Raw genomic sequence first — 45,398 nt, 5'->3', positions numbered from 1 at the left:
AGGGCGGTCTTGGGCATGGGCAGGTCTTCGACGGCCTCAAGCACGCGGTCGGCAAAGGCCCGCAGCCGCATCCGCCGTTGTTCAAGCGGCGAAAGGTCGGCGGTGATGTCGTCAAAACTGTCCATCAGGGGATGATGGGGGTGTTTTTAGGTGAGGGGATAAAATGAAAAAAAATTAGCAACAAAAAGCTTAGATTAAACGGCCAATTTTAGATGCTTGGTAGGTGAATTAATTTCCTCCAACAATTCTGGTGATAAAAGTGTCTCATTGTCTTCAATAAATCGATAATCTAGATCGAATTTTGAATATAAAGCGCGATTGCAACGCAGTAATTCGCTATAAAATATGTATTTTGCGATTGGAATTTTAGATGTGTGCGTTTCGCCGGCGTCAATAATGGCGCTAATCAATTCTTTAGAATATTTTTTATCTTGCAAAAGGATCTTTGAAATGTAATTTAATGTTAATTCTTCGTTTTTATGTTTTATTGAATCTGATATATATCTAAGAGTGCCATTTTTATGTAAAATAAAGGAGATGAATATGGCGGCTGTATAGTGGTCAGCTTCCTCCTTTGATATCTTCGTATCGGAAAAAGTTTTTTGAGTTATTTTATGTATGAATTCATCGTTTGATGTTTCATTAGGATTTAAAGAAAATAATTTGCTCATTGCTCTTGAGGCAATTTTTTGAGCCTTCCTGTCGGATACTTCTCTGTAAATTTTATAGACAATTGAGGATATTGCGCTAAGCAAATATATTGCGGCTATAACGGGAATAAAATCTTCCATATTTAAGCCTCCATATCCTTTATTCTTCTCAGTTGTAAAGCTGATGCGAAGTAAAATAGAATTACTCCCAAGAATATATAATCAGCTCCTAATAAGTATTTTACATAAGCCGGGCGATAGTCTTTTTCATCGATTCCACATTGAGTGATTCCAACAAAGAGACCTAAGCAAAGGATTGCTCCTAATATCGACGATCCGCCGAAAAAATCCAATGCGTTTCCGAGTGGCCTTTGATCAAGCTTACTTTCCGCCCAAGCTAATCCTGAGGAGATGCCCAGAGCTATGCCGCATAAGAGCATTTCTTTCACCACTGCCGCCATAGTGGTGTATTTAAGCGACAATAAATTTGGAATGATGTAGATTCGAATTGAAGTGGCTGTCGAAGAATTTGCAATGTCCACGTTCATAAGGGTCCAGAACAATGGAAAGGCCGCAACAACAAACCCAATTAAACTAATCCAAAATGAGCCCATAAAGCATTTGGAAAAAAATCGCTTTCGCTTCCCCACAGTAGCATCTCGCGTTTTCAACTGAAGCCCATCGTTTAAGGATTGTGCTTTTCAACTTACTATTGAGTACGTTCTGGTGAATTAATGTCAAGTTTCTTTTGTGAGAACAATAAGCCGATTGTATTGGTCTCGCTGCAGAATCGTCGCTTCTTCCCTCTTCCCCCAAGTCTTTCCTCCCGCTATATCCACCCTATGACAAACACTGCTTCTCCTCTCGATTCCGGCCGTGTGGCCGATCCATCCAAGTTTATCCAGGGCCGCACCGGGCCTTGGGAAATCGTCATGGGCCTGGAGGTCCATGCCCAGGTCGCTTCCAACACCAAGCTGTTTTCCGGCGCCAAGGTCGGCTTCGGCGCGGGGCCCAACGAACAGGTCTCGCTGGTTGACGCTGCCATGCCGGGCATGTTGCCCGTGCTGAACAAATACTGCGTGGAGCAGGCTGTGAAGACCGGCCTCGGCCTGAAAGCCGAGATCAACAAGTTCTCGCGCTTCGACCGCAAGAACTACTTCTATCCTGACCTGCCGCAGGGCTATCAGATTTCGCAGCTCTTCCACCCGATCGTGGGCGAGGGCGAGGTGCTGGTGGAACGCGATGACGGCACCAGCTTTACCGTGCGCATCGAGCGGCTGCACCTGGAGCAGGATGCCGGCAAGTCGATCCACGATCTCGATCCCAACGCGACCTATGTCGACCTGAACCGCGCCGGCACCGCGCTGATGGAGATCGTCTCCAAGCCGGACCTGCGCTCTTCGGACGAGGCGGTGGCCTATTTCAAGAAGCTGCGCACCATCCTGGTCTATCTGGGTACCTGCGACGGCGACATGGAAAAGGGCAATATGCGCGCCGACTGCAACGTCTCCGTGCGCCGTCCGGGTGAAAAGTTCGGCACGCGCTGCGAGATCAAGAACGTCAACTCGTTCCGCTTCATGCAGCAGGCGATCGAGTTCGAGGCGCGCCGCCAGATCGAGATCCTGGAAGACGGCGGCGTAATCGAGCAGGAAACGCGGCTGTTCGACGCCGTGAAGGTCGAGACGCGCTCGATGCGCTCCAAGGAAGAGGCGCACGACTATCGCTATTTCCCCGATCCCGACCTGTTGCCGGTGGAACTGGAAGAGGCGTGGATCGAGGATATCCGCAAGCATCTGGTGGAACTGCCCGACGACAAGAAGGCGCGTTTTATCTCGCAGTACGGCCTGTCGGCTTACGATGCACAGGTGCTGATCAGCGAGCAGGCGCGGGCGGACTACTACGAAGCCGCCGCGAAGGGCCGTGATGCCAAGCTGGTGGCCAACTGGGTGACCAACGAACTGCTGGCGCGCCTGGCCAAGGACGGTCACGAGATCGTCGATTCCCCGCTGCCGCCGGCCCATATCGCCGGTCTGGTGGAGCTGATCGAAACCAATGTCATTTCCTCCAAGATTGCCAAGACGGTCTTCGAGCACATGTGGGAAGGCAAGGGGATCATGACCCCGGCCGAGATCGTGGAACAGCACGGCCTCAAGCAGGTGACCGATACCGGTGCGATTGAGAAGGCGGTGGACGAGATCATCGCCGCCAATCCGGACAAGGCCGCCGAAGTGGCTGCCAAGCCCCAGGCGCTGGGCTGGTTTGTCGGCCAGGTCATGAAGGCCACCGGCGGCAAGGCCAATCCGGCGGCGGTCAATGAACTGTTGAAGGCGAAGCTGGGGGTTTAAGGGGAAGAGACCCTCCTAGAGGGGGAACTGACGAAAGTCATATTAGTGACTTTTGGCAGAGGGGGTAACCGCCATCGGTTGTTACCCCTTCGTCAGCGACTACGCGCTGACACCTCCCCTCCAAGAGGGGAGGATATTAGAAATTGAAGCCCCCGGTCGTGAGATCGGGGGCTTTTTGTTACTTGCTCATTTCGGAGGACGACATGGGCGCCATCGCATCCGACGACATGGACGAGGACGACATGGCCATATTGTCGCTGCTGGCCATAGGCGCCATGGCGTCGGCGGAAGAGGACGACATTTCAGACATGGCATTGTCGCTTTTCGGCGGGGCGGAACAGGCTGTGAGGGCGGCGAAGGTCAGGGCGAGAGCGGCAAAAGCGAGCGTGCGTTGCATGGGGATTTCCTCAGATGGGGTTGGCGACAGCCGTGCGCTGTCATCAGGGATACGCGGCAGGTGCGGCGGCGGTTACAGGGGCGCTTTTTAATTTGCCTTAATCTGGTGCAATCGCGGCGCGAAGAGGTATAGTGCGGTAAAGCGGAGGGGACAGATGGACAGTGCCTTAAGTCTGGCGGGGGTGAGCAAGCGCTTCGGCGATTTCGAGGCGGTGCGCGATCTCAGTTTCGAGGTGAAGCGCGGCACGATCTGCGGCTTCCTGGGGCCGAACGGGGCGGGCAAGACCTCCAGCGTGCGCATGATGCTGGGGCTTTCGGAACCTACCGCCGGACGGATCACCATACTCGGCAAGGCGCCGGGCCAGGCGCTGGAGCGTATCGGCTTCATGCCAGAGGAACGCGGGCTTTACCGCAAGATGACGGCGATCGATGTGATCGTCTTCCTGGCGGGTTTAAAGGGCGTCAAAGCCTCGGTGGCGCGGCAGCGGGGCCGGGCCATGCTGGAGGCGCAGGGGCTGGGCGCTTTCGCAGGCAAGCAGATACGGTCGCTCAGCAAGGGCATGTCGCAGAAGGTGCAGCTTATCTCCTGCCTGGTACATGAGCCGGAACTGGTGATCCTCGATGAGCCGTTTTCCGGGCTCGATCCGGTGAACCAGCAGGGGCTGGAACAGGTGATCCGCGAACTGGCGAAGCGGGGCGCGACGGTGCTTTTTTCCACCCATGTGATGCAGCACGCCGAGCGCCTGTGCGAGCAGGTGGTACTGCTGGCCAAGGGGCAAAAGGTCTTTGAAGGCACGCTGAAAGAGGCCAGGGCCGCGGCGCCGCGACATCTCGATCTGGAGGGGGCGTTGAGCGAGGCCGAGCTTCTGGGCCTGCCGGGGATTGCCTCGGTCGTCGATATGGGGGCGGCCGGAGAGGGCGCGCACCTGTGGCAGTGCCATTTGCAGGCGGGGCATACGGCCAATGAGGCACTGAAGGCGGCCTTCCTGCGTGGGCTGGACGTGAGGCGCTTCGAGGCGAAGGAACCCAGCCTGCACGAGGCGTTCATCGTCTTGACCGGAGGCAATCATGAATAAGACCTTCCTGATTGCCCGGCGGGAATACCTCGCCTTTGTGCGCACGGTCGGTTTCTGGCTGTCCATGCTGACCCTGCCGCTGATCATCGGCGGCAGTATTTTCATTCCCTTGTTGATGCGCCATTCCGCGCCGGTGGAGACAGTGGCGGTGCTCGATCTGACCGGCGACCATATCGAAGGCGCGGTGGTCGAGGCCATTCGCACCCATATGCCGAAGCCGGGCGCGGACGGCCTGCTGGAAAGCGGTGGCTTGCAGCCGGTGGCCCTGCCGGCGGGGCTGTCGCCGGATATGTCGGTTGCGGCGGCCGAGGCGAAGATGCCGCAGGCGCTGGCGGCGGGGCCGGCCAGCACGATTATTTTGGCGACGGACAGCGGCGATAAGCTGCACTTCCGGCTCTGGTCGGTGGATGGCCACAAGGGCCGGGTGGAGGACCAGATCCTGTGGGATCTGCACGGCCTGCAATATTACAAGCTGGCGGGGATGCACGGCATAGATCACGGTCTGGCGCATGACATGCGCGAGTCGCGTGCCGATATTATCAGCCTGACGCCGGCCAGCGCGGCGGGGCCGAAAAAGGACGATCTGGCCGCCGGCGTGCGAGAAAATGGTGGCAAGTTCATCGGCATCGCCATCAGCTATCTGACCTGGATCGCCATCTTCTCGTCGTCCATGATCCTGCTGGGCTCGGTGATCGAGGAAAAGGCTAGCAAGGTGCTGGAAGTACTGCTGGCCTCGGCTTCGGCTGAAAGTCTGCTGATTGGCAAGGTGCTGGCCGTGGCGGCGGTACTGATGACGGTCTGGGGGCTGTGGGGGCTGACGGCGTTCGGCCTGGCGTCCTTCGGCATCAGCAACCTGCCGCCGGAGACAGTGCACGATGTGATGGGCGCGCTGGCCGCCGTTTTCAGTCCTCTGCATATTGTCCTGCTGCTGGCCTATTTCCTGGGCGGCTATCTGATGTTCGGCGTGTTTTTCGCGGCGATCGGGGCCTTCTGCGAAACCCAGAAGGATGCCCAGGCGATCATCGGGCCGATGACCATGATCATGATGATCCCCATGATCACCATGCAGGTGGCCTTTACCTCGCCGGACCTGCCGATGCTGAAATACATGTCGTGGTTCCCGCTGTTCACGCCCTTCCTGATGCCGCTGCGGCTGTCGCAGGGGCTGCCGTGGTACGAGATCGCCGGAACGCTCGCCGGCATGGGCGTGGTGGGGCTGATCATGATCAGTGTCGGCCGGCGGGCCTTCAAGGTGGGGGCGCTGACCGGCGGCAAGCTGAGCTGGGGCGCCCTGTTCCGCATTGCCACGCAGAAGTCGGCTAATGGATAGACAAAACCCCCGGTGCTGAGGCGCCGGGGGTTTTTCTCATCTGCCGGCCTGTGGGGGGGATAAGGCCGGAAGATATGAGTGGCAGCTAACAGGTACGGCTTATTGGCCGGCGCTGGAGGTGCTGCTGGATTCGCTGCTCGAAGAAGTGGCCGTCACGGTGCCGTCGGCGGCGACCGAGGTGGAGGTCGATTCCGAGGCGGAAGCGGTGGTCGAGGCATCGGCCGAAACGCTGGTCGATGTTGTGGTGGTGGCCGTTGTGGCGGTGGCGTCGGCGGCAGGGGTTTCCTGGGCGATGGAGATCAGCGGGGCAACGCCGAGGGCAGCGACAAAACCAGCGGCGGCGATGATGCGAACGGAAGCTTTCATGGGTAATTACTTTCTCTGTAGGGGAGGAATTACTTGGGTTGATGGAGTTTTGTATAATTTTATACAAAACTGTAAACGCCGAAGCTTCTCGTCAGAGAGGGGTTGCTTTCGACAGGTGTGAAAATTCTGTAAGATTGGGGCGCAAATTTGTCGCCTCTGAGGTGTATTTGTGAAGGTTAACGAATTTTTTCCCCTATTTATTGAATCCTTATTTTATTGCGCTGCCCTCATAATGAATTGCTTACACCAGACAGGCCCGTCAGCGAACTGGCGGGCCTGTCGGCTACTTGGCCGTTGCGGGATCCGGCTTCAGCGGATCACCGGCCGGGGGCGGACTGGTGTCGACGGGCGGCGGTATCATGGCCGGATCGCCAGTCGCGGGCAGTGTAGATTGGGAGACTCCCGGCGTGGCCGGATCTGGAGTGGGGAGGGTGGAATCAGGTACGGGCGGTAGACCGGTTGCGCTGTCGGCCGGTACGGGGCCATTACCCAGGGCGGCGGCCTTGGCGGCTTCCTGCTGATTGAGCGCATTGCTGCTAGCCGGATTCAGCGGATCATTGGCATGATCGCCAGCGGCTACCGCACGCTCATGCTCGCGCTGGAGCTGGGCAGCGTGTTCGGCGGTGCCGGGTGCAGGTGGTGCAAGCTTTTCCTGTGTCGGGCCGGTGGGGGTCGGGACGACCGCCGCATCTTGCGCGGAGGCGGAGAGGGCCAGCAGGCCGCCCAACAGGACAGCCGCCGGAATACAGCTTCTGGCATATTTCATCATATCACCTCTTGAGGTTACTTGTTTTCGACATCGGCCTTGACGTCGGTCTGGGCATCGGCGCTGACGCTGGTATTGCCGGCAGAATTCACGGCACCGGTTGCGGTATCCTTCACCTGGCCCGTGTCAGTGCGGGCGTCCTGGCGGACATTATTGACCGTGGAACCGACCGCGCCCGTGACGGCGCCGGGATTGACCCCGGCACTGGCATTGCCGTCGGCGGCAGCCTGGCCGGTGACGCTGTCAGGGCTTGCCGAAAGGCTGCCGGTGGCGTTTGCAGCGCCATCCACGCGGGCGGCGCCCTTGGCCTCACTGACAGTATCATTCGTCTGGCGGTGAAGCGTGTCGGCATCCTGGCGCAGGTCGCCGGCCGCGCCATCGACGGTTTGCGTGGCGCCGCCGAGATCGGTCTGGGCGCCCAGTCCGGCGCTGCCCTGGGCCTGGCCGGTCAGGCCACCGACAGCGCCACCAACGCCGCCGCCAAGGTTGCCGCTGCCGCCCAGAATCTGGGCGCTGGCGGCCAGGGGCGCCAGGCTGAGACCGGCGGCCAGGGTTACGATCGTGGTGGTTTTGAGTACGGATTTCAGCATGGGTTCGCCTTTCCTGCGACTGATTTAAGTAGCGGCAGTGTCGGGCGGGGTTCAGGCGTCAATGCGGCAGGAAAGTAAGGGCGGAATGTCCTGTTTCGGGCGGATATATAAAAAGCGCTTATATTTTCGGCTATAATTACCGCAGGCACGAAAAAGCCCCGGTCGCAAAACCGGGGCTTAAGGTCGTTCGGGCCGGGGCCTTAATAGACGTCGTAAAAGACATCCAGTATCTCGCCTGACGACAGATCGACCAGAACGACATCGCGGCCGACGAAGAAGTAGGCGCAGTCATAGGGCGGGGTCGGCAGGCCGTATGACAGGTAGTCATAGATGCGGTAGTCGTAGAAATAGTCCGGCAGGTATTCGCCCGATGTCCAGCGGTGGCCATACCACTGGTTCGGCACGCGGTAATAGCCATAGCTCGGGGCGAAATAATAGCCGAAGCGGATGCCGGAATAGCCACTGAAGCGATGATCGCGGCGATAATCGAAATGGTGGTTGCGCCCGCCATTCCAGTCATGATCACGGTTGCGGTCCCAGTCATGGTCACGGCCGCCGCCATTCCAGTTACCGTTGTGGCTGCCATTGTGACCGCCATTCCAGTTGCCGCCGTTATTGCCGTTCCAGCTTCCGCCGCCATGGCTGCCGCCGTGGTCATTATCCCGACCGCCATGGTCGTTGTCACGGCCACCATTATGGTTGCCGGTCCAGCCGCCAGAGTTACCGCCGTTATGGTTCCCGCCATGATTGCCGGAATTTCCCGATTGGGCGCCGCCATTACCGCCTGACTGTCCGGGCCGATTGCCGCCATTCCAGTCATGATCGCGTCCGCCGCCGGACTGATCAGGGCGATTGCCACCCTGCCACTGACCGGAATTGCCGCCAGACGGGCGATCATTGCCGCGATAGCCGCCATTGTCATTATGACGCTGACGGTTCATGCCGCTGTTGAATACCGGACGGTCGTAGGATGGGCCGCTGCTGCGGGCGGGAGGGGCCGGACGGGCCGCGGGCGCAGGCCGGGCGGCCGGCGCGGGACGGGCCACGGGGGCGGGCGGATTGCTGGTGTTGTCGTTTCTGGACTGGCCACCGCCGCGGCTTCCGCCATTATCCCGATTACCGCCGCCGCGGTTAAAGCCGCTGTTGCTGTCACGATCGCGGTCGCGGGCTTCGGCGAAGCTGGGCGCCACGGCCACGCCGGTCATCAGCACAAGCGCCAGGCCGGAAACGGCCAGATTGGCCAACTTTCTGTTCATTTTCATCCTCACTTGTCTATGCAGATCATCCCCAAAACGACAGGATATGCGGATCTGAGACGCGCGGCGATAAAAATTATCGCGTTGATGCCTTTATGACAGAATGTCCCTGAACTGAAGCTGAACAAAACATGTCAGGGGTTAGACGGATTATGGCGAGACTCCGACGTTAAAAGACGGTTTATTCGGGTGCCTGATCTGATGGCGCAGGAGAGTCAATTGGTGTTTTTATTGTCGAATTAACGTTATTTCGATTTCAAAATACAGTAATTAATATGTAATTATGTATTTAATCTAAATATTTACTTATAGATTTATCGCATTTTAATGTTTATGTTTTAAATTGTTAACGTAAAAATTAATGTTAATTGCGTATTTACACAAAAAATTTAGCCTAAACGTCGCTGTTAACTTTAATTTTATTTGGGGGTGTTGAACTCAAGTCATCAACTGCAACGGAGACGCGCAAAAAGCGCGGCATCAATACGATGATCACCAACGAAGTCGAGTTCAAGTCCATCCCCCTGCCGACCGCCGAAATGGGCGGTGACGAACTGTTCCAGCTTGGCATGATGTATTCCACCGGCCAGGGCGGCGCGCCTGTCGATCTGATTTCGGCGCACATGATGTTCAACCTGGCGGCCATGCGTGGCTCGATGGAAGCCCAGGTCTACCGCAAGGAACTCTCACGCGAGATGGACCGCGAAGATATCGCCGAAGCCCAGAAGGCTGCCCGCCAGTGGCTTGACGCCGGCCGTATCGGTTACGCGGCATAATCTCGATCTCTGATCGGGATTATGGTTTCTTCTGCGTTGTTCGCCCAAGCGCTAAAGGGACTGACTGGCGGGCTTTAGAGCCTGACCTCTTCGACGGTTTCGCCGCGCTCAAGTTCCCACGCCGAAACCATATCCAATACATCCGTGAATGACTCATCCGGATGAGATGTGGTGCATAAATAGCGGCCTTCATCGCTTCCGTCACCCACGACAATCTCGTCGATAATATCTTCGATCCTGACGCAGCCGGGGCTGAATATGGCCAGTAGCGATACGCGGTCCTTCAGGCACTGTTCAACAAAGCCATCAAGCAGGGCTTCATCTGATACTGGAACGTGTAGAATGAGTTTGCGGGCGAGAGGCATGTCCTGACTTAAACCGCTGGACAATTGTTTGCCAGCGTCTTGTCGTCTGGAATTCCATGACGTCGTGACCTAATTGCCGAACGTCCGATACGTAAAGTAATTCAGTATGCCGCCGGGTATCAGGTTATTGACCCATTGTTCCATAAAGACACCGGCCTCGGCAATATTGGTGCGAGGCACATAGACGATATCGAAGCGGCGCAGCGCCACAAGCTGGCCCTTGCCCTTGAGCGGATCTTGCAGGTCGATGATGCGGCGCATGGCTTCGCCGGTACGACCGCGGCGGATGATCATCACCTGGTGCGTCTTGGCGCCATGCGTGAACCCGCCGGCGGCCATGGTGGCCTGGAGCGCGTCCATATCGCCCAGCATATCCACCCAGCCCGGATTTCTGACTTCTCCCCCTACCAGCACGCGCATCGGCGCGGTTTCGCCCGGATAGACCGTGACCTGCGGATCGCGCAGGATGCCGGCATAGGCGTGGGCGATTTCGGCCTGTAGCTGCGGGATGCTCTTGTAGGCGGCCATGACCTGACCGATCAGGCCAAGCGTGATGCGGCCATCGGGCCCCACCTGGGTCTGGCGGCTGAGTTCCGGCGCACCGGGGATGCTGACCTCCAGCTTGTCGCCCGGATAAAGCAGGTAAAACGGCTCATCGTCGGTCCAGCGCGCGAAGCCGATCAGCGGCGCTTCCGGCATTTTTTCAGACGCATGGGCGCTAAGCGCCAGCCAGCCGCCGCCCAAAGTACTGCCAAGCGCGAGGCCGAAACCGGCTGTCATTATGGAGCGGCGTGTGACCATGATAGTGGCGAATCCGTGCGGTACAGTATGGAATGTGCGGTCTATTGAATAAGGTGAAAAATGGTAAACCTTCGTTAACGTCCGGTCGGTTAATTTAGAAAATATCAAACATTTGCTCTGCGCGGTGTGCGGATAACTGTTTGAAAATTTTCTGAATTTTCGCAACGGAACAGAGACTCAATGCGCACCGAAGACGTGTGGGACGATGACGGCGACCGGGTCGTGCCTCTGCGCCGCCCGGCGGGCCAGCGTCAGCCAGATGCGGGCAGGGGGGCTGGCAGCCGCGTCATGCAGCTTGGCCTGGGGGATATCATTGCCCTGTTGTTCCGCGAACTATGGTTGATGATCATTGTCTTCGCCGTTATTTTCGGCGTCGGTTTGATGGCGGCCTTTTCCATGCCTTCCAGCTATACGGCTGGCGCCAGCCTGCTGATGCAGCTCGGCAAGAACTATGTCTATGAGCCGGTGGCCGGCGATGCGGCGCGTGGCGCCACGGCGACGATCGACCAGGTGGTGCAGTCCGAAGTCGAAATCCTCAGTTCCACCGAGCTGAAGCGCAATGTCATCGCCAAGCTGGGCTACAAGGTCATCCTGCCGTCATCGCCTGAACTGTGGAACCCGCGCACCGATGTCGCGCGCGCGGAAGCGGATGCGGCGGCACTCAAGGTGCTGCAGGTCGGGTTTGAAGCCTCGACCGCGCCGCAAAACAATGTCGTGCGCCTGACCTTCAAGCACGAGGACGCACAGTCGGCCTCTCTGATCCTCAATACCCTGATCGACGAATACCTGACTTATCGCCAGCAGGTCTATGCCGACCAGACCGGCCCCCTGCTGCAAAAGCAGAAGGACAGTTTCGATGCCCGCCTGGCCGAGGCCGACCGCACTTACCAGGCGTTCCTGGCGCAGAACGGCGTGGCCGACTACGACGCGGCCAAGGCGACCTATGCCAAGATCTACGACCAGGTGACGACAGACCTCTATGCTGCCCAGACGCAGTATGCCACCGACCAGGCCAAGCTGTCCGAGGTCAAGGCCAGCCTGGCGCGCCTGAACCCGGAAATGAGCATCGAGCGCGATCTCGACCTTTCGGTGCCGAGCAAGATTTTCGCCCTGCAGCAGCAGCGCCAGGACCTGCTGTCGCGTTATCTGCCGACGGCCCAGCCGGTGAAGGATATCGACGCGCAGATCGCCTCATTGCAGGCCATGATGAACAGTGGCAAGGGGATAGGCGAGGCGACGCACAAGCTGGGCGCCAATCCGCTCTATCAGAGCCTGATGGGGCAGAAATTCGACCTGGAGGCCGATATGGCGTCGATTTCCGGCCGGATGCGTCTGTTGCAGCAGCAGGCCGGGCAGGTGATGGGCAAGCTCCAGGGGCTGGCCGGGCTGGAGGCCGAGTACAATACGCTGGCCACCGAACGCAGCGCCCTGCGGGACAGCATCAAGACCTTCACCCAGCGCATCCAGGAAAACGAGGCGGCGCAGGAAATGAAGGCCGGCGACGATACGGTGCGCGTGGTTGAGAAGGCGTCGATGCCGAACCGTCCAAAGAGCCTGAAACGCGTCATCCTGATCCTCAGCTTCCTGTTCGCCGGCTTCACCGCCCTGTGCGCCGGCCTGCTGCGGGTCTATACGCGCAAGGGGTTCGCCAACGCGCAGATGGCCGCGAAGGCGCTGGATTTGCCGGTGCTGGCCCAGGCCAAAACGAAGGCGGCGTGATGAGTGGCATGAGTGGCGTCAATGGTTGATCTGACACGCGAAATGGCTGACCTGATGTCGGCGCTCGGCCGGCCGCAATCGGCCAGCGGGCGGGCGCTGATGTTTGTCTCGGCCTGTGGCGGTGAGGGCGTGTCAACCGTTGCCCGCGAATATGCCCGCTGCGAAGCCGCCTTCGCCAAAAGGCCGGTCTGGCTGGTGGATGCCGACCTCGCGCAGCAGGGCCAGATGCGGGCCCTGACGGAAGATCCCGAACGCTTCGGCCCGCCGGGGGCGCTCAGCCAGGCCACGCCGGACGGCTCGGTCTTTTTCACCGTGACGCCGCCGGGACGCGAGACAGATGCGCATTATCTGGTGGCGCGGCCGTTTCTTGGCCGCCGGCGGTGGGTGACGCGCTTCCGTCACAAAAACCTGGCCCCCGATCAGAAGGCCCGGATTTTAGACCGGAGTACCTATTGGAAAGCCTTGCGGCAGCACGCCCAGACGATCGTGGTCGATGCTCCCTCCGTGGCGCGGTCGGCCATCGCCCTGCAACTGGCACCGCTGATGGACGGTGTGATCATGGTGGTCAGCGAAGGCGAGGGCGATATCCAGGCGCGTATCGACCTGAAGAATGACATCGAGCAGGTTGGCGGCCGGGTTCTGGGCATGGTCTATAACAATGCCAGCCGGATAGTGGGCGGGGCTGTGAGGCGGCCGCTCGGGCGGTTGGCGGCCCTGTGAGACCGGACATCGGGGGCACAGTCTCCGATTTCTGGCCCGGTGTGAAGGCGGACTGGCGCGATGACTGGCTGTCTCTCGTCTTCGGCGCATTAGTCTTGTTTGTTTTTTCGCAGGCGTGGCTGTGTCCTTTGTTCGGCTATGGCGCGCAATCCGCGGCGGCGGGACTGATTGTCCGCAATTTTTACTATCCTTTTTACCTGATGAGCCTGGGCCTGGCTTTGATCTGCTGGCGGCAGATGTTCAGTGCCCTGTGGCGGACGCCGCTGATCCTTAGCCTGGTGACTCTGTGCGCCCTTTCGTATTTCTGGTCGATCGATCCGTCGGGCACGCTGCGGCGCTTTGTGGCCCTGTCGTTTACCGTCCTGGCCGGTTATGCGCTGGCCGCGCGTTTTTCCTGGGCGCGGCTGACCGAGGTGGTGGCGCTGGCCTTTACGGTCATGATGCTGGGCTCGGCCTTCCTGGCTATTTTCATCCCGAAAATGGGCGTGATGCACGAACTCTTCCCCGGCGCCTGGCGCGGCATGTGGCTGGAGAAGAACAATCTCGGCTCCTGCATGGCCATCGGCTTTGTGGCCGCCGCCGCCGCGGCCCTGCACAATCCCCGCCGGCAGGTTTTCTGGGGACTGATGGCGGCGGGCATGGTGTTGCTGACCGTGCTGTCGACCTCCAAGACCTCGCTGGTCTGCCTGGTGCTGGGCATGGGCGGGGTCGGCTTCATCTGGCTGGCGCGGCGCGGGCCGGTGCTGGGCATCCTGCTGACCTGGTTGGCGGTAACGGTCCTGCTGGCCCTGTCGGGGCTGGTGCTGTTCGCGCCGGAAAAGCTCTATCTGCTGCTTGGTAAGGACGCCACCCTGACTGGCCGGACCTTCATCTGGGACGGCATTGCGCGGGTGATGGAGGACCGGCCGAAACTGGGCTACGGCTATGGCGTGGTGTGGACGGACGAGGGCGATTATGCGCCGCTGGCCAAGATCACCGCTGTGGCCGGATTTCGCGCCTATCATGCCCATTCCTGCTGGTTCGAGACCTGGCTCGGCATGGGAATTGTGGGTTTAAGCCTCTGGGCAATGGTTTTCACTGAAACCTGGCTGAAAGGGCTTTATCGCATGTTACGGGGAGATGGCGGCTATTTCGCCCTGCCGCTGATCGGTATCTACAGCCTGTCTTCCTTGACTGAAAGCATTACCCTGAGCTGGAATGACCTGCGCTGGAGCCTGTTTGTCATGGTGCTGGTCAAGCTGTCCCTGCCGCGGGATGAGGATGCGAAGGATCTGGATATCAAACGATGGAGACGATCATGAACGAGGTCTATCTGCTGCATCATATTCGCCTGATCGAGGGCCATGAAGATGTCAAGCTGCTGGGTGTCTTCTCGTCGCGCGAACTGGCTGAACGGGCAAAGGAGCGTGCGCTGAACCTGCCGGGTTTCAAGGACAGCCCCGACGGTTTCAGCGTCGATAAATACATCATTGACCGGATGGGCTGGACGGCCGGTTATCGCACCGTTTAAGTGCGTGGCGACTTCAAGCTTTACAGGCGATAGCGGTAGCGTGTTATGACCAGGGATATCTGTGTAATCTGTGGATTCCCTTCTTTCCGGAGACGGGAACGGGCAAGAAGCTTTTTTGATCCACAGATTACACAGATGTTCGGGATAACCGCACGCTACCGCTATCGGTTGTGAAATATCGACATATAGAATAGCCTGGCTTCAACGGCACACGGAGGGTCTTATGTCGGTTGTGGGTATTGGTGGCGTATTCTTTCGGGCGAATGATCCGGAAGGCTTAATGGCCTGGTATGACAAGCATCTGGGCGTGGTGGTCGATTTTGCCACGCCCTGGGTGCCGCAACCGGGGCCGACCCTGTTCATGCCTTTCAGCCGCACAACCGATCATTTCCCGCTCGATAGGCAGTGGATGATCAATTTCCGGGTTGCGGAACTGGACAAACTGATCTCGGCCCTGCGCGACGCGGGCATAGAGGTCACGACAAACGCCGACTGGGACACGCCGGAAACCGGCAAATTTGCCCGCATCCATGACCCTGAAGGCAATCCAATCGAACTGTGGGAACCGCGGGCGGATTAGGCGGCCTTCGTCTTCTGCACAGTTTGCCCCGAAGCCAAGCGGGCGCCCTCGGCAAAGGTGACGATCTCGAACCCCATGTCGAACGCACGGACGATCAGACGTTCGAGCGTTTGCGGCGTACAGCCCCAGGCGGACGGATTTTCACGGACATCGTGGGTATAGAGTACCAGCCAGGCGGTTTCATCCTCGGCGCGGATCAGCCAGTCTATGGCGGTCTGCTCGCCGTCCGGGCCTTCTATGCCGACCGCCGGTGCCTGGTTAAGGTCCGTGCCGGGCGTGACAAAGCCATGATGCAGGGCGCGCGAGGCCAGGAACCGGTCATTGAGGACCGACTTGGCCTGCGGGGACACGTCGCCATAGGGGTAGGCGAATGTGGTCGCTGGCGGCAGGCCCATCTGGCGGAAGGCGCTAGCGCTGAGGTCGAGATCGAGGGCAATCTCCGCCGCCGAAGCGCGACCGCAATCGAGATGGCTGTGGGTATGGCAGGCGATTTCATGACCCGCGGCATGAAGCGCCTTGATTTCCGCTTCGGTGGTGTAGGTGCCGAGATGGCTGTCGCTGCCGGACAGGCCGGCAGAGATAAAAAAGGTGCCGCGCGCGCCGTATTTTTCCAGGACGGCCGCGCCGGCTTGGGCGGCGGAGGTCGGGGCATCATCGAAGCTGACCGTCAGCAGGGGGCGCGCCAGGTTTTCGAAACGCGCCGGACGGGTATAGACCAGACGGGCCAGCCGGCGGCGCAGCTTGCCGTAAAAGGAACTGTCGGCGGTATATATTTCGGTCATCAAACCACCTGTGCATAGAGGGCGGCGCGGTAAAGGCGCAGGGCGAAGGCGCGCGGCCTGACCGGCAGGAGCGGGGTCAGGCCGGCCATTTTAATCAGTGGGCGAAGGGCGCCGAGAGCAGGTATTTTCTTCAATATCTTCGCTGCCTTATAGCTGGGATATTGAGAAACGACGTGAGGGTGTTTCTTGATCACGCGGGCGAAATTGCCGACCGATTGTTCATATTTTCGCGCCAGGGCTTCGGGCGTGTCGAGGCCCATATGGGTGGCCGTATTGTCGATATGACCGACACCGTAAAGCGCCGCCACGCGCATTCCCCATTCGGTATCTTCCCAGCCCCAGCCGGTGAAGGCCGGATCGAAACCTTCGGCGGCAAAGACATCACGCCGCACCAGCAGGTTGGAGGTGAAGACGTATTTCTCCGGATGTTCGGCGCGCTCTGCGGCGCTCAGGCAATCGCTCTGGCCAGCCATGGCCTTGTGGATGGCGAAGGCTTTCGTATCGGGTGCCTGAAGTAGCGAAAAACCGCCGAAAATGACCGTGGACTGGCCGTCGGCCTCGGCCAGCCAGCGGTCGAGAAAGCCGGGATCATCCGGCAGCATGTCGGAATCGAGAAACAGGAAATAATCGCCACGCGCCGCTGTGGTCAGGCGATTGCGGCCGCGCGCCCGGCCTTCGTTCTGCGGCAAGGTGATCAGTTCGCAGGCCAGCGGGGACTGGCTGATAAAGGCGCTGACCTCGGCGGTGATTTCCGCCATACTGGAACCGTCATCGATCAGGATGATTTCCAGCGCTTCGGGCGTGCGGCTTTGCAGGGCGCGCAGCAGGGGCAGCGGTGATTCCCTGTAGAACGGGATCAGCACCGACAGGCGCGGCGTTACGGTGGTGAAGGCCGTGTTGCGGAAGGGCTGGCCCAGTCTTTCAACGATCATGCGAACACCTTTGCGCGCAGGCGGCCGATCACCTTGAGGGCCGGTTCGCGGATATCGTTGAGGTTCAGTACCCAGGCGAGGGCGCCATAAACGACCACGCCCGCAAGGCCCTTGAGGACCAGATCGATGATGGCCAGGCCGGTAGACGGCACCAGCGCCACGACCGCCATCATCATGGCGGCGCTGGCAAGGGTTTTGCCGAGATCGAGCATGGGCACGGGCAGGGCCAGTGTCTTCAGGCCCAGGCCCCAGGCGGCGATCAGGCCGAGGGCGAAACTGAGGCACGACGCCAGGGCGGCGCCCATCAGGCCCATCAGCGGGATCAGGGCCAGGTTCAACGCGATATTGCTGACGGCGGGAACGGTCATGGCGACCACCAGCAGACGGGTTTTGCGGGCCAGGGTAAAGGCCTGGAGGAAATAATAGGTGCCGAGGCCGGAGAACAGCGCGCCCAGGCTGATCAGTGGGGTCACGCTGAGGGCATCGGCGCGCAGACCCTCGCCGATCAGCAAGGTGCCAAGCGCGGGCGCCACCATGATCAGGCCGCCGACCGCCGGGAACAGGACAAAGGCCATGGTGCGGATCTGGTGGCGGGCGTTGGCCTTCAGTTCGGTTATGCCGCCGTGCTCCAGCGCATAGACCATGGCCGGACCACCGGCGGCGCCGAACCAGATGAACAGCACGTCGAGGATGCGCGAAGCCAGCGAAAAGCCGGCATGATAGGCGCCGGCTTCGGCTTCATTGAGGAAGTGCGCGATCAGGAAACGATCAACCGTGTAGAGTGCCAGTGTCAGGATCAGGCTGGCCGAAACAGGGAAACCATAATGGGCATAGGCGCGGGCCTTTTCCGCGCTGAACCGGCCTTTGAGCGCGCGGCCCCAGTCTTCGCGCGCCACGAAGGGCAGGCACAGAAGGGCGATCAGGCCGCTGCCGACCACCGGAGACGCGCCGCCCAGACCGGCTGTGGCGCATAGGACGCCGAGGCCAAAACCGCCGGCGGTCTGGATCATGTCAAGCATTGACGCGGCCCCGACGCGGCCTTCGGAGCGGCGCTGTTCCTGCACCAGCTTGATCAGCGAGCGGAAGACCACGCAGCCGAGACCTAAGCCCATTGCCATTTTCAATGATTGATCGGCATCACCTGAAGCTGGCCACAGCCACAGGCCAAGGGCGCAGGCAAGGGTGAAGACGATGGTGACGACGGCAAACAGGCGATAAACCGTGCCATAGAGTTCCGGCGCTTCCGGATCAGTGCGAGATTCGGCCGGATAGAAGCGCGCCATTGCGGCCTCGATCCAGGTGAAGCACAGGGTCTGGGCCAGGCTGGAAATGCCGAAGGTCAGGGCGTAGCGGCCGTAATCATCGGGCGACAGGATGCGCGTGAACACCATCAGGGTGGCAAACCCGATCAGGCCCTGCAGGATATTGGCGGGCAGATAGCCCCATAGACCCTTAGAGAACATGGGCGTTCTCCGGTGAAGGAAGCAAGAAACCCCACCACCCCCGCGATAAATCGCGGCGGTCCCCCTCCCCAACAAGTGGGGGAGGTATAGAAAACTTATACCTCCCCAACTTGTTGGGGAGGGGGACCGCACGAACCGCGAAGCGGTGAGATGTGGTGGTGGGGTTTCCTGCTTTCATATTTACCGAACCGCCTTCGCATCACCCAGGAGGCAGGGAATGGTCATGGCCATGATGTAGAGGTCGAACCAGATCGAATGGCGCTCGATATATTCGACATCGAGACCGATGCGGCGACGCACATCCTCGGCATTATCCAGCGGGCCGCGTGACCCCTTGATGGCTGCCCAGCCGGTGACGCCGGGCTTCATGCGGTGACGCCAGGCATATTCGGCCACCAGGCGCGCGCTTTCATCGGGGCCGGTCTTCATACCGATGGCGTGCGGACGCGGGCCGACCAGCGACATCTCGCCACGGATCACATTGAACAGTTGCGGCAGTTCGTCGATGCTGGTCTTGCGGATGAAGCGGCCGATCCGTGTGACGCGTGGATCGCCCTTTGTTACCTGCTGCGCGGCCGTATGGTCGGTCAGATGGGTATACATAGAGCGGAATTTCCACACCCGGATCGCCTCGTTATTGAAGCCATGGCGGCGCTGACGGAAAAAGACAGGGCCGGGGCTGTCGAGCTTGATCAGGAGTGCGACCACCAGCATCAGCGGTGAGAAGACGATCAGGGCCAGGGTGCCGATGACCAGGTCCTCGGCGCGCTTCACCATCGCCTTGCGGTCGTCTTCCGATATGCCGGAGACGCGGGCGAGCGGAATATCGGCCACGCGCGACCAGGCGGCCCTGGCGGCGCTGCCGCTGTCCATGTCGACAAACAGGGACACCTCGTTAGGCAGGCTGCGCAGCTTTTCGATGATGGTCTTTACGCGCGCCTTGGCCGAGGTATCGAGCGCCACGACGATCTGGTCGACATAGGGGGTGATCTTGTGGCCGAGCAGGGACTGGACATCGCCCAGTACCGGTACGCCCGCGATAGCCTGCGGTGTGCGTGCCAGACGGTCATCGAAAATGCCGAGGATATTAACGTGGCGCTGTTCAAGCGCAGCTTCGACCAGCTTTTCGGCGTGCTTGGTCGCGCCAACGATGACGATACTGGGGATCAGCTTGCCCTGGCGGCGCCAGCGATCGACCAGGCTCCACCACAGCAGGTGCTGAAGCATGAAATAGACGAGGGTGACGGTCATCCAGAAACGGACAGCGGCGGTGACGGCGTAGTCGTTTATCGAAAAGTCGGCCAGGAAATCCGCCAGAAGATAGCCGGCGCCAAAGACCATGGCCAGCTTGACCAGGTGGATCGAGACGCGGGCATTGCGGCCAAAACGGTACAGCCCGCTGAGATAAAGCGCCCAGTAGAGGCCGAGCGTGCTGGCGATAAAGGGCAGGATATTGCCGAGCGGGCTGGTGAAGAAGCCATGCGGCGCCACTGAGCGCGCGCAGATAACAGCGAAGAAGACCAGGGCCAGGAAATCGATGCCGCGGAACAGGCGGACGAACATGTCGCCGCTGCGCCGTTCGCGCGCCGAAACCAGCTTTTCCGGCCGGAATGGTCCCCGGCGATCTTTCGGATCGTCGGGAAATGCATCCAGACGGGTCGCGTCTTCGAGCGTTTGGCGGGGGAGGGCGGCGTTCATGACCTGATTTCGAGCTTGTTCTAGGCTTGGGACGACGTTACGGCATTTGGCTTAGGCGTCAGTTAACAGGCGGCGACTTTCCTGATTTTTTCTTGTTCCGGTGCGGGACGGACCGGTAACTGGCTGCAAGTTAGATGCCGGAGCCGCGGGGTTTTCGCGCCTGATATGGCCCGCGCGGGAAGGATTTGATGGCTGCCGCGCAAAGCTGTGTACCTTTTTTGTAAACGGCGTTGCCTTTTAAAAACGAATACGCTAACTCAGCCATAACGGAGACGTGGCCGAGAGGCTGAAGGCACTCGTTTGCTAAATGAGCGTACCCCCAAAAGGGTACCCAGGGTTCGAATCCCTGCGTCTCCGCCATTCCCCCTTACGTATCTTCCGTAATTGACCGAAACCCTTTTTTGTCCAAAGGGGTGTTCATTTTGGCGTTGACCGTTGACGGCTTCGGACATGCCGTAATGGGTGGTCTGCTGGGGGGCGCACATTATCTGCGCCTGAGCTTGTTCTGTCATGGTCGGTATCCATGCTGCTGAATAAGTTCGACCGACAGCTTCCAAACTGGTGGCCGAACGCGGCGGGTTAGCAGACCGCGCAGCAAGGTGGTAGAGCTTTCGGTCTCCCACCGCGCCCGGCCATAGAAAAGCGCATTCGACAGGGGGGATGTGCTGGACGCACTTGCTTGTTAGTGCGGCTGCTATTCCGCGACATTACCGTTTTGATGGTGACATCTGCAGAATTGCGCCGATTGCGCGAGCGTGCCAAGGTGTGTGCTGGACTGGGGAGTCGGGCGCTATGAAGAAATTGTGGTTGGTTGTCGTTGGCGCAATGCTGTTCGTTTGTTTGCCGGCTTATGCGGCAAAGCCTGGCGCCGAAAAACAACCTACAAAAGTCGAGGTTGTCGGTGAGGTCAAAATTGCAGAACCGCTGGGGAAGCCTGACCCCGTTGTTGTTCCTTGCCCCCCTGATAAAGACATTCGTACCTCCGATCTTTGCGCTCAATGGAAGGCTGCTGATGCTGCCAGTAGAGCTGCAAATGCAGCCGATGTGGCGAATGAAAAAATATTCCACGCCAATGTCGTTGCAGGATTGTCTGCAGTATTTTCGTCTTTGGCCATGGCTGGCGCCCTAGCTTCTGCTTGGTATGCCAGACGGACTCTGGCTTCGGATCGAGCATGGATGACGCGAACCGAACTCACCATTAGCAACAAAACAGGTTTTGAGGAGGGGCATTGGCCGTACATCATGGTCATGCACACCTGGAAGAACACCGGACGAAGCCCAGCTCTTGAGTGCTGTACATTTCGGGATGAAAAAATTTGCTTGCCCACTGATGAATTGCCAAAATTTCAGGCGGATTTTTCCAGAGAGCATCCAACCGCTGTGGGGTTTGACTGCAAAATTAACAGTCACGCATTTACGATCTCCAACTCTCTTTTGGAAGAGGTGATGACTGGCAAGAAGGTTATTTATGCTTATGGCTGCGTTAGATATAAGCACATTCATTCTAATAAGTTTGTTGAAACTGAAACTTGCTTGAAGGTCACTTTTGATAGGTCGCCAAATGGTGTTAGTTTTAGCATGATGGCTGAACCAGTTGGCGCCCAGCAAAACGCGCGTTAGCTGCATGAAATGCTTAAAATTGCTCTTTGCGATGCTCATCACCGATCTCCGATCGCGGTGAGATACAGGTCCAGGATCGTTTCCTCTTCCTCGCGGACCAGCTTGTCCTTTTTTCGTAAGCTCACGACCTTACGGAGGATTTTGACATCGAAACCTTCGCCTTTGGCTTCGTTATATACCTCTTTGATATCGCCCATGATTTGGGCCTTATCCTTTTCCAGTCTCTCAATTCGCTAGACGAGGGTGCGCAGGCGCGTCTGGGGGCGCTGGTGATGACATCATCGGGCGAAAAGTTTACCCTTTGGGCATGGTACACATAGTACATTTCCTTGGCACACAACCTTGTGCCACAAGGCATTTTGATCACAATAAAATCAATAACTTATGGAGGGTTTAGGTGGTACGCAGCGCCTCTCTGCGTCTCCGCCATTTCCCCTTTCATAAAAACGGATTAAATAGTGCTGGGACAGTCTGTAACTGTCTCGCAAGCTGAAGACTATTGCACCGGCTTAACAGTGGGGAATGAAAAGGTGTCCTGGCTGATGTCTGCGCTTGAACCAGTCCAGGGCGTGCTTCTGGCCCTGGCGCTTGGTCTCCTGATCGGTGTGGAGCGTGGCTGGTCGCGGCGAAACGATCCCGATGGCAGCCGGGTGGCCGGAATCCGGACCTTCGCTCTGCTGGGCCTTGTGGGTGGACTGGCGGGTGAGGTTCTGCAACGGATTTCGCCCGTACTGGCGGCAATCCTTCTGGGCGCGGCGGGTGCCGCTCTGCTGATCGGCTATCTCCGCCGCTCACGGTCGGGCGATGATGTGAGCGCGACCTCGACTGTTGTCGGCATAATCACCCTGGGCGTGGGCCTGGCGGCCGCCACCGGTGGTGGCGTTCTGGCCGGCGTCGTCGCGGCGGTAACCACGCTCGTTCTGTCGTCGCGTCGCCAACTCCACGCCTGGGTCAATACCCTCACCGAGGCGGAGATGCAGGCGATCGCCCGCTTCGCGCTGATTGCCCTGGCCATCCTGCCCATCTTGCCCGATCAGGCCATGGGGCCGTTTAACGCCTGGAACCCCCGTCAGATATGGATGATCGTCGTCGTCGTTTCGGGCTTTTCCTTCGCGGGCTATGTGGTGGCCCGGCGGCTGGGCGCCTCCAGGGGGCTGGTTGTTTTGGCTGCGGCCGGCGCGATGGTGTCTTCGACCGCGGTCACGGCCGCCCTGGCCAACCGGCTGCGTAAGCAGGAAGGGCCGCCGGATGTCCTGATCGCCGGCATCGTTACGGCGTCCGCGGTCATGTTTTTGCGAGTCCTCATCCTGACGGCCGCTCTGGCGCCGTTTGCCGTTACCGGGCTGGCCCTGCTGGTGGGGCCGGCGACCGCTCTCTGCATCGCCTGGGCGCTCTGGCTTCTGTGGCGGTCGCGCGGTGATAAGGCAGAGGCGTCCGAGGCCTTACCCTTGCGCAATCCGTTTGATCTCGGGCCGGCGCTTCTGCTGGCCGGGCTGGTGCTCGTGCTCTCCGGCCTGGCGCGCTGGCTGCTCAATGCCTTTGGCGAAACGGCCCTGGCCACCGCCCTGGCCCTGTCGGGCATGTTCGATGTTGATTCAGCGATCATCACCATGAGCGTGCTGCCGCCGGACAGCCTCGACGGGCGGATGGCCGGCATGATCCTGGCCGGGCCGGTCATGCTCAACACCATTGTCAAGGCGGTCATCGCCATTGCCATGGGCGGCCGGTCCGGCTGGCGCGCCGGTGTGCCGCTGCTGCTGAGCGTCGCAACCGGCGGCGTGGCCTTGCCCTTACTGATCTGGAATCTGATCTGAAGGCGCTCAGACCTCGATATTTCGCGTCGGGAATATGTCGCGCAGCCGTTCGGTGAGTTCAGGCAGAGGGAGGCCCACATAGTCCTTGGTGAGTTCAATCACGACGGAGTCCTGGACGGATGGGGTCAGGTGCGGCCGTAAATCGCCCAGCCATGTCGATGGTGCCACAATTACCAGACCGTCGAATCGGTCCTGTGCCCTGGCGCGGTTGAGCCGCTCGGCGACATGTGCAGCCAGGTCGGCCTTGAGCTTGCGGCGAAGATCGACATGGGGTTCGCTCATATGCCGTAGGTTGCCGCTGCTTTCAAAAACGGTGCCCCTGGCGTCGGTTCCGGTATCATAGGCTTCGATGCGTTCGGCTTCGAGATGAAAATCGTCGAGCGGCTGGAGCGCCCAGGTCAGGGTCTCTTCGGGCTGATGCGTGATGCCCCTGATGATCTCGCTGGCCGGCACGCGCAAATAGCCCTGCGCCTCACTGCCGTCGGCGACGATCACCCAGACGGTGGACGGATGATAGGGAAGGGGGGCGGCGTGGGACACGGCGGTTCTCCTGACTGAACGATTTGACCGAAGGATTTTCAGGATAATCCGGCCCACGGCATGGCGGCTTTGATCGCCGTCAAACGCGGGGGATGCCTGTCAGGGGCGCACGGAATCGCCGGAATGCAGGGTGTCGCCGGGAAAGATGACGATCCGGTCGCCGGCCTTCAGTCCCGATTGCACCGAGCGGTAATGGTCGCCGCCGCTGCTGATCTCAACCGGCGTCAGCAAGGCCTTGCCGTCGATAAGTCTGAAGACCGCCCACCGGTCTCCGCTGCGCACGAGGCTGTCGACTGGCACGCGCAGGGCGTTATCCTGCTTCGATATGATCACGCGCAGGTCGACGCGGAAGCCGTGGCCCAGCGGCGGCGCCTGTTCCGGATGGCTCAGCCTAGCAATGACATTGACCCTCTGTTCCTCGACCCCAAGCGCTGAGACCTTGGTATGGGCATAGGGCTCAATACGGCTGATGCGCGCGGTGATGGGGGTTGCGCCGCCCCATCCCTCGACAAGGGCCTCGTCGCCCGGTTTCATCAGAACGGCGTCCTGTGAGAGGAATTCGGCGACGATTTCTATCTGGGCGGGGTCGCCAATCGTCAGCAGTGGCGCGCCGGCGGGCACCACGGTTTCGCTTTGCTGAAAGAGTTGCAGCACGCGGCCGGCCACAGGGCTTTTGACCGTGGTGGTAACGCCCGTGCCACCTTCCGGGGTGCCGGCGGCGACCTGGGCCTGTTTCAGTGCCGCCTGTCGGGACAGTCGCATGGCCAGGGCGGCATCGACCGTGGCATTGGCGGTGTCGAGGGCGGCCTGGCTGGCATATCCCCGGTCGAACAGGATACGGACGCGATCACGGTTGTGGCGCGCCAGGGCCAGGTCGGCATCCGCCGAACGCAGAGCCGCCGCCGCCACCAGTATGCCGGCTTCGGACTGGGCGGATATGCGCGCATCCAGCAGGGCGGGTGATGCAGGACCAAGGATGGCGACGGTCTGGCCGCGCGTCACTGGATCGCCGGCTTCAACGGCAATACGCTGCAACTGGCCGGCGACCGGCGCCGCCACCGCAAATACGTCATGGATGCGCGTGCGGCCTTCATCGACGATATCCTGCTGAACAAGGCCGCGATCGACAATGACGGTTTCCACCGCCTTGGGGCGCGGCCATATCATCCATATCAGGGCGGCTGCCAGGACCAGTCCCGCACCCGCCCAGAGAAAGGGCCCCGGTTTCATGTTCAGTTTCATTGTCAGTCCCTCGCTTTCAGGACGCCCACCATATCCAGCCGATCGACGGCGCTGCGCACGACCAGCGCCGCAACCAGCACGCAGGCCAGTGTGAAGCTGATGGCGAAGGCATAGCCCGCCGGATCGAAGACATAGGGAAAGGCGAAATTTTCCGTGCTGAACAGATGCGTCATCCAGATCGCCATGCCAGTGCCGAACAGCACGGCGAAAGGCAGGCTCAACAGCGCCAACACCATTATTTCGCCGATGAGCACGTAGGAGACCTCCAGCCGGCTGAAGCCGAGAACGCGCAGGGTCGCCAGGTCGCGTTCCTGTTCCGCCAGGGTGACGCGCGCCGCTGAAAACGCCACACCGCCGGCCATGATCGCGGCGAAGCTCGAATAGATGGCCGTCATCAGGCCCATATGCTCGTTGAAATTCGTGCGCATCGAGCGTTCGGCCAGGGAAACGAAGCTGGCCCCCATCAGGGCCGGTGTCTGCTTCAGGCGCGCGGTGAAGGCGGCATAGGCCGCCGGATCGATGCGCAGATAAGCGCCGCTGATACGGCCGGGCTCGCGCATCAGGCGGGACAGGGCGTTAAGCTCCATATAGGCGGAAGAGCCGATCATCGGATCGATAATGCCCGCCACGCGGACAGTGGCGCGGATGCGCCGGCCGCGAAGCTGCTCGATGGTGATGTCATCGCCGGCGCGCGCTTCCAGTTTGCGGGCGAGGGGGCGCGAAAGCCAGATGCCTTCGGCGGGGGGCGGAATGACAGACAGATCCCGGCCGATCAGCCGGTTGAGCGTTGCGCCCTCGGCCAGGCCGAACAGGGCTTCCTCGACGCGCCTCTGATCCTTGCTTAAGGCGACGCCATCGATGCGGAAGGGCTCGGTCGTAATGACGCCGGGCAGACGTTCTATGTCATGCAGAACCCCGGCTTCCTGCGGCTCGCTCAGGGTGAGCGTGACATCCTGACGGTTGGCGAGACCAAAATGGACGTCGAGCATATAGGTCATTTCGGCGGGAAAGGACTGGGTGACGATCAGGATCGAGATGGCCAGACCTATGCCCAGGGCGGTGGTGGCGGCCCGGCGTGGGAAGCGGACGATCCGGCGCAGAATGATCCGGCTTTTGGCATCAAGGCCATCGGCAAAGCCGTGGAACAGTCCGCCGCCCTGGGCATAGTTGGCGGGTTGTGGCGGCGCCAGGGCTTCGGCGGGGGGCAGGCGCGCGGCCCTGGCGACGGCGTTCCAGGCGCCGAGGCCAGCGGCGGCGAAACTGGCGGCGGCTGCCAGGATCAGGGTCGGCAAGGAGGCGGAAAACTCAAGGTTCGGAAAATGATAGTACTGGCGATACATGCCGGCGATGAACCGGCCATAGGCCGTGCCTGCCGCAATTCCGGCTATCAGGCCCAGTGTGCCGAAAATGAGCGCGCTTTCGGCATAGTGCCAGGCGATGGCCAGGTCGCTGTAGCCGAAAGCCTTGAGCAGGCCGATATTGGCCCTTTCCGTGGCAATCACCCGCCCCATCGAGATATTGACCAGGAAGGCCGCCACGATCAGGAAAAAGGTCGGGATAAAGCTCGCCAATATGCCGAGCTGGCTCAGTTCCTCGCTGAGAAAGCGGTCGGACATCATGCGGTCGCGGCCTGTCGCGCCGGCTGAACCATAAGCGCGCAGGGCGTCGTCCAGCGCCTGCGTGGCCGCGCGGACATCGGCCCCGGCCGCCAGCCGGATGACGGCATCATTGAAGGCGCCGCGCATGTCGTAGGCTTCCCCAAGAGCATCGCGGCCCATCCAGATGACGGCGAAGCGTTCCGGCTGCGGGAACATCTCGCCGGGCGCCGTGACGAAGACGAACTCCGGCGAATTGGCGATGCCTGTGATGACCAGGCGCTGGCGGTGGCCGTGCAATATGGCGTCGAGCGAACTGCCGGGCTTCAATTTAAGTGCGGTGGCGAAGGCTTCGTTGACCAGCGCCTCTTCGGGGTGCGCCGGGTCGGGCCAGCGGCCGGCGGTCAGGACCAGGTCGTTGACGCGCGGGTGGCCTCGCCGCGGCAGGGAGATCAGGCGGGCCGACACGGGTTCGGCGATCTGCGGCAGGTCGAGCAGGGCATAGCCGGAAATGCGCGTCTCGACGGCGGCCACGCCGGGGGCATTTTCCATCACCGGCGTCAGCCGGTCGGGCGCACGGACCAGGGAAACGGCCAGGTCCGCCATGTGTTTTTCGGCGTAGTACTGGAGCCTCGTCTTTTCGAGGGACGCCCTCATGCCGACCGCCATGATCAGGACGGCAAGCCCGCAGCCGAGAACAAGCACGATTCCGGCAGCGTGCATCCGCATCCGCCAGATGTCGCGCAGCAGTTTGGCATCGAGCGGGCGCATTACCAGACCAACTCGGAGGGTTTGGCCGGCGTGGCGTTTGTTTCGATCTCACGCACGCGGCCGTCGGCGAAGCGCACAACCCTCGCCCCCATGCGGGCAATATCGGCATTGTGCGTAATGATCAGGGTCGTCGATTTGTAAAGCCGGTTGATCTCGCTCAGGGCTTCCAGCACCTGGGCGCCGGTTTGCAGGTCGAGCGCGCCGGTCGGTTCGTCACACAGCAGGATCGCCGGACGCTTGGCGATGGCCCGCGCCACGGCGACGCGCTGCTGCTCGCCGCCGGACAACTGCGCCGGAAAATGATCCATCCGTCCGGTGAGGCCGACCAGGGCCAGGGCGTCGGCCGCGGACAGGGGATTGTCAGCGATCTCACGCACCAGGTCGACATTTTCGTGGGCTGTCAGGCTGGGAATGAGGTTGTAGAACTGGAAAATGAAACCGACATGCTTGCGGCGATAGGCCGTCAGGTCGCGGTCGCTCATCGCGGTCAAAAGCGCGTCCCGAAACCGTACCTCGCCGCTGGTGGCGTGATCCAGTCCGCCCAGAATATTGAGCAGGGTCGACTTGCCGGAGCCGGATGGCCCGACCAGCATCAGAAGTTCGCCGTCCTGAATATCGAAACTGACATCGCTGAGGGCGTGAACCGCTGTTGGGCCCTTGCCGTATTGCTTGTTGACGCCACGCAGCGAGAAAGAGGCAGTCATGGGCCGCTCCGGTGACCGAAGAGTCACGCCTACAGGATTTATAGTCAGGGCGATTTGCGCCGGATCAAACGACCGGCAAAATATACGGCGTGGAAGCTGATAAATTCAGGTGTTACAAACTTAACACGTCCTGGCAAAACTTCGCGCAGCTCTATGACATCGATGACAAAAATATTTGACACAATCCGACTTTGTTGCCAGAACGGCTAAATGCTAAACCAGCATCGGGCTATCTGGCACATACAGAAGTCTGAGGGGAGATGTCAGAATATATCTTAAAATCAAGTGATTGATGCGTGATTTCACGCTCGGTCTTTTTGTCGGGATATCGGGGGCGTGACAATTTTTTGTCTATTGCACAAAAGCGCGCTTCCGCAATTACCGCTAAAGTCAACAAAATAGTCATCAAAAAATAAGGGACGAGACATGTCATTACACTACAGCCGAAAAACGCTGTTAAAGGGCGCGCTGGGCGCAATTCTTATGTCAGGCGTATCTTTGACAGCGCTGTCAACTGGTGCGCACGCCCAGGACGCGGCGCTGGCCGCCGCACCTGACGACAACACGGTCGTTGTCGTCACCGGTATCCGCGGCAGTCTGCGCAGTTCGATGCAGACAAAGAAGAACGCGCAAGGCGTTGTTGATTCCATCTCTGCTGAAGACATGGGCAAGTTTCCGGATACGAACCTGGCCGAATCGCTGCAGCGCATCACCGGCGTCTCGATCGACCGCTCCAACGGTGAGGGCTCTTTCGTCACGGTTCGCGGCTTCGGGCCCGAATTCAATCTGGTGACCCTGAACAGCCGCCAGATGCCGACCTCGACCCTGGGAGATGGCGCCAGCGCACCGGCTTCGCGCTCCTTCGACTTCGCCAACCTGGCATCGGAAGGTGTGGCGGGCGTCGATGTCTATAAATCCGGCCGCGCCTCTGTGGATTCCGGCGGCATCGGTTCGACGATCAACATCCGCACGCCGCGCCCGCTCGACAAGCCTGGCTTCCGTGGCAGCCTGGGTGTCAAGGCGGTCTACGACACCTCGCAGAATGACGGCAGCGATTTCACACCGGAAGTCTCCGGCATCCTCAGCGACACCTTTGCCGATAATAAGTTCGGCATCCTGTTCACGGGCTCCTATCAGAAGCGCAAAGCCAGCAATAACGACTTCAGCGCCGGCTGGCGTGACGGCTATCTCGGCACCGAGAACAACTGGGGATCGCTTGCCCAGACGGGTACGCCTGGTGGCGACAAGATCACCAATCGCCCCGAAGGCAACGATGTCTATGAAGTTCAGCAGAACGGCGCCTACGATATTCACAATATCGAGCGCGAACGCCTGAACGGCCAGCTTGTCCTGCAATGGCGTCCGGTCGAATCCCTGACGGCGACCCTCGACTATACCTATTCCAAGAACAAGGTCACCGACCGTACCTCCTCGACTGGTGTGTGGTTCAACTTCAATGACGTCTCCAGTGCCTGGACCGACGGCCCGGTGGCCGGCCCGATCTGGTATTCCGAGCATTTCCGCGCCGATGAGCACAAGGATCTGGCCTATTCCGCCAGCCTGACCGCCAACCAGTCGGAAAACAAGTCGACCGGCCTGAACCTGAAGTGGAAGCCGCTTGATGCCCTGACCCTGGAACTCGACGCGCATCACTCGACGGCGGAATCGCGTCCGGACAGCCCCTATGGCTCCAACATGTCGATCGGCGCGTCGATCTTTGGCGTCATGGATCAGAAGATCGACTATTCGAGCTACCTGCCGGTCATGTCGTACAGCATGTATCCAGGCATCGATTATCTCGACAAGTCGCTGGTGACCCCGACCGGCAACGCCTTCCGCAATGCTTATTTCAAGGACCAGATCGACCAGGTTCAGGTGAGGGGCCGTTACAGCTTCGATGACAGCTTCATCGACAGCATCGATTTCGGTGCCTCCTCGATCGAAAACAAGGTGCGCTCGGCTTACGGCTATATCCAGCACGACACCTGGGGCGGCGTCGGTCCGGCTTCCGATATACCGGACGACATCTTCGATCTGGTCAGCATTCCCGACAAGTTCGACGGCCTGAGCGGCGCCGGCAATCCGGCCATCCCGCAGCAGTTCCTGGCCGCCAAAATCGAAGACTATGTGGCGAAACTCGACCAGTTGTATCAGGTCTGCGGCGGCACCATGGACTGCCTGGCCGATTACACGACCGACCGTCGCATCCAGGAAAAGACGATCGCCACCTATGTTCAGGCCAATATGAAGTTTGACCTGTTCGACAATCCGGCCCACCTGGTGGCCGGCGTGCGCTACGAAAAGACCGACATCGACTCGGCGGCCCTGGTGCCGATCCCCGTTTCGTCGGCCTGGGTGGCGGCCAACGAGTTCGACCTGACCTTCGGCGCCCAGCAGGACTTCACCGCCTTCACGGGCAAGTATCAGGAACTGCTGCCGAACATCGACTTCGACTTCCGTCCGATGCAGAATGTCATCATGCGCGCCTCGGCCAGTACGACGATCACCCGCCCGGACTATGCCAGTATGCAGGGCGGACAGACCCTGGATAAGCTGTATCGCGCCGCGCTTAACGGTGGCACGGGCAGCATGGGCAATCCTGGCCTTGAGCCCTACAAGTCGAACAATATCGACCTGTCGGCGGAGTGGTACTATGGTCCGGACAGCTATGTGTCGCTGGGCTACTTCCACAAGGACGTCTCGAACTTCATCTCGACCCACCGTGTCGATACGACGGCGTTCGGCATGAAGACGCCCTTCCAGGGGCCGCGCTATAACGCCGCTGTCGCGGCAGTCGGCGCCACCGGCAATATTCGTCAGTACATCTTCGAGCAGTATACCAATGCCGCCACCGCCGCCCTGGGCGCCGGTGCCAGCTACCAGGATATTGTCAACTATGTAAACGCGAACTTCGCCGATGAGGTCCACCTTGAGAACACACTGGACAGTTCTGGCAACATCTCCGGTCAGATCATCGCCACGGCGGCCGATCCGGACTTGACCTTCCAGGTCACGACCCCGGTCAACAGCGATCAGACCTCGGCGCTCTATGGCTGGGAATTCAACATCCAGCACACCTTCGCCGATACCGGTTTCGGCGTCATCCTCAACTATACAAAGGTGGATGGCGATGCGACCTACGATCCGAGCAAGCCGTGGAATGTCACCCAGTTCGCCCTCACGGGGCTGAGCGACAGCGCCAACGCCGTGGCCTTCTATGACAAGAACGGCATCCAGGGACGTATCGCCTATAACTGGCGCGCCAAGTTCCTGGCCGGCACCGGTCCGAACCCGACCTATGTCGATGACTATGGTCAGTTCGATGCCAGCGCAAGCTGGGAGTTCAAGCCGGGCCTGACGGCCTTCATCGAAGGCATCAACCTGACCAACGAGAGCCGCCGCGTGTTTGGGCGCTCGTATAACAACGTCAAGTTCGTGGCGCCTGGCTATGCCCGTTACTCGGTGGGTGTGCGTTACACCTTCTGATGAGGATGTGTAAGGCGTGAATGCAGAGAGAAGCCATCCCATGCGTGGGGTGGCTTCTCTTTCCTGCGCACGGTGATATGGTTTCACCGCGAGGATTAAAGAATTAAATGAATAACCTTGTCAGGGACATCGTGATTGTGGGGGGCGGCACGGCCGGCTGGCTGTCAGCCTGTGTGCTCGCAGCTTCGGCGGCGCCCGGACTTACGGTCACCCTGATTGAATCGCCCGACGTGCCGACCATCGGCGTGGGGGAGGGTACCTGGCCCACCATACGCCATACCCTGGCACGTATAGGCATTGGCGAAGCTGAATTCCTTCTGGCCTGCGACGCCTCGTTCAAGCAGGGTTCCCGGTTTGACGGCTGGCGCGACGGCGCGCCCGCAGACCATTATTACCACCCCTTCGTGCCGCCGCCGGAAAGCGTGTCCGGCGATTGCGTCACCCTCTGGCGCGACAAGGGGGCAAGCCATTCGTTCGCCGATTTTGTCGGGCCGCAGCCGGGTATCTGCGCCCTGAACCTGGCGCCGCGACAACGTGCCATGCCGGACTATGCCGGCGCGCTCAACTATGCCTACCACCTCGATGCCGGAAAGCTGGCGCGCCTGCTCACGCGTCATGCAACGCAGGCCCTGGGCGTGCGCCATATTTCCGACCATGTGACCCAGGTGACGATGGCGGATAATGGCGATGTGGCGGCCGTGCAGACAAGGACGCATGGCGCCATCAGCGGTGACCTGTTCATCGACTGCACGGGCCATGCTGCGCGCCTGATCGACGGGTGCTACGGCGTGCCCCTCATCGACCGGCAGTCTGAGCTGTTCAATGACCGTGCCTTGGCGGTTCAGGTGCCGGTGGCGCCCGGCAGCCCCATCGCTTCACAGACGACCGCCACGGCCCATGCCGCCGGCTGGACCTGGGATATCGGCCTGCCGACGCGCCGGGGGATCGGCTGCGTCTATTCATCGGCCTATATGAGCGATGACGAGGCCGAGACCACGCTGGATGCCTATCTGCGCGCCAGGACGGCAACCGCGCTCGATGCCGTGTCGCCGCGTCTGCTCAGCTTCCGTTCCGGGCATCGTGAACGGTTCTGGGAACGCAATTGCCTGGCTATCGGACAGGCGGCCGGCTTCCTTGAGCCGCTGGAAGCTTCCGCAATCGTGATGATCGAACTGTCTCTCGACGCCCTGGTGAAGAATTTCCCGCGCGACCGGTCCGCCATGGACGTGCAGGCGCGACGCTTCAATACACTGTTCCGCTATCGCTGGGACCGCATCGTCGAATTCCTGAAACTGCACTATATAGTTAATCGCCGGGAAGAACCTTACTGGCGGGCGCATCGTGAGGCGGCGGGCATTCCCGCCCGGCTGGCCGACCTGCTGGAGGTCTGGAAACACCAGCCGCCGTCAAACTTTGATTTTCCGCAGGTGGACGAGGTCTTTCCGGCGGCCAGTTACCAGTATGTGCTCTACGGCATGGGCTTCCCGCCGCCGGAAGCGGGACGCATGAAAGCCGGTGACAGTGGCGCTGCGGAACAGGCGATACGGCAGGCCACAGCGCGGGCGCGCGGGCTGGCGGCCGGTCTGCCGACTAACCGCGCCTACCTCGATGCCCTGCGGGAGGCCACTATGCCCGCAACCCTAACTCAAGACCTGAAAGGCTGATATGTCCAACCACGCGATCCTGACCGCCGAAGCGCATCGTGACCTGCGCGTTTCAACGCACCGTGGCGCCGAGTTCGGTGATGACGTGATGTGCTGCATGACCGTGCCGGCCGAGTTTCGGCAGGTGCAGAACGAGTACCCGATCCTGTTTCGGATGAATGCGGAGCGGAACGGCTTTTCCGCCTTTGCGCTGTTCGGTTTCGAGAACGGCGAAAACCTGTTTCTTGGCGGCGGGCGCTGGGAGGCGCGTTACCAACCGCTGGCCATGGATATCCAGCCCTTCCTGATCGGCCGGTCGTCGCAGGACCAGGATTCTGGACAGGTCCATATCGATCTCGGCAGCGCGCGTATCGCCAAAATGGAAGGCACGCGGGTCTTCGACGAACTGGGCCGCCCGACCCCTTACCTGGAAACGATTGCTGAAAAGCTGGGCGAACTCGATGAAGGCTACCGCGTCTCCGGGGATTTCTTCGCTAGCCTGATGACATATAATCTGCTGGAGCCGCTGGCGCTAGATATCACGCTCGATGACGGTTCAACCCACCGCTTCGTCGGCTTCCATGTCATCCACGAAGATCGCCTGCGCGCTTTGCCGCCCGAAACCGTAGCCGAACTGCACGCCAAAGACTATCTGATGCCCATCTACATGGCGCTGGCCTCGCTCTCCAATATCGGTCGCCTGGTCGAGCGCAAGAACAAGCGTCTGACGCATGGCTGATATTTTTTCCGGCCTGGCGCAGATACCGGAAATCACCGTACCGGACGCGGCCGCGCTCGACGCCCTGCTGAAGGTGGCGGAAAAGCCGTTTGTCGTGCGCGGGCTGGTGTCGGGCTGGCCGCTGGTTCAGGCCGGGCGCAGGTCTTTCCGGGAAGCACGCGAATACCTGGTGCGTCATTGCCGCGACACCGGCTTTGTCGTGTCGGTAGGTGACCCGAAGTCGGACGGTCGGCTGTTTTATAACCGCGACATGGGCATGAATTTCCGCATGATGAAGGCGAAACTGCCGGAGATATTCTCACAGATCGATGCGGTGGAGGGACAGCCGGACATCCCGCCGGTCTATCTGGCCTCGATCGATGTCCATCAGTTCTTCAACGGCCTGCATGAGGCAAATCACGTCGACTTGGGCGACCGGCAATGCATGGCCAGCATCTGGATGGGGACGCAGACGCGCATCGCCGCCCACAACGATTTCCCCGACAACCTGGCCTGCGTGGCGGTGGGGCGTCGGCGTTTCACCCTTTTTCCGCGCGAACAGTTCCGCAATCTCTATCTCGGACCAGTGGACAACACGCCGGCGGGACGCGCCGTCAGCATGGTCGATTTTCACGCGCCGGATTTCGAGCGCTTTCCGCGCTTCCGCCAGGCCTTGGACCATGCGCAGACGACGGTTTTGGAAGCGGGCGACGCCCTCTTCATACCCGCCATGTGGTGGCATCATGTCGAGGGGCTGGAGGCTTTCAACGTGCTGGTCAATTACTGGTGGCGCGACACGCCGCGCTGGCTGGGCCAGCCCCAGGACGCGCTCAACCTGGCCATGATGACCATACGCGACCTGCCGGAGGACGAGCGGCAGCACTGGCGCGACATATTCGACTATTACATTTTCCACAATGGCCCCGAGGTCGTCGATCATATTCCGGCGGAGGCGCGCAGCGTGCTGGCCCCGCTGACGCCGGAAAGCGCGGCGCGTATTCGCGGATTTTTGTTAAGGCAGCTCAGTCAATGAATGAAAAGTCCCCTTTGCGCATCGTTGTGGGCGGTGGTGGCACGGCCGGCTGGATGGCCGCGGCGGCGATCGCCCGGACCATGGGCCGGACCGTCGATGTCACGCTCGTCGAATCCGATGCCATAGGCACTGTGGGGGTGGGGGAATCGACCATTCCGCCGATGGTCACCTTCAACCGGCTTTTGAACATCAGCGAAGCCGAGTTTATGCGCGCCACCGAGGCGACGTTCAAGCTCGGCATCCTGTTTGAGGGCTGGAAGGATGTGGGGACGCGTTATTTTCATTCGTTTGGCATAACCGGCAAGGATCACTGGTCGGCGGGTTTCCAGCACTTCTGGCTGCACGGCCTGCAAAACGGCCACATCGCGCCTTATGATGATTACTGCCTCGAACTGGTGGCGGCACTTCAGGGCAAGTTCGCGCACCTGCCGGAAAACCGGCTGAACTACGCCTATCAACTCGACGCCACGCGCTTCGCTGGCTTCCTGCGCGGTATAGCCACCGCTGAAGGCGCCCGGCGGATTGAGGGCCGCATCGCGCGAGTCGAGCTTAAGCCGGAGAGCGGTGATATCGCGGCCCTGCATCTGGAGTCCGGAGAACGCATCGATGGCGACCTGTTCCTCGACTGTACGGGCTTCCGGGCCTTGCTGATCGGCGAGGCCCTGCACGTCGGCTATGACGACTGGACGCACTGGCTGCCCTGTGATGCTGCTATCGCCGTCCAGACCGAGAATATCGCGCCGCCCAAGCCTTATACCCAGGCCATGGCGCATGACGCCGGCTGGCAATGGCGTGTGCCGTTACAGCACCGTACCGGCAACGGCATTGTCTATTGCAGCCGCTACTTGTCGCGTGAGGCCGCGCTTGAGCGCCTGCTGGGTAATCTCGACGGCAAGGTGATTACCGAGCCTAACAACCTGCGCTTCACCACGGGGGCGCGCCGCCGCCAGTGGCATCGCAACTGCGTGGCCATCGGGCTTTCAAGCGGCTTCATGGAACCGCTGGAGGCCACCAGCATCCACCTGATCCAGCGGGCGATCCTGCGCCTGATCCGGATGCTGCCGCAAGACCGGATCAGCGAACGCGATATCATGGAGTTCAACGACCAGCAGGATCAGGACATGGTGCAGATCCGGGACTTCCTGATCCTGCATTATCATGTCACCGAACGGCGCGACAGCCCGTTCTGGCGGCATTGCGCCTCCATGCCGATCCCCGAAAGCCTGACCCAGAAGATCGAGCTTTTCCGCGAAACCGGCCGCGTCTTCCGCCGCAATGAGGAACTGTTCGCCGAAAATAGCTGGGTCCAGGTCATGATGGGGCAGGGCATCATGCCGCGCAGCTATCATCCCATCGCCGGCAAGCTGACGGAGGATGAACTGAACCGCCTGCTGACGGGGCTGCGTGAGTCCGTGAGCCGCACGGCGGCGTCCCTGCCGGACCATGCAGCCTATGTCGCTCAGTACTGCGCGATCTGATAAGTCGCTTCCCGACGAAATCGGGTGATGACCGGGCACTAGGCTGACCGGCACAATAATTGACAATATGTAGAGGGATATAACCGCCGCTCAAACGCGGCCTGTAAGCCTTGCTGGCTCCCCGAACAGGACTCGAACCTGTGACAAGTCGATTAACAGTCGACTGCTCTACCAACTGAGCTATCGGGGAACACGCTGGCAAGGCGCGCCCTATAGCAAGGGTTTGAACCGCATGGCAAGCCCTAAGCTGAAAGTTTTGCACAATTCTGTGCGCGAAGTGGTTTTGCCCTGATTTCAAACGAAAAAAAGCCCGAAAAAAGCTTTCGGGCCTTTGAAGTTTGGTGATGGTGGGTGTCTTCAGATAAGCAAAGACAACGCTGTTATGAAAGGATTCGGGTTAACGAGGGGTAAATGCCCCTGTGAGGGGAAAAATAAGCCGCAACCCTGTTCCCGGTCGCTGTGCGGTAATTTGTTCATGACAATTTAACCATGAGCAGAGGATGGTCGATGCCTGAATACAGATAAGGAATCACCCGTGCGCCTGCCCCCGATCAAGGTTCGTATCCGTGCACTGCTGGCGCTGTTTTTTGTGGGTCTTGGGGGGGCGACATTCGTGGCGCTGCATCACACCTCCACGGTCGGGCACCTGCTCAGCCAGGGCGAGGGGGACTATATCAATCAGGTGCAGAGCCTTGAGAAGGGGTTTGCCAGCCTGATCCTGGCGGCATCGGTCTTGGTCGGCCTGGCAGGACTTGTGGCCGCCATCTATTTCGATCGTGAGGTTTTCTCGGTCATTGATCGCCTCAGCTACTATACCGACCGGCTGGCGCGCCGGGAATTCGATACGCCGGCGGAAGGCGCCCACCGGTCCGACGAAATTGGCCGCCTGGCTGCGGCGCTGGATGTGCTGCGCGCCAATGGCCAGAAGCTGGTGGGGCTGGAAGATGAGGCGGCACGTCACGCCGAGGCGATCGCTGCCGAACGCCGTGCAGCACTGCACGAACTGGGCAACAAGCTGGAAAGCCAGGTATCGGCCTTGCTTGAGGGGCTGACGCAGTCCTCCAAGGCTATGATCACCTCTTCGGACACCATGAGCCAGTCGGCGTTTGCGGCTTCGGAAAGCGCCGCCAAGGTGGCCTCGGTGGCGGTCACGACCTCCCAAAGCGCGCAGAAGGTGGCTTCCACGGTGATGGAGCTTTCGCAGACCGCCAATGAAATTGCCGGCTCGACTCAATTATCGACACAGGTGTCCGCCCGTGCCTCGGCGGAGGCCGAATCGACCTCGGCCCTGATGAGCCGCTTGGGCCGCAGCGCCGACGAAATCAGTGCGGTGGTGGACATGATCACCTCCATCGCCCAGCAGACCAATCTCCTGGCGCTCAACGCCACCATTGAGGCAGCGCGGGCCGGGGAGCACGGGGCGGGCTTTGCGGTGGTGGCCGCCGAGGTCAAGACCCTGTCGCAGCAGACGGAAAAGGCGACCCGCGAGATCACCGCCAAGGTGCAACAGATCCAGAACGACGCCATTGAGGCGACCAGCGCCATTGCCGGCATTGTCAGCACCATATCCGAACTGCGCTCCGGCGCCGACGATATCGCCCGCTCCGTTGCCGCCCAGCAGATGGCTACCAGCCAGATCGCTGAAACGGTCGAACTCCTGGCGGAAGGGTCGCAAAGCGTGGGCAATGATATCGATTCGGTGCGCGATGTGGCCGATGAAACCGGGCAGGTAGCCAGCGTGGTTTTCGAGGAGGCGAAGTCGGTCAGCCGGGCATCGGACCAGTTGAAGATGGAACTGGCCCGGTTCCTGGCCAATATGCGCGCGGCTTGATCCTGCGCTCAAGCCGACTTTATTGAGAAGAAGGGCTGCCTCACAACGGTTCGGCGCGCTTTGCGCTTGCCTCAAGCGCCGGATGGCTATCAGTGGAGGAAAGTGTGGAGGCCTGACCCGGAGTCGAACCGGGCTTCACGGATTTGCAATCCGGTGCGTAACCGCTCCGCCATCAGGCCTCGCATAGAGCGGATGCGTTCGCTACCAGATCGCATCATCGCCCGCAATGATCTCCGGTGCAAATTTTCTGATAAATGTGCATAAGCCCGTGCGATTGTGCGTTTTTTGCCGGTGAATCTCAACTTATGGCGATTGAAGCGCGCGCCGCTTGCTCTTATAAGCGGTGCAAAGCGTTCGATTAAGCCTCCAAGGATCAGTATTATGGATTTTCACGCCGCCCGTCAGAATATGGTCGAATCCCAGGTTCGCGTGAATGATGTCACAGACGCGGCCTTGCAGGTGGCCATGCGCCATATCCAGCGCGAGCGTTTGTGCGCCCCTTCGCAGGCCTTCGGCGCCTATGGCGAGGTCGAAACCCCGATCGCGCCTGGTCGTGTTCTGATGAAGCCGCGGGATATTTCCAAGCTGTTGCAGACCGCCGAGTCGAAGGCCGGCGAAACGGTTCTGGCGCTGGCTGCGCCCTATGCCGCCGCCGTTCTGCAGCACGCCGGCCTGAGCGTGACGGCGCAGGAAGCCGATCCTCGCGTCATGGCGGTGGTTGAGCCTTATCTCAAGGAACAGGGCGTCACATGCGTGACGGCCGATCTGAAGGCGCCGGCCGGTTCGGGCTATGACATTATCATCACCGAAGGCGCCGTGGCCGAAGTACCTGCCACATGGCTGAAGGCACTCAAGGTCGGCGGCCGCTTGGCGGTTGTTGTGAAGGACGGCCCCGTGGGCCGTGCGCGCCTCTATCTGCGCATTGAATCCGGCATTTCCGAGCGCGATGTCTTCGATTCGGCACCATCCACCCTGCCGGGCTTCGCGCGCACCCCGTCATTCGAGTTCTGATACTGACAGAATTCGTCGGGCGGGCCCTTAGGGTGCGACAATAAAGTCGCCACCGCGCGTTGAATTTTGTGTATAGTTGTAAAAAGCCGAACGTGAAAAATCCGTAACTCGCCAAGCCTGTAATCTTCTGGCAGTAGGATTTCAGAGGTAATCTTTAGCTTATTGCCGCAGCCGGGCCGCGCGTACATGCGTCTGGAAGGCAACAGGGCAGGCGTGTCGCCTGCCTTAATGACGTGGGGACATCTGTTTATGACGAATTCCAAGTTTGCGACCTTCGGCCTGGCCGCCGCGGTTTCAGTGCTGGCGCTAACAGTGGCTGTTAGCGCCCAGGCGGAAAGCCTGAACGACGCCATCGCCCAGGCCTATGCCCAGAACCCGACGCTGCTGCGCAGCCGCGCCGCCCAGCGCGCCACCGACGAAACCTATGTCCAGACCCGCTCGCAATTGGGGCCATCGCTGAGCGCCAGCGCATCGGCCACCTATAATGACCTGCCCGGCTTTACCGGTGATCGCTCGTCCACCAGCGCCGGCCTGACCGCCAACCAGACGGTCTTTGCATCGGGCGGCATCGCCTCTTCGCTGAAAGCCTCGCGCGCCAACGTGATGGCCGGTCAGGAGAACCTGCGCAGCACTGAATCGGGCGTTTTGCTTGATGTCATCAGCGTCTATACCGCCGTCCGCCGCGACCAGCGCGCCCTGCAGATCTCGCAGGACAATTACGATATTCTCAAGCAGCAGCTTGACCAGACCCAGGCGCAGTTCGATGCCGGCCAGTTGACGCGCACCGACGTAGCCCAGTCTCAGGCGCGTCTGTCGGCCTCCGCGGCGGCCCTGGCTTCGGCCCAGGCGCAGCTTGATTCCGATCGTGCTTCCTATGTGGCCATTGTCGGCCAGTCGCCGGTGGCGCTCGAAGCCGAGCCGGACCTGCCGGGGCTTCCGGCCGATTTTGATACCGCTCTGGCGGCGGCTGAAAAGAGCAATCCCGACCTGCAATCCGCGCAGTATGCGGCCGATGCCGCCAGGGCGCAGGTGCGCGCCGAGCGTTCGGTCTTCGGTCCCACGATCGGCCTTTCGGCCAGCACGGGTGGTTCGCAGCCCGGCCTCGGCGTCGGCGATATCACGGATAATGATTCGTCATCGGCCACGCTTCGCTTGTCCATACCCCTGTTCAGCGCCGGCCTGAATGGCTCGCGCGTCCGTCAGGCGACGGAAAACTACAATGCCCAGCTTCAGGTGGTTGAAACCGCGCGCCGGCAGGTGATTTCCTCGGTGTCGCAGGCATGGTCGCAGATGCTGGCGGCGAAATCCGCCGTGGCTTCCAACCAGGAGCAGGTCAAGGCCGCCCAGGTGGCCGCTGATGGCGTCAAGGTCGAGCAGCAGGTCGGTCTGCGCACCAATATCGAGGTGCTGAACGCCCAGCAGGAACTGAAATCGGCGCAACTGGCGCTGATCGAAGCCGAGCGCGGGCAGTACGTGGCGGGCAGCCAGTTGCTTTCGGTCATGGGCGGGCTGACGGCCAAGGCGTTTGTGCCGGATATCCAGGTCTACGATCCGCAGGAACATTTTGACGACGTCAAGTCGAAGGGCTGGACGCCGCTGGAACCGGTGGTTCATGCACTGGACGGGCTGGCGGCCGGCGGCAACTGATCGGCATTGCGCCTTTATATTTTTGCGGAGAAGCCCGCCGGGGAACTGGCGGGTTTCTTCACAAAAAATTCTTCGCTTCGGTGAAATTTGGCGGCAAAATCCGCCTAAACAGTTGCAAAATGCGGCGAACACGTGTCACCCTCTCCAAGGTTTCAGTTCCCGAACCCGATTCGCAGCAGTTAAAAAAACATGGCAGAACAATCCGCACACGAACCGACAATGGAAGAAATCCTCGCTTCCATTCGGCGCATCATCTCGGAAGATGATGCGCCGGAAGACGCGGCGGCACAGGCTGTAGCCGAACCTGAGGTCGAGGAAGAAGATGACTCTTTCGCCGCGGCGGCTGAGCCGGAAGCGGAGAGCGAAGAGGCGGCTGAAGACGATGTGCTCGAACTGACCGAAACCTATGAGGCGCCGGAATCGGTGTCCATCGGTGATATCGATGCCTATACGCCCGCAGCCGTGCCAGAACCGGCTCCGGCGCCGAAGCCGGCACCCGTTCTGGCCCCCGCATCCGTGGGTGGACTGGTCAGCGAGCGGACCGAATCGATTGCCGCGTCTTCATTTGGCGCCCTGACAAGCAATCTGCTGGTGCCGCACAGCGACCGTACCCTTGAAGATGTGGCCAAGGATCTGCTGCGTCCGATGCTGCAAGCCTGGCTCGACCAGCATCTGCCGGCGATCGTTGAGGAGCAGGTCCGCCTTGAAGTCGAACGGATTGCGCGTCAAAGCCGCCGCTAATCCATAGATTCTTTTGAGTTCATTTGTTAAGAGAGCGGCATCACAGCGGTGAGCCGCTCTTTTTAATTAACGCTGCCCTACCGCTTCGCGGCTTGAGGGCTTTATCTTTGTCGAGACCATGCTGGAAAAAACCTTCGATCCCGCCGCCGTTGAGCCCCGCCTGTATAAAAAATGGGAAGAGTCCGGTGTGTTTTCCCCGTCGGACGCGAAGGAGACCTTTTCCATCGTCATCCCGCCGCCCAATGTGACGGGCTCGCTGCACATCGGCCATGCGCTGAATAACACGCTCCAGGACGTGCTGACGCGTTTCGAGCGGATGCGCGGCAAGGCGGCCCTGTGGCTGCCAGGTACGGACCACGCCGGCATCGCCACCCAGATGGTGGTGGAGCGGCAACTGGCGGCTTCGGGCACCAATGTCGGCCGCCGGGAGATGGGGCGCGAGGCTTTCGTCGCCAAGGTCTGGGAATGGAAGGCGGAATCGGGCGGCACGATCGTCAAGCAGTTGCGCCGCTTGGGCGCGTCGTGCGACTGGTCGCGCGAACGCTTTACGCTCGATGACGGCCTGTCGGCGGCGGTGCGCAAGGTCTTCGTCACCCTGCATCAGCAGGGATTGATGTACCGCGACAAGCGCCTGGTCAACTGGGACCCGCAGTTTCAGACGGCGATTTCCGATCTCGAAGTCGAGCAAAAGGAGGTCGACGGCCATTACTGGCATTTCGCCTATAAGCTGGCGGATGGCGTGACCTTTGATTATCCTGTCAAGGACGAAGAGGGCAATGAGACGACGGAGACGCGCGACTATATCGTTGTCGCCACCACGCGTCCGGAAACCATGCTGGGCGATAGCGGTGTGGCCGTGCATCCGGATGATGAGCGCTACAAGGATTTGGTTGGCAAGTTCGTCATCCTGCCGATCACTGGTCGCCGTATCCCGATCGTGGCTGATGACTATGCCGATCCGGCCAAGGGCTCCGGTGCGGTCAAGATCACCCCGGCGCATGATTTCAACGACTTCCAGGTCGGCAAGCGTCATGATCTTAAAATTATCAACATTATGAATGAGTTGGCGCAACTTAACCAATACGTTCCCGAAGAATATCGCGGTATAGACCGGTTTGTTGCTCGAAAAGAGATTGTTGCTCGGGCTGAAGCAGAAGGTTGGTTGAAGCACGTCGAGAAGACGAAGCATATGGTGCCGCACGGAGACCGTTCGGGCGTTGTCATTGAGCCTTTTTTGACTGATCAGTGGTACGTCAATGCCGGCGAGTTGGCAAAGGAGGCCATCAAGGCTGTTGAGGATGGCCGGACCGTCTTCGAGCCGAAGAACTGGGAAAAGACCTATTTCGAGTGGATGCGCAATATCGAGCCGTGGTGCGTGTCGCGCCAGCTTTGGTGGGGGCATCGCATTCCGGCTTGGTATGGGCCATCACGAGATTTCGGCGTTCAGGGCAATGAACGCGGTAAGATCTTTGTTGGTATGTCAGAAAAAGAAGCTATTCAACAAGCACAAGAATATTACGGAAGAGAAGTTCAGGTCGTCACGAATGATGTTGATTATAAGAAAGCTAACTCTTCGTTCTACCTGAAGCCGCTGCCTGCTGATTGGAAGCCGCCACTAATCCAGGACGAAGACGTGCTCGACACCTGGTTCTCGTCGGCGCTGTGGCCTTTCTCGACCATGGGGTGGCCGGAGAAGACCGAAGACCTCAAGCGCTTCTACCCTACCCACACCCTGATCACCGGTTTCGACATCATCTTTTTCTGGGTGGCCCGGATGATGATGATGGGGCTGCACTTTACCGGCCAGACGCCGTTCAAACGCGTCTTCATCAATGCCCTGGTGCGCGACGACAAGGGCCAGAAGATGTCGAAGTCCAAGGGCAATGTCATGGACCCGCTGGTGCTGATCGACGAGTTCGGCGCCGATGCCCTGCGCTTTACCCTGACCGCCATGTCGGGGCAGGGCCGCGATATCAAACTGGCCAAGCCGCGCATCGAAGGTTATCGCAACTTCTCGACCAAGCTGTGGAACGCCACGCGCTTCACCCAGATGAATGAGTGTGCCCGTGTAGACGGCTTTGATCCATCGACCGCCAAGCTGACCCTCAGCCGCTGGATCAGGGGCGAGGTGCAGAAGACGCTTGTGGCCGTGACCGAAGCGCTGGAAGCCTGCGCCTTCGATGACGCGGCCAATGCGCTCTACAAGTTCATCTGGAACGTCTTCTGCGACTGGTATCTCGAACTGGCCAAGCCGATCCTCAATGGTGACGATGCCGCCGCCAAGACGGAAATCCGTGCCATGACGGCCTGGGTGCTCGATCAGGCGATGATCCTGCTGCATCCGGTCATGCCCTTCATCACCGAGGAACTGTGGGAAAAGACCGGTCACAGCGACATGTTGATCGCGCATAGCTGGCCGAAGGCCGATGCCGGCGCCATCGATGCCGAAGCCGATGAGGAAATCAACTGGCTGATCGACCTGATCAGCGAGATTCGCTCGATCCGGTCGGAAATGAACGTGCCGGGCTCGGCGCGCGCGCCGCTGTCTTTAAGTGGTGCCTCAGAGGTAACGGCCAGCCGTTTGAAAACACATGAGGATTTGATCCTCTTCTTGGGTCGTTTGTCAGAGGTGAAGGTGGGGGAAGCGGCTGCCGGTTCGGTGCCCTTTGTGGCCGGCGAAGCGACCGCTCACCTGGCGATCGCCGAGTTTATCGACCTGAAGGCCGAACAGGCGCGCCTCGCCAAGGGCATTGCCGATTTCGACAAGACGATCGACGGCGTTCGCCGCAAGCTCGACAATCCGGAATTTGTCCGCAAGGCGCCGGAAGAGGTGATCGCCGAGAACCGCGAACGCCTGGAAGAGGCGGAAAACGGCAAGGCTAAGCTTGCCGCCGCGCTGGAACGATTGAAGGCCGCGTCGTAAAAAAAGCCCCGCAACCTGTTGGCTGCGGGGCTTTTTTTATATCCGTTGCGCCAGGATATCCTGAAGCACGGGCAGCGGGTTACGGAACCAGCCGCGGATACGCGCCCGTTGCGGCCAGGCGGTCAGGCCGGCTACCGCCAACAGGATCATGCCGTAGGCAAAGACGGCGGCCGGCGCACGATGTATGGCGCGGATTTCCAGGATATTGCAGACCACGCAGAAGATCAGCGTGCCGGCAAAGGCCCAGCTAACCCAGGTGAAGGTTTTCTGGCCCAGCGGTTTCGCCATCATGACGACCATGGCCATGCAGGGCGCAAGCGTGAACATGTCATAGTCCATCAGGCGCGGATTGAGGAACTGGGCGGCGCCGAGACCGAATATGATTCGCTCTTTCGCCGTCAGGCCGCCCCATTCCGCCAGGACCAGGCTGGCCAGCCCCATGCCGACGACGAACAGGCCAAGTCCGATCAGGGTAACAGG

Annotated in this window: 39 protein-coding genes, 3 tRNA genes and 1 pseudogene (1 of these 43 only partly in view); 22 read left to right on the top strand and 21 right to left on the bottom strand. The window is 60.2% G+C overall.

Annotated elements, in window-relative coordinates:
- Nucleotides 1-194: 194 nt before the first annotated feature.
- On the bottom strand, nucleotides 195-791 hold the full coding sequence (locus tag ACTHND_RS02840; RefSeq protein WP_440175779.1) for a hypothetical protein: 597 nt from the start codon (nucleotides 789-791) through the stop codon (nucleotides 195-197).
- A 2-nt stretch (nucleotides 792-793) separates the two neighbouring features.
- A complete protein-coding gene (locus ACTHND_RS02835) occupies nucleotides 794-1,321 on the bottom strand; it encodes a hypothetical protein (protein ID WP_440175778.1) in 528 nt (175 codons plus the stop codon).
- A gap of 171 nt (nucleotides 1,322-1,492) precedes the next feature.
- Between ACTHND_RS02835 and gatB the strand changes: the two genes are divergently transcribed.
- The gene (gene gatB, locus ACTHND_RS02830; protein WP_440175777.1) at nucleotides 1,493-2,995 is read left to right on the top strand and encodes an Asp-tRNA(Asn)/Glu-tRNA(Gln) amidotransferase subunit GatB; all 1,503 of its coding nucleotides are present in this window, start codon (nucleotides 1,493-1,495) and stop codon (nucleotides 2,993-2,995) included.
- A 178-nt stretch (nucleotides 2,996-3,173) separates the two neighbouring features.
- On the opposite strand, the gene ACTHND_RS02825 is transcribed toward gatB, so the two are convergent.
- Nucleotides 3,174-3,392, bottom strand: coding sequence for a hypothetical protein (locus ACTHND_RS02825; protein ID WP_440175776.1), 219 nt, complete (start codon nucleotides 3,390-3,392; stop codon nucleotides 3,174-3,176).
- A 154-nt stretch (nucleotides 3,393-3,546) separates the two neighbouring features.
- On the opposite strand from ACTHND_RS02825, the gene ACTHND_RS02820 reads away from it, so the two are divergent.
- Both ACTHND_RS02820 and ACTHND_RS02815 read left to right on the top strand, forming a co-directional pair.
- Nucleotides 3,547-4,467 (top strand): ABC transporter ATP-binding protein, encoded by a 921-nt coding sequence (locus ACTHND_RS02820; RefSeq protein ID WP_440175775.1) that lies wholly within the window; start codon nucleotides 3,547-3,549, stop codon nucleotides 4,465-4,467.
- Nucleotides 4,460-5,797 (top strand): ABC transporter permease, encoded by a 1,338-nt coding sequence (locus ACTHND_RS02815; RefSeq protein ID WP_440175774.1) that lies wholly within the window; start codon nucleotides 4,460-4,462, stop codon nucleotides 5,795-5,797. Before ACTHND_RS02820 ends, ACTHND_RS02815 begins: the two co-directional genes overlap by 8 nt.
- Before the next feature lie 99 nt (nucleotides 5,798-5,896).
- On the opposite strand, the gene ACTHND_RS02810 is transcribed toward ACTHND_RS02815, so the two are convergent.
- The 4 genes from ACTHND_RS02810 to ACTHND_RS02795 form a co-directional block, all read right to left on the bottom strand.
- Nucleotides 5,897-6,163 (bottom strand): hypothetical protein, encoded by a 267-nt coding sequence (locus ACTHND_RS02810; RefSeq protein WP_440175773.1) that lies wholly within the window; start codon nucleotides 6,161-6,163, stop codon nucleotides 5,897-5,899.
- Between the two features lie 283 nt (nucleotides 6,164-6,446).
- Nucleotides 6,447-6,932, bottom strand: a complete 486-nt coding sequence (locus ACTHND_RS02805; RefSeq protein WP_440175772.1) for a hypothetical protein — start codon at nucleotides 6,930-6,932, stop codon at nucleotides 6,447-6,449.
- Between the two features lie 14 nt (nucleotides 6,933-6,946).
- A complete protein-coding gene (locus ACTHND_RS02800; RefSeq protein ID WP_440175770.1) occupies nucleotides 6,947-7,519 on the bottom strand; it encodes a hypothetical protein in 573 nt (190 codons plus the stop codon).
- A 200-nt stretch (nucleotides 7,520-7,719) separates the two neighbouring features.
- Nucleotides 7,720-8,775 (bottom strand): RcnB family protein, encoded by a 1,056-nt coding sequence (locus ACTHND_RS02795; protein ID WP_440175769.1) that lies wholly within the window; start codon nucleotides 8,773-8,775, stop codon nucleotides 7,720-7,722.
- Nucleotides 8,776-9,263: 488 nt separating this feature from the next.
- Here ACTHND_RS02795 and ACTHND_RS02790 point away from each other — a divergent pair, with 488 nt between their 5' ends.
- Nucleotides 9,264-9,551 (top strand): hypothetical protein, encoded by a 288-nt coding sequence (locus ACTHND_RS02790; RefSeq protein ID WP_090648325.1) that lies wholly within the window; start codon nucleotides 9,264-9,266, stop codon nucleotides 9,549-9,551.
- Nucleotides 9,552-9,625: 74 nt separating this feature from the next.
- On the opposite strand, the gene ACTHND_RS02785 is transcribed toward ACTHND_RS02790, so the two are convergent.
- Nucleotides 9,626-9,916 carry a hypothetical protein gene (locus ACTHND_RS02785; protein WP_440175768.1) on the bottom strand — a complete coding sequence of 97 codons (291 nt, stop codon included), beginning with the start codon at nucleotides 9,914-9,916 and terminating at the stop codon, nucleotides 9,626-9,628.
- 69 nt (nucleotides 9,917-9,985) lie between these two features.
- Nucleotides 9,986-10,717, bottom strand: coding sequence for a polysaccharide biosynthesis/export family protein (locus ACTHND_RS02780; RefSeq protein WP_440175767.1), 732 nt, complete (start codon nucleotides 10,715-10,717; stop codon nucleotides 9,986-9,988).
- Between the two features lie 180 nt (nucleotides 10,718-10,897).
- On the opposite strand from ACTHND_RS02780, the gene ACTHND_RS02775 reads away from it, so the two are divergent.
- From ACTHND_RS02775 to ACTHND_RS02755, 5 genes are all read left to right on the top strand, one after another.
- The gene (locus ACTHND_RS02775; protein WP_440175766.1) at nucleotides 10,898-12,436 is read left to right on the top strand and encodes a GumC family protein; all 1,539 of its coding nucleotides are present in this window, start codon (nucleotides 10,898-10,900) and stop codon (nucleotides 12,434-12,436) included.
- A 21-nt stretch (nucleotides 12,437-12,457) separates the two neighbouring features.
- On the top strand, nucleotides 12,458-13,156 hold the full coding sequence (locus ACTHND_RS02770) for a transcriptional regulator (RefSeq protein ID WP_440175765.1): 699 nt from the start codon (nucleotides 12,458-12,460) through the stop codon (nucleotides 13,154-13,156).
- A complete protein-coding gene (locus ACTHND_RS02765; RefSeq protein ID WP_440175764.1) occupies nucleotides 13,153-14,457 on the top strand; it encodes an O-antigen ligase family protein in 1,305 nt (434 codons plus the stop codon). The genes ACTHND_RS02770 and ACTHND_RS02765 overlap by 4 nt, the downstream gene beginning before the upstream one ends.
- A complete protein-coding gene (locus ACTHND_RS02760) occupies nucleotides 14,454-14,666 on the top strand; it encodes a DUF7336 domain-containing protein (protein ID WP_440175763.1) in 213 nt (70 codons plus the stop codon). The genes ACTHND_RS02765 and ACTHND_RS02760 overlap by 4 nt, the downstream gene beginning before the upstream one ends.
- A gap of 223 nt (nucleotides 14,667-14,889) precedes the next feature.
- A complete protein-coding gene (locus tag ACTHND_RS02755) occupies nucleotides 14,890-15,246 on the top strand; it encodes a VOC family protein (protein ID WP_440175762.1) in 357 nt (118 codons plus the stop codon).
- On the opposite strand, the gene ACTHND_RS02750 is transcribed toward ACTHND_RS02755, so the two are convergent.
- From ACTHND_RS02750 to ACTHND_RS02735, 4 genes are all read right to left on the bottom strand, one after another.
- Nucleotides 15,243-16,028, bottom strand: a complete 786-nt coding sequence (locus ACTHND_RS02750; protein WP_440175761.1) for a polysaccharide deacetylase family protein — start codon at nucleotides 16,026-16,028, stop codon at nucleotides 15,243-15,245. The two genes, ACTHND_RS02755 and ACTHND_RS02750, sit on opposite strands and share 4 nt — an antisense overlap.
- Complete coding sequence (locus ACTHND_RS02745; RefSeq protein ID WP_440175760.1) at nucleotides 16,028-16,960, bottom strand: glycosyltransferase family 2 protein; 933 nt, start codon at nucleotides 16,958-16,960, stop codon at nucleotides 16,028-16,030. Before ACTHND_RS02745 ends, ACTHND_RS02750 begins: the two co-directional genes overlap by 1 nt.
- Nucleotides 16,957-18,423, bottom strand: coding sequence for a lipopolysaccharide biosynthesis protein (locus ACTHND_RS02740; protein WP_440175759.1), 1,467 nt, complete (start codon nucleotides 18,421-18,423; stop codon nucleotides 16,957-16,959). Before ACTHND_RS02740 ends, ACTHND_RS02745 begins: the two co-directional genes overlap by 4 nt.
- A 180-nt stretch (nucleotides 18,424-18,603) precedes the next feature.
- Entirely contained in the window at nucleotides 18,604-20,121 is a 1,518-nt protein-coding gene (locus ACTHND_RS02735) for an undecaprenyl-phosphate glucose phosphotransferase (RefSeq protein WP_440175758.1), read from the bottom strand.
- A gap of 268 nt (nucleotides 20,122-20,389) precedes the next feature.
- Between ACTHND_RS02735 and ACTHND_RS02730 the strand changes: the two genes are divergently transcribed.
- A tRNA-Ser gene (locus tag ACTHND_RS02730) sits at nucleotides 20,390-20,481 on the top strand.
- Nucleotides 20,482-20,913: 432 nt separating this feature from the next.
- Nucleotides 20,914-21,741, top strand: coding sequence for a hypothetical protein (locus ACTHND_RS02725; protein WP_440175756.1), 828 nt, complete (start codon nucleotides 20,914-20,916; stop codon nucleotides 21,739-21,741).
- Between the two features lie 38 nt (nucleotides 21,742-21,779).
- Here the strand turns inward: ACTHND_RS02725 and ACTHND_RS02720 are convergent.
- Nucleotides 21,780-21,992 (bottom strand): annotated as a pseudogene (locus tag ACTHND_RS02720) (DUF2312 domain-containing protein).
- A 291-nt stretch (nucleotides 21,993-22,283) separates the two neighbouring features.
- On the opposite strand from ACTHND_RS02720, the gene ACTHND_RS02715 reads away from it, so the two are divergent.
- Entirely contained in the window at nucleotides 22,284-23,555 is a 1,272-nt protein-coding gene (locus ACTHND_RS02715) for an MgtC/SapB family protein (RefSeq protein WP_440175755.1), read from the top strand.
- A 6-nt stretch (nucleotides 23,556-23,561) separates the two neighbouring features.
- Here ACTHND_RS02715 and ACTHND_RS02710 read toward each other — a convergent pair whose 3' ends face one another.
- The 4 genes from ACTHND_RS02710 to ACTHND_RS02695 form a co-directional block, all read right to left on the bottom strand.
- Entirely contained in the window at nucleotides 23,562-24,095 is a 534-nt protein-coding gene (locus ACTHND_RS02710) for a host attachment protein (protein ID WP_440175753.1), read from the bottom strand.
- 99 nt (nucleotides 24,096-24,194) lie between these two features.
- Entirely contained in the window at nucleotides 24,195-25,337 is a 1,143-nt protein-coding gene (locus ACTHND_RS02705; protein ID WP_440175752.1) for an efflux RND transporter periplasmic adaptor subunit, read from the bottom strand.
- Between the two features lie 2 nt (nucleotides 25,338-25,339).
- A complete protein-coding gene (locus ACTHND_RS02700) occupies nucleotides 25,340-27,703 on the bottom strand; it encodes an ABC transporter permease (RefSeq protein ID WP_440175751.1) in 2,364 nt (787 codons plus the stop codon).
- Nucleotides 27,703-28,407 carry an ABC transporter ATP-binding protein gene (locus ACTHND_RS02695; protein WP_440175750.1) on the bottom strand — a complete coding sequence of 235 codons (705 nt, stop codon included), beginning with the start codon at nucleotides 28,405-28,407 and terminating at the stop codon, nucleotides 27,703-27,705. The genes ACTHND_RS02700 and ACTHND_RS02695 overlap by 1 nt, the downstream gene beginning before the upstream one ends.
- A gap of 498 nt (nucleotides 28,408-28,905) precedes the next feature.
- Between ACTHND_RS02695 and ACTHND_RS02690 the strand changes: the two genes are divergently transcribed.
- The 5 genes from ACTHND_RS02690 to ACTHND_RS02670 all read left to right on the top strand — a co-directional run bounded on the left by ACTHND_RS02690 (nucleotide 28,906) and on the right by ACTHND_RS02670 (nucleotide 36,765).
- A complete protein-coding gene (locus ACTHND_RS02690; RefSeq protein WP_440175749.1) occupies nucleotides 28,906-31,893 on the top strand; it encodes a TonB-dependent receptor in 2,988 nt (995 codons plus the stop codon).
- Nucleotides 31,894-32,000: 107 nt separating this feature from the next.
- A complete protein-coding gene (locus ACTHND_RS02685; protein WP_440175747.1) occupies nucleotides 32,001-33,557 on the top strand; it encodes a tryptophan halogenase family protein in 1,557 nt (518 codons plus the stop codon).
- Nucleotide 33,558: 1 nt separating this feature from the next.
- The gene (locus ACTHND_RS02680; protein ID WP_440175746.1) at nucleotides 33,559-34,275 is read left to right on the top strand and encodes a SapC family protein; all 717 of its coding nucleotides are present in this window, start codon (nucleotides 33,559-33,561) and stop codon (nucleotides 34,273-34,275) included.
- Nucleotides 34,268-35,287, top strand: a complete 1,020-nt coding sequence (locus ACTHND_RS02675; RefSeq protein WP_440175745.1) for a cupin-like domain-containing protein — start codon at nucleotides 34,268-34,270, stop codon at nucleotides 35,285-35,287. The genes ACTHND_RS02680 and ACTHND_RS02675 overlap by 8 nt, the downstream gene beginning before the upstream one ends.
- Nucleotides 35,284-36,765 (top strand): tryptophan halogenase family protein, encoded by a 1,482-nt coding sequence (locus ACTHND_RS02670; RefSeq protein WP_440175744.1) that lies wholly within the window; start codon nucleotides 35,284-35,286, stop codon nucleotides 36,763-36,765. The genes ACTHND_RS02675 and ACTHND_RS02670 overlap by 4 nt, the downstream gene beginning before the upstream one ends.
- A 114-nt stretch (nucleotides 36,766-36,879) precedes the next feature.
- Here the strand turns inward: ACTHND_RS02670 and ACTHND_RS02665 are convergent.
- Nucleotides 36,880-36,955: transfer RNA gene (locus ACTHND_RS02665), tRNA-Asn, on the bottom strand.
- A 345-nt stretch (nucleotides 36,956-37,300) separates the two neighbouring features.
- On the opposite strand from ACTHND_RS02665, the gene ACTHND_RS02660 reads away from it, so the two are divergent.
- The gene (locus tag ACTHND_RS02660) at nucleotides 37,301-38,596 is read left to right on the top strand and encodes a methyl-accepting chemotaxis protein (RefSeq protein ID WP_440175743.1); all 1,296 of its coding nucleotides are present in this window, start codon (nucleotides 37,301-37,303) and stop codon (nucleotides 38,594-38,596) included.
- A gap of 105 nt (nucleotides 38,597-38,701) precedes the next feature.
- Here the strand turns inward: ACTHND_RS02660 and ACTHND_RS02655 are convergent.
- Nucleotides 38,702-38,775 (bottom strand) — tRNA-Cys (locus ACTHND_RS02655).
- A 202-nt stretch (nucleotides 38,776-38,977) separates the two neighbouring features.
- On the opposite strand from ACTHND_RS02655, the gene ACTHND_RS02650 reads away from it, so the two are divergent.
- From ACTHND_RS02650 to ACTHND_RS02635, 4 genes are all read left to right on the top strand, one after another.
- Complete coding sequence (locus ACTHND_RS02650) at nucleotides 38,978-39,607, top strand: protein-L-isoaspartate O-methyltransferase family protein (protein ID WP_440175742.1); 630 nt, start codon at nucleotides 38,978-38,980, stop codon at nucleotides 39,605-39,607.
- Between the two features lie 249 nt (nucleotides 39,608-39,856).
- Nucleotides 39,857-41,254 (top strand): TolC family outer membrane protein, encoded by a 1,398-nt coding sequence (locus ACTHND_RS02645; protein ID WP_440175741.1) that lies wholly within the window; start codon nucleotides 39,857-39,859, stop codon nucleotides 41,252-41,254.
- Nucleotides 41,255-41,443: 189 nt separating this feature from the next.
- Nucleotides 41,444-41,995 carry a DUF2497 domain-containing protein gene (locus ACTHND_RS02640; protein WP_440175740.1) on the top strand — a complete coding sequence of 184 codons (552 nt, stop codon included), beginning with the start codon at nucleotides 41,444-41,446 and terminating at the stop codon, nucleotides 41,993-41,995.
- Between the two features lie 118 nt (nucleotides 41,996-42,113).
- Complete coding sequence (locus ACTHND_RS02635) at nucleotides 42,114-44,918, top strand: valine--tRNA ligase (RefSeq protein ID WP_440175739.1); 2,805 nt, start codon at nucleotides 42,114-42,116, stop codon at nucleotides 44,916-44,918.
- A 36-nt stretch (nucleotides 44,919-44,954) separates the two neighbouring features.
- Here ACTHND_RS02635 and ACTHND_RS02630 read toward each other — a convergent pair whose 3' ends face one another.
- Nucleotides 44,955-45,398, bottom strand: the 3' end of a protein-coding gene (locus ACTHND_RS02630) for a hypothetical protein (protein WP_440175737.1). It continues 795 nt past the right edge of the window; the window shows 444 of its 1,239 coding nt (coding positions 796-1,239); its start codon lies off the right edge, out of view; the stop codon is at nucleotides 44,955-44,957.

Origin of the sequence: Asticcacaulis sp. (assembly GCF_051954415.1) — a bacterium.
In the GTDB taxonomy this organism is placed as follows: Bacteria; Pseudomonadota; Alphaproteobacteria; order Caulobacterales; family Caulobacteraceae; genus Asticcacaulis.
The sequence above is the reverse complement of the archived record's forward strand: the minus strand, read 5'-3'. Positions and strand labels throughout refer to the sequence as shown.

What these genes read in the sequence shown, in the direction of transcription:
- ACTHND_RS02750 (WP_440175761.1), bottom strand. Translation starts at nt 16,028, where the DNA reads ATGACCGAAATATATACCGCCGACAGTTCCTTTTACGGCAAGCTGCGC.
- ACTHND_RS02840 (WP_440175779.1), bottom strand. Translation starts at nt 791, where the DNA reads ATGGAAGATTTTATTCCCGTTATAGCCGCAATATATTTGCTTAGCGCA.
- ACTHND_RS02760 (WP_440175763.1), top strand. Translation starts at nt 14,454, where the DNA reads ATGAACGAGGTCTATCTGCTGCATCATATTCGCCTGATCGAGGGCCAT.
- ACTHND_RS02700 (WP_440175751.1), bottom strand. Translation starts at nt 27,703, where the DNA reads ATGCGCCCGCTCGATGCCAAACTGCTGCGCGACATCTGGCGGATGCGG.
- gatB (WP_440175777.1), top strand. Translation starts at nt 1,493, where the DNA reads ATGACAAACACTGCTTCTCCTCTCGATTCCGGCCGTGTGGCCGATCCA.
- ACTHND_RS02740 (WP_440175759.1), bottom strand. Translation starts at nt 18,423, where the DNA reads ATGTTCTCTAAGGGTCTATGGGGCTATCTGCCCGCCAATATCCTGCAG.
- ACTHND_RS02800 (WP_440175770.1), bottom strand. Translation starts at nt 7,519, where the DNA reads ATGCTGAAATCCGTACTCAAAACCACCACGATCGTAACCCTGGCCGCC.
- ACTHND_RS02645 (WP_440175741.1), top strand. Translation starts at nt 39,857, where the DNA reads ATGACGAATTCCAAGTTTGCGACCTTCGGCCTGGCCGCCGCGGTTTCA.
- ACTHND_RS02725 (WP_440175756.1), top strand. Translation starts at nt 20,914, where the DNA reads ATGAAGAAATTGTGGTTGGTTGTCGTTGGCGCAATGCTGTTCGTTTGT.
- ACTHND_RS02785 (WP_440175768.1), bottom strand. Translation starts at nt 9,916, where the DNA reads ATGCCTCTCGCCCGCAAACTCATTCTACACGTTCCAGTATCAGATGAA.
- ACTHND_RS02635 (WP_440175739.1), top strand. Translation starts at nt 42,114, where the DNA reads ATGCTGGAAAAAACCTTCGATCCCGCCGCCGTTGAGCCCCGCCTGTAT.
- ACTHND_RS02755 (WP_440175762.1), top strand. Translation starts at nt 14,890, where the DNA reads ATGTCGGTTGTGGGTATTGGTGGCGTATTCTTTCGGGCGAATGATCCG.
- ACTHND_RS02810 (WP_440175773.1), bottom strand. Translation starts at nt 6,163, where the DNA reads ATGAAAGCTTCCGTTCGCATCATCGCCGCCGCTGGTTTTGTCGCTGCC.
- ACTHND_RS02745 (WP_440175760.1), bottom strand. Translation starts at nt 16,960, where the DNA reads ATGATCGTTGAAAGACTGGGCCAGCCCTTCCGCAACACGGCCTTCACC.
- ACTHND_RS02805 (WP_440175772.1), bottom strand. Translation starts at nt 6,932, where the DNA reads ATGATGAAATATGCCAGAAGCTGTATTCCGGCGGCTGTCCTGTTGGGC.
- ACTHND_RS02815 (WP_440175774.1), top strand. Translation starts at nt 4,460, where the DNA reads ATGAATAAGACCTTCCTGATTGCCCGGCGGGAATACCTCGCCTTTGTG.
- ACTHND_RS02670 (WP_440175744.1), top strand. Translation starts at nt 35,284, where the DNA reads ATGAATGAAAAGTCCCCTTTGCGCATCGTTGTGGGCGGTGGTGGCACG.
- ACTHND_RS02685 (WP_440175747.1), top strand. Translation starts at nt 32,001, where the DNA reads ATGAATAACCTTGTCAGGGACATCGTGATTGTGGGGGGCGGCACGGCC.
- ACTHND_RS02770 (WP_440175765.1), top strand. Translation starts at nt 12,458, where the DNA reads ATGGTTGATCTGACACGCGAAATGGCTGACCTGATGTCGGCGCTCGGC.
- ACTHND_RS02795 (WP_440175769.1), bottom strand. Translation starts at nt 8,775, where the DNA reads ATGAACAGAAAGTTGGCCAATCTGGCCGTTTCCGGCCTGGCGCTTGTG.
- ACTHND_RS02735 (WP_440175758.1), bottom strand. Translation starts at nt 20,121, where the DNA reads ATGAACGCCGCCCTCCCCCGCCAAACGCTCGAAGACGCGACCCGTCTG.
- ACTHND_RS02715 (WP_440175755.1), top strand. Translation starts at nt 22,284, where the DNA reads ATGTCTGCGCTTGAACCAGTCCAGGGCGTGCTTCTGGCCCTGGCGCTT.
- ACTHND_RS02705 (WP_440175752.1), bottom strand. Translation starts at nt 25,337, where the DNA reads ATGAAACTGAACATGAAACCGGGGCCCTTTCTCTGGGCGGGTGCGGGA.
- ACTHND_RS02640 (WP_440175740.1), top strand. Translation starts at nt 41,444, where the DNA reads ATGGCAGAACAATCCGCACACGAACCGACAATGGAAGAAATCCTCGCT.
- ACTHND_RS02775 (WP_440175766.1), top strand. Translation starts at nt 10,898, where the DNA reads ATGCGCACCGAAGACGTGTGGGACGATGACGGCGACCGGGTCGTGCCT.
- ACTHND_RS02650 (WP_440175742.1), top strand. Translation starts at nt 38,978, where the DNA reads ATGGATTTTCACGCCGCCCGTCAGAATATGGTCGAATCCCAGGTTCGC.
- ACTHND_RS02780 (WP_440175767.1), bottom strand. Translation starts at nt 10,717, where the DNA reads ATGGTCACACGCCGCTCCATAATGACAGCCGGTTTCGGCCTCGCGCTT.
- ACTHND_RS02790 (WP_090648325.1), top strand. Translation starts at nt 9,264, where the DNA reads ATGATCACCAACGAAGTCGAGTTCAAGTCCATCCCCCTGCCGACCGCC.
- ACTHND_RS02825 (WP_440175776.1), bottom strand. Translation starts at nt 3,392, where the DNA reads ATGCAACGCACGCTCGCTTTTGCCGCTCTCGCCCTGACCTTCGCCGCC.
- ACTHND_RS02680 (WP_440175746.1), top strand. Translation starts at nt 33,559, where the DNA reads ATGTCCAACCACGCGATCCTGACCGCCGAAGCGCATCGTGACCTGCGC.
- ACTHND_RS02675 (WP_440175745.1), top strand. Translation starts at nt 34,268, where the DNA reads ATGGCTGATATTTTTTCCGGCCTGGCGCAGATACCGGAAATCACCGTA.
- ACTHND_RS02695 (WP_440175750.1), bottom strand. Translation starts at nt 28,407, where the DNA reads ATGACTGCCTCTTTCTCGCTGCGTGGCGTCAACAAGCAATACGGCAAG.
- ACTHND_RS02820 (WP_440175775.1), top strand. Translation starts at nt 3,547, where the DNA reads ATGGACAGTGCCTTAAGTCTGGCGGGGGTGAGCAAGCGCTTCGGCGAT.